Below are 55564 nucleotides of genomic sequence, written 5' to 3' on the forward strand. Positions count from 1 at the left end.
GTGTCACTTTCGCTTTGGCAGCAGTGTCTTGCCCGATTGCAGGATGAGTTACCAGCCACAGAATTCAGTATGTGGATCCGCCCGTTGCAGGCGGAACTGAGCGATAACACGCTGGCTTTGTATGCGCCAAACCGTTTTGTGCTCGATTGGGTCAGGGACAAATACCTCAATAACATCAATGGACTGCTAAACGAATTTTGCGGTGCCGATGCCCCACAGCTGCGTTTCGAAGTGGGCACAAAACCGGTCACCCAAACCCTCAGAGAGACCGTTAACGTCGCCGCTGCACCCGCGCAAACCGCGCAGGTTCAGATGCCGCGTGTCGCCCCTGCGCCACGGGCTGGCTGGGATAACGTTCCGGCCCCGGCAGAGCCGACCTACCGCTCTAACGTTAACGTCAAACACACCTTTGATAACTTCGTCGAAGGTAAATCGAACCAGCTGGCGCGCGCGGCGGCCCGTCAGGTAGCGGATAACCCGGGCGGCGCCTATAACCCGCTGTTCCTTTATGGCGGTACCGGTCTGGGTAAAACGCACCTCCTGCACGCGGTGGGTAACGGCATCATGGCGCGTAAGCCGAATGCCAAAGTGGTGTATATGCACTCCGAGCGCTTCGTTCAGGACATGGTTAAAGCCCTGCAAAACAACGCGATCGAAGAGTTTAAACGCTACTACCGCTCCGTTGATGCGCTGCTGATCGATGACATTCAATTCTTTGCCAATAAAGAACGATCTCAGGAAGAGTTTTTCCACACCTTCAACGCCCTGCTGGAAGGCAATCAGCAGATCATTTTGACCTCGGATCGTTATCCAAAAGAGATCAACGGGGTTGAGGATCGTCTGAAATCCCGCTTCGGCTGGGGGCTGACGGTAGCGATCGAACCACCGGAGCTGGAAACCCGCGTGGCGATCCTGATGAAAAAGGCCGACGAGAACGATATTCGTCTGCCGGGCGAGGTGGCGTTCTTTATTGCCAAACGCCTGCGTTCCAACGTCCGTGAGCTGGAAGGCGCACTGAACCGCGTGATCGCGAACGCCAACTTCACCGGACGGGCGATCACTATCGATTTCGTGCGTGAAGCGCTGCGCGATCTGCTGGCATTGCAGGAAAAACTGGTCACCATCGACAATATTCAGAAGACGGTGGCGGAGTACTACAAAATTAAAGTGGCGGACTTGCTGTCCAAACGCCGTTCCCGCTCGGTGGCGAGACCGCGTCAGATGGCGATGGCGCTGGCAAAGGAACTGACCAACCACAGCCTGCCGGAAATCGGCGATGCGTTTGGTGGCCGTGACCATACTACCGTGCTGCACGCCTGTCGTAAGATCGAGCAGTTGCGTGAAGAAAGCCACGACATAAAAGAAGACTTCTCCAATTTAATCAGAACATTATCTTCGTGACGCTATGAAATTTACCGTTGAACGTGAACACTTATTAAAACCGCTGCAACAGGTGAGTGGCCCCTTAGGCGGCCGCCCGACGCTGCCTATTCTCGGTAACCTGCTGCTGCAGGTCGCAGACGGCACGCTGTCTTTGACCGGCACCGATCTCGAGATGGAAATGGTCGCACGCGTGACGCTTTCTCAGCCTCACGAAGCGGGCGCAACCACCGTTCCGGCGCGTAAGTTCTTTGATATCTGCCGTGGCCTGCCTGAAGGGGCGGAAATTGCCGTGCAGCTGGAAGGCGACCGCATGCTGGTGCGCTCCGGCCGCAGCCGTTTCTCGCTCTCCACGCTCCCGGCTATCGACTTCCCGAACCTCGATGACTGGCAGAGCGAAGTTGAATTCACCCTGCCGCAGGCGACCATGAAGCGCCTGATTGAAGCCACCCAGTTCTCGATGGCGCATCAGGACGTACGTTACTACTTAAACGGCATGCTGTTTGAAACCGAAGGTGAAGAGCTGCGTACCGTGGCCACCGACGGCCACCGCCTGGCGGTCTGCTCCATGCCGATTGGCGTGAGCCTGCCGAACCATTCGGTGATCGTACCGCGTAAAGGCGTGATTGAGCTGATGCGTATGCTCGACGGCGGCGAAACCCCGCTGCGCGTGCAGATCGGCAGCAACAATATTCGCGCCCACGTCGGTGACTTTATCTTCACCTCCAAGCTGGTGGATGGTCGTTTCCCGGACTACCGCCGCGTATTGCCGAAGAACCCGGACAAAACGCTGGAAGCGGGCTGCGATATCCTCAAGCAGGCCTTTGCCCGTGCGGCGATCCTCTCCAACGAGAAGTTCCGCGGCGTGCGCCTGTATGTCAGCGAAAACCAGCTGAAGATCACCGCCAACAACCCGGAGCAGGAAGAGGCTGAAGAGATCCTCGATGTTACCTATGCGGCGGGCACCGAAATGGAAATCGGCTTTAACGTGAGTTACGTGCTGGATGTGCTGAATGCGCTGAAGTGCGAGAACGTGCGTATTCTGCTGACGGACTCCGTGTCGAGCGTACAGATTGAAGATGCTGCCAGCCAAAGCGCGGCTTATGTTGTCATGCCAATGAGACTGTAATGTCGCTCACCCGCCTGTTGATCCGCGACTTTCGCAATATCGAAAGCGCGGATCTTGCTTTATCCCCCGGCTTTAATTTCCTGGTTGGCGCCAACGGCAGCGGCAAAACCAGCGTGCTGGAAGCCATCTATACGCTCGGCCATGGTCGGGCGTTTCGCAGTTTGCAGATTGGCCGCGTAATTCGCCACGAGCAGGAGTCGTTCATCCTGCATGGGCGTTTGCAGGGCGAGGATCATGAAACCGCCATCGGCCTGACCAAAGACAAGCAGGGTGACAGCAAGGTGCGCATCGACGGCACCGACGGGCACAAAGTGGCCGAGCTGGCGCTGCTGATGCCGATGCAGCTGATCACTCCCGAGGGGTTTACTTTACTCAACGGCGGCCCCAAATACAGAAGAGCCTTCCTTGACTGGGGATGCTTCCATAACGAAGCGGGCTTCTTTACCGCCTGGAGCAACCTTAAACGGCTACTCAAGCAGCGCAATGCCGCGCTGCGCCAGGTTACCCGCTATGCCCAACTGCGGGCGTGGGACAAAGAGCTGATCCCGCTGGCAGAGCAGATCAGCCGCTGGCGCGCCGAGTACAGCGCCGGGATCGCGCAGGACATGGCGGATACCTGCCAACAGTTTTTACCCGAGTTCTCTCTGAGCTTCTCCTTCCAGCGCGGCTGGGAGAAAGAGACCGACTATGCCGAGGTGCTGGAGCGAAGCTTCGAGCGCGATCGCATGCTGACCTACACCGCGCACGGCCCGCACAAGGCGGATTTCCGCATTCGTGCCGACGGTGCGCCGGTGGAAGATACTTTATCACGCGGGCAGCTCAAGCTTCTGATGTGCGCGCTGCGCCTGGCGCAGGGCGAGTTCTTAACCCGTGAAAGCGGACGACGCTGCCTGTACCTGATTGATGATTTTGCCTCGGAACTTGACGACGCACGGCGCGGGCTGCTTGCCAGCCGCTTAAAAGCCACGCAGTCGCAGGTTTTCGTCAGTGCGATTAGCGCTGAACACGTAATGGACATGTCGGACAAAAATTCGAAGATGTTCACCGTGGAAAAGGGTAAAATAACGGATTAACCCAAGAATAAATGAGCGAGAAACGTTGATGTCGAATTCTTATGACTCCTCCAGTATCAAAGTCCTGAAAGGGCTGGATGCGGTGCGTAAGCGCCCGGGTATGTATATCGGCGACACGGATGACGGCACCGGTCTGCACCACATGGTATTTGAGGTTGTGGATAACGCTATCGACGAAGCGCTCGCGGGTCACTGTAAAGACATCGTGGTGACCATCCACGCCGACAACTCCGTCTCCGTCACCGATGATGGCCGTGGCATCCCGACCGGTATCCACCCGGAAGAGGGCGTCTCCGCGGCGGAAGTGATCATGACCGTCCTGCACGCAGGCGGTAAGTTCGATGACAACTCCTATAAAGTCTCCGGCGGCCTGCACGGCGTTGGCGTCTCTGTGGTTAACGCCCTGTCGCAGAAGCTGGAGCTGCTGATCCGTCGCGAAGGCAAGGTGCATCAGCAAACCTACGTGCACGGCGTACCGCAGGCTCCGCTGGCGGTTACCGGTGAAACTGACGTGACCGGGACGCAGGTCCGTTTCTGGCCAAGCCATGAAACCTTCACCAACGTCACCGAGTTTGAATATGACATTCTGGCCAAGCGTCTGCGCGAGCTGTCGTTCCTGAACTCCGGCGTCTCTATCCGCCTGCGCGACAAGCGCGACGGCAAAGAGGATCACTTCCATTACGAAGGCGGGATCAAGGCGTTCGTTGAGTACCTGAACAAGAACAAAACGCCAATTCACCCGAATATCTTCTATTTCTCCACCGAAAAAGACGGTATCGGCGTTGAAGTTGCGCTGCAGTGGAACGACGGTTTCCAGGAAAACATCTACTGCTTTACCAACAACATCCCGCAGCGCGATGGCGGTACGCACCTGGTCGGCTTCCGTACGGCGATGACCCGTACCCTGAACGCCTACATGGACAAAGAAGGCTACAGCAAAAAAGCGAAAGTCAGCGCCACCGGTGACGATGCCCGTGAAGGCCTGATTGCTGTTGTCTCCGTGAAGGTGCCGGATCCGAAGTTCTCCTCGCAGACCAAAGACAAGCTGGTCTCCTCCGAGGTGAAATCGGCGGTGGAACAGCAGATGAACGAGCTGCTGAGCGAATACCTGCTGGAAAACCCGTCCGACGCCAAAATCGTGGTCGGCAAAATTATCGATGCGGCGCGTGCCCGTGAAGCGGCGCGTAAAGCCCGTGAAATGACCCGTCGTAAAGGCGCGCTGGATCTGGCTGGCCTGCCGGGCAAACTGGCGGACTGCCAGGAACGCGACCCGGCGCTGTCCGAACTGTACCTCGTGGAAGGGGACTCCGCGGGCGGTTCTGCGAAGCAGGGCCGTAACCGTAAGAACCAGGCGATCCTGCCGCTGAAGGGTAAAATCCTTAACGTTGAGAAGGCGCGCTTCGACAAGATGCTCTCCTCTCAGGAAGTGGCGACGCTGATCACCGCTTTGGGCTGCGGCATTGGCCGTGACGAGTACAACCCGGACAAGCTGCGCTATCACAGCATCATCATCATGACCGATGCGGACGTCGACGGCTCGCACATCCGTACGCTGCTGTTGACCTTCTTCTACCGTCAGATGCCGGAAATCGTTGAGCGTGGCCACGTCTACATTGCCCAGCCGCCGCTGTACAAAGTGAAGAAAGGCAAGCAGGAACAGTACATCAAAGACGACGAAGCGATGGATCAGTACCAGATCGCTATCGCCCTTGACGGTGCGACCCTGCACGCCAACTCAAGCGCCCCGGCGCTGGCGGGTGAACCGCTGGAGCGTCTGGTGTCTGAGTACAACGCGACCCAGAAGATGATTGGCCGCATGGAGCGTCGCTTCCCGCGCACGCTGCTGAAAGCGCTGGTCTATCAGCCGACGCTGGCCGAAGCTGACCTCAGCAGCGAGCAGGCCGTGACCCGTTGGGTGAACACCCTGGTGACCGATCTGAACGAGAACGAGCAGCACGGCAGCCAGTGGAAGTTCGACGTTAACGAGAACAGCGAACTGAACCAGTTCGAGCCGGTGATCCGCGTGCGTACCCACGGTGTGGATACCGACTATCCGCTGGATCAGGAGTTCGTGACCGGCGCGGAATACCGTCGTATCTGTACCCTCGGCGAGAAGCTGCGCGGCCTGATCGAAGACGATGCCTTTATCGAGCGCGGTGAGCGCCGTCAGCCGGTGGCCAGCTTCGAGCAGGCGCTGGAGTGGCTGGTGAAAGAGTCCCGTCGTGGCCTCTCCATTCAGCGTTATAAAGGTCTGGGCGAGATGAACCCGGATCAGCTGTGGGAAACCACCATGGATCCGGAAAGCCGCCGCATGCTGCGCGTCACCGTAAAAGACGCGATTGCAGCGGACCAGCTGTTCACCACCCTGATGGGCGATGCGGTTGAACCACGTCGTGCCTTTATCGAAGAGAACGCCCTGAAAGCGGCGAACATCGATATCTAATGTAACGCCCCACGTTCCAGGCCCGGTAAGCGCTAGCGCCACCGGGCTTTTCTTTGCCCGCAAAAGAGGAATCCCGCTTCCCCTTTCTATCCCCCTTTTCTTTACTGTTTTTTGAGCGGAATCGCGTTAGCATGAGTCCAGACTCATTCCAACCGGGGATCCCATGGCTATCAAACTCATTGCAATCGATATGGACGGCACGCTGCTGCTGCCAGATCACACCATCTCTCCAGGCGTTAAGAACGCGATTGCCGCAGCCCGTGCGAAAGGCGTGAACGTGGTGCTGTGCACCGGTCGTCCGTATGCTGGCGTCCACAGCTACCTGAAAGAGCTGCATATGAATGAGCCGGGTGATTACTGCATTACCTACAACGGCGCGCTGGTGCAGAAAGCGGCCGATGGCAGCACGGTGGCGCAAACGGCGCTGAGCTATGACGATTACCGCTATCTGGAACAACTCTCCCGCGACGTGGGCTCGCACTTCCACGCTCTCGACCGCAACACGCTTTACACTGCCAACCGCGACATCAGCTACTACACGGTGCATGAATCCTTCGTCGCCACTATCCCGCTGGTGTTCTGCGAAGCGGAGAAAATGGATCCGGCTACCCAGTTCCTGAAAGTGATGATGATTGATGAGCCTGCGATTCTGGATCAGGCCATCGCCCGCATCCCGGCGGAAGTAAAAGAGAAGTACACCGTGCTGAAAAGTGCGCCGTACTTCCTCGAAATCCTTGATAAACGCGTTAATAAAGGCACCGGCGTGAAGTCGCTGGCCGACGCGCTGGGGATCAAACCGGAAGAGATCATGACCCTGGGCGATCAGGAAAATGACATTGCGATGCTGGAATATGCTGGCTTAGGCGTGGCGATGGAAAACGCAATCCCGTCGGTGAAAGAGGTGGCTAACTTCGTCACCAAATCTAACCTCGAAGACGGCGTGGCATACGCTATTGAGAAGTTTGTACTGAACTAAGACCTGGCAAAACCCGCGCTCCACGACCCGCACACGTTGCGGGTTTTTTTATCCCTGCAGGAACCTTTCTTTAACATTCCTTTCACTGATTGTTCTTTTTGTGATCCAGATTGTAGTACAACATTATCTGATTGTACTACATTACGACCACGGCAATGACGAATAGCATCACGTTTGTACTGCAAAATTGAGGCGAAATTCAGCGGTCGCGGTAAAGTAGTGATGGACATACAGAGCACAAGGACTCTCCATGACTCTCAATAAAACCGATCGCATCGTCATTACGCTGGGCACCCAGATTGTGGGTGGCAAATACGTTCCCGGCTCGCCGCTGCCCGCAGAGGCGGAGCTGTGTGAGGAGTTTGAAACCTCGCGCAACATCATTCGGGAAGTGTTCCGCTCGCTGATGGCGAAGCGGCTGATTGAAATGAAGCGTTATCGCGGCGCCTTTGTCGCCCCGCGTAACCAGTGGAACTACCTCGATACCGACATTCTGCAGTGGGTGCTGGAAAACGACTATGACCCACGGCTGATCGGCGCGATGAGCGAGGTGCGAAACCTGGTGGAACCGGCTATCGCCCGCTGGGCGGCAGAACGCGCAACCTCCGGCGACCTGGCGCAGATTGAGTCGGCCCTGAACGACATGATCGCCAACAACCAGGACCGGGATGCCTTTAACGAGGCGGATATCCGCTACCACGAAGCGGTGCTGCAGTCGGTGCATAATCCGGTGTTACAGCAGCTGAGCGTGGCGATCAGCTCGCTACAGCGAGCAGTATTTGAACGAACCTGGATGGGTGATGAGGCCAACATGCCGAAGACGCTCCAGGAACATAAAGCGCTGTTCGATGCGATACGGCATCAGGACAGCGATGCGGCAGAGCAGGCGGCATTAACCATGATCGCCAGCTCAACACGAAGGTTGAAGGAAATCACATGACATCTCGCTACATCGCAATTGACTGGGGATCAACCAATCTGCGCGCCTGGCTGTATCAGGGCGAGCAGTGCCTGGAGAGCAGGCAATCCGAAGCAGGCGTCACGCGTCTGAACGGTAAATCCCCCGAGGCGGTGTTAGCAGAGGTGACACAAAACTGGCGCGACGGCGCCACGCCGGTGGTGATGGCGGGAATGGTCGGCAGCAACGTGGGCTGGAAGATAGCCCCATATCTGCCGATTCCTGCCCATTTCTCTGCCATTGGCGAACAGTTAACGTCCGTTGGCGACAACGTCTGGATCATTCCCGGCTTGTGCGTCTCACGTGACGATAACCATAACGTAATGCGCGGCGAAGAGACCCAGCTGCTCGGCGCGCGCACGCTCTCTCCTTCTTCTGTCTACGTGATGCCCGGTACGCACTGTAAATGGGTGCAGGCCGATGCTCAGCAGATCCACGATTTTCGCACCGTGATGACCGGCGAATTGCACCATTTGCTGCTTAAGCATTCGCTGGTGGGTGCCGGTTTACCTGAGCAAGAAGCCTCGCCTGAGGCGTTTGCCGCCGGGCTTGAACGCGGGATCGCTTCCCCTGCCGTTTTGCCGCAGCTTTTTGAGGTTCGCGCCTCGCACGTGCTGGGAACCCTTCCCCGCGAGCAGGTCAGCGAATTTTTATCGGGCCTGCTGATTGGCGCAGAAGTCGCCACCCTGAGCGAGCAGTTCGCCGGGCAGCAGTCCATCACCCTCGTCGCGGGTTCATCACTGACTTCACGTTACCGTCAGGCGTTCCACGCCATCGGGCGCGATGTGGCGGCGGTGGAAGGCGACACGGCATTTCAGGCAGGAATAAGGAGCATCGCTCATGCAGTGGCAAACTAATCTTCCCCTTATCGCGATTCTGCGCGGCATCACCCCTGACGAGGCCTTAGCCCACGTTGGCGCGGTGATTGACGCCGGATTCGACGCGGTGGAAATCCCGCTCAACTCCCCGGCGTGGGAAAAAAGCATTCCGGCGGTTGTGGATGCCTTTGGCGACAGGGCGCTGATCGGCGCGGGTACCGTTTTACAGCCTGAGCAGGTGGATCGGCTGGCGAAGATGGGCTGCAAGCTTATCGTTACGCCGAATATCAACCCTGAGGTGATCCGCCGTGCGGTGGATTACGGCATGACCGTGTGCCCAGGGTGCGCCACCGCCACAGAAGCCTTTACCGCTCTCGATGCGGGCGCGCAGTCGCTCAAAATTTTCCCGTCGTCGGCCTTTGGCCCGGAATACATCAAAGCGCTGAAAGCGGTCTTGCCCGCCAGCGTCCCGGTCTTTGCCGTGGGCGGCGTAACGCCAGAAAACCTGGCTCAATGGATGAAAGCCGGTTGTGTCGGCGCGGGGCTGGGCAGCGATCTCTATCGCGCCGGGCAGACCGTAGAACGTACCGCGCAGCAGGCAGCGGCATTTGTGAAAGCGTATCGAGAGGCAGTGAAATGAAAATAACCAAACTCACCACGTACCGTTTACCTCCGCGTTGGATGTTCCTGAAAATCGAAACCGACGAAGGGGTGGTTGGCTGGGGCGAGCCGGTCATCGAAGGCCGTGCGCGCACCGTCGAAGCGGCGGTGCATGAGCTGGGCGAATACCTGATTGGTCAGGATCCGGCACGCATTAACGACCTGTGGCAGGTGATGTACCGCGCGGGCTTCTACCGCGGCGGCCCGATCATGATGAGCGCTATCGCCGGTATCGACCAGGCGCTGTGGGATATCAAAGGCAAAGTGCTGAATGCCCCGGTCTGGCAGCTGATGGGCGGCCTGGTGCGCGACAAAATCAAAGCGTATAGCTGGGTAGGTGGCGACCGTCCGGCAGAGGTGATCGACGGCATCAACAAGCTGCGCGGCATCGGTTTTGACACCTTTAAGCTCAACGGCTGCGAGGAGATGGGCATTATCGACAACTCGCGTGCGGTCGATCGCGCCGTGAATACCGTGGCGCAGATCCGAGAGGCCTTCGGCAACGAGATTGAATTTGGTCTGGACTTCCACGGCCGCGTCAGCGCGCCGATGGCGAAAGTGCTGATCAAAGAGCTGGAGCAGTATCGTCCGCTGTTTATCGAAGAGCCGGTGCTGGCCGAGCAGGCTGAGTACTACCCGAAACTGGCGGAACAGACCCATATTCCGATCGCGGCGGGCGAACGTATGTTCTCGCGCTTCGAGTTCAAACGCGTGCTGGAAGCGGGCGGCGTTGCGATTCTGCAGCCGGATCTCTCCCACGCGGGCGGCATCACCGAATGCTACAAAATTGCCGGGATGGCAGAAGCCTACGACGTGGCGCTGGCGCCGCACTGCCCACTGGGGCCGATTGCATTGGCCGCCTGTCTGCATGTGGACTTCGTCTCGCGCAACGCCGTGTTCCAGGAACAGAGCATGGGCATTCACTACAACAAGGGCGCGGAGCTGCTCGACTTTGTGAAGAACAAAGAGGACTTCAACATGGAAGGCGGTTTCTTCAAACCGTTAACCAAGCCGGGCCTTGGCGTGGAGATCGACGAAGCCAAAGTCATTGAGCTGAGTAAAAATGCGCCGGACTGGCGTAACCCACTGTGGCGTCATGAAGACGGTTCTGTAGCCGAGTGGTAAATGCGCGTCATACTTCGCGCTGGTGATGCGTTGGCTGCGCTTTCTTACCCCGGTCACATACTTTTGTATGCTCCCGGGGATGCGAAAACTTGCCGCCTTCCCCCAGCACGAATTATTTAGCGCATTCTGGTTAAGTTTTTAATTAAAAAATCAAATACACCCTCTGTAATTTACAGGGCATGGTGAGCGGCTTCGCTATGCCCAAAATCTGGAGACAGATTGCGATGGATATTCCAGTTACTGCTACAAAAACCGGGCGTCGCCGTTACCTGACGCTGATGATGATCTTTATTACCGTGGTCATCTGCTATGTCGACCGCGCCAACCTGGCCGTGGCCTCGGCCCATATTCAGGAAGAGTTTGGTATCACCAAAGCGGAAATGGGTTACGTCTTCTCGGCCTTTGCCTGGCTCTATACGCTCTGCCAGATCCCGGGCGGCTGGTTCCTCGACCGCGTCGGCTCACGCCTGACCTACTTTATCGCCATTTTCGGCTGGTCCGTGGCGACCCTGTTCCAGGGCTTTGCCACCGGCTTAATGTCGCTGATTGGCCTGCGTGCTATCACCGGTATTTTCGAAGCTCCGGCATTCCCGACCAACAACCGTATGGTCACCAGCTGGTTCCCGGAGCATGAGCGCGCCTCTGCGGTCGGGTTCTATACCTCTGGCCAGTTTGTCGGCCTCGCGTTCCTGACCCCGCTACTGATCTGGATCCAGGAGCTGCTGAGCTGGCACTGGGTCTTTATCGTCACCGGCGGGATCGGCATTATCTGGTCGTTTATCTGGATTAAGGTCTATCAGCCGCCGCGTCTGACCAAAAGCATCAGCAAAGCCGAGCTGGATTATATCCGCGATGGCGGTGGTCTGGTCGACGGCGATGCACCAGTGAAAAAAGAGGCGCGTCAGCCGCTGACCAAAGCCGACTGGAAGCTGGTGTTCCACCGTAAGCTGGTGGGCGTTTACCTGGGCCAGTTTGCTGTCACCTCAACGCTTTGGTTCTTCCTCACCTGGTTCCCGAACTACCTGACCCAGGAGAAAGGTATTACCGCGCTGAAGGCGGGCTTTATGACCACGGTGCCGTTCCTGGCGGCCTTCTTTGGCGTGCTGCTCTCCGGCTGGCTGGCGGATAAGCTGGTGAAAAAAGGCTACTCCCTCGGCATCGCGCGTAAAACGCCGATCATCTGTGGGCTGCTGATCTCCACCTGTATCATGGGCGCAAACTACACCAACGATCCGGTGTGGATTATGACTCTGATGGCGGTTGCATTCTTCGGGAATGGCTTTGCCTCTATCACCTGGTCGCTGGTATCGTCACTGGCACCGATGCGTCTGATTGGCCTGACCGGCGGAGTGTTTAACTTCGTTGGTGGCCTGGGCGGGATCACTGTGCCGCTGGTGATCGGCTACCTGGCACAGGACTACGGTTTCGGCCCGGCGCTGGTCTATATCTCAGCGGTAGCCCTGATTGGCGCGCTCTCCTACATCCTGCTGGTAGGCGACGTGAAACGGGTAGGCTAATCCCCGGCAATGCTATACCCTGATGCCACATCCGCGCATCAGGGTATCCTCATGAAACAAATCACCTTCGCTCCCCGCAACCATCAGCTCACCAACACCCGCACCTGGACCGCAGATAGCCAGTGGTTGGTCTTTGACGTCCGTCCTTCCGGCGCGTCCTTTACCGGCGAAACCATTGAGCGGGTTAACGTTGAAACCGGCGAGGTGGAGGTGATTTATCGCGCCAGCAACGGCGCGCACGTTGGGGTGGTGACCGTTCATCCTGCGGAAAATCAATACGTCTTTATTCACGGCCCGCAAAATCCTGATGCCCACTGGCAGTACGATTTTCACCACCGCCAGGGGGTGATTGCCGGACTGGGGCAGGTAAACAATCTCGATGCGATGGATATCACCGCGCCCTTCACGCCCGGCGCGCTGCGCGGCGGCAGCCATGTCCATGTGTATAGCCCGGACGGGCAGTACGTCAGCTTTACCTATAACGACCACGTGCTGCACGAGTACGATCCGAAGCGCGATTTACGCAACGTGGGCGTGGCTGCACCCTTTGGTCCGGTGACACCCGCAGGCAACCATCCGCGGGAATATGCCGGCACACACTGGAGCGTACTGGTCAGCTGTACAACCCCGACGCCGCAACCCGGCAGCGATGAGATCAACCGTGCCTATGAAGAGGGCTGGATCGGCAACGACCGGCTGGCTTTTATCGGCGATACCCTTTCCGCTGACGGTGAAAAAGTGCCGGAGCTGTTTATCGTTGACCTGCCGAAAGACGAACATGGCTGGAAACAGGCGGGCGATCTCCCGCTGCAGGGCACGAAGGATCGTATGCCCGCACCTCCTGCCGGGGTGAAGCAGCGCCGTTTAACCTTTACCCATGACCATGGTTATCCGGGGCTGGTGAACGTGCCGCGTCACTGGATACGCAGTAACCCGCAGGCGACGCAAATCGCGTTTCTGATGCGTGATGATAAAGGTGTGGTGCAGCTGTGGCTGATCGCGCCGGAAGGGGGTGAGCCCCGGCAGCTCACCCATAATCAACGCGATATCCAGTCGGCCTTTAACTGGCATCCGGCGGGCCATTCGCTGGGGTTTGTGCTGGAGGATCGTATTGCGTGCTGCGATGCCACATCTGGTGAAGTAACGTTTTTGACGTCCGATCACGGCAACCCGCCGTCGGGGGATGCGGTGGTTTACTCGCCTGACGGGCGCTATCTGGCCTGGATGGAGGAGGTCGAGGGCTTCCGTCAATTGTGGATAACAGAAACCGGGTGCTAATCAGCGAGAGGGCATCTCAGCGGGGGGGATGACGGCGTTGGTCGCCAGCGTCTTCTCCTCGCTTTGCTCCACGCGGGAGCGAACGGATTTATCCTTGCGGAAAAGATCCCACGGCAGCAGCAGGGTATCAACAACAGCAGTAAACGGCATATCCAGCACCACCAGGGATTTGGTGCCCCAGTTGGTGTCGTCATCCGCCAGCATGTTCGCGCTGGCGCGCGTTCCGGGATACGTTCCTTCTTTACCGCCGGTGTGAGACATCACGCTCGAACATCCGCAAAGCACAACCACCGCGCTGCACATCGTCAGCTTTATCAGAACATTTTTCATTATCAGTCAGTCATCATCAATGGCCCAATACAGACCCGCAACCGGGTTTATAACGGGCCATTGTCAAAATGAATAGTTGAAAAGTACCGCTCTGTGGCACCTATCGCATTTTAACCTTACGTGCTGTAGTCCCAGTCTATTCCAGTACCCGCAAAGTGCAAAAAATTCTCGCTGCGCTGCTCTTGAAAAGACCGGAAGCAGACCCATTTTAAGAGTGTATCAATGAACAAACGTGCCTGAGGGGCGTTTGGGATACCCCAGCCTGTCCACCGTGGAAGGCGACAATTCTTGCTGATTTCAGGAGTTTTAACTGTATGCGTAACTTTGATCTTTCTCCGCTTTATCGTTCAGCCATTGGCTTCGATCGTCTGTTCAATCATTTAGAAAACAACCAAAGCCAGAGCAACGGCTACCCTCCATACAATGTTGAATTGGTTGACGAAAACCACTATCGCATCGCGATTGCCGTGGCCGGTTTTGCTGAAAGCGAACTGGAGATCACCGCGCAGGACAACCTGCTGGTGGTGAAAGGCGCTCATGCGGGCGAGCAGAAAGAACGTACCTACCTCTATCAGGGCATCGCGGAACGTAACTTTGAGCGTAAGTTCCAGTTAGCTGAGAACATTCACGTTCACGGCGCGAACCTGATCAACGGCCTGCTGTATATCGATCTGGAACGTGTGATCCCGGAAGCGAAAAAACCGCGCCGTATCGAGATTAATTAATTGTTCGGGTCGCTGCGGCGGCCCATACCTGAATGCTTGCCGATATCGGGAGCAAAGGCGGATCCAACAGGATTTGCCTGGACAACTGCGCACAAAATTGTGCCGAACTCGCTTCTCAGAAGGAGAACTACCATGCGTAATTACGACTTATCCCCTCTGCTGCGTCAGTGGATCGGTTTTGACAAACTGGCTAACGCGCTGCAAAGCACCACTGAAAGCCAGACCTTCCCGCCGTATAACATCGAAAAGAGCGACGATAACCACTATCGCATTACGCTCGCGGTAGCGGGTTTTAGCCAGCAGAACCTTGATATCCAGCTGGAAGGCACGCGCCTGACGGTAAAAGGCACTCCGGAAAAACCGGAGACCGAAACCAAATGGCTGCACCAGGGGCTGGTCACTCAGCCGTTCAGCCTGAGCTTTACCCTCGCTGAACATATGGAAGTGACGGGTGCCACCTTTACTAACGGGTTGCTGCATATCGACATCACCCGCAACGTGCCGGAAGAGATTGCTCCGCAGCGGATCGCCATCAGCGAACGCCCGGCGTTGAATAGCTAATGCCATCGTGTCGAGTGGCGCTACGCTTACCCGACCTACATAGCTCGTAGGCCCGTGCAAGCGAAGCGCCGCCGGGCAAACCTGAAGCCTCGCTCCGCGAGGCTTTTTTGTGCGCCATCGCCCATACAACCCGCCTGCGCTCTGCGAGAATCCCTGTTAATAATAATGTTATTCACAGGGATGCCGTCATGAGTGATATAGCGTTAACGGTCAGTATTCTGGCGTTGGTTGCGGTGGTCGGGCTGTGGATAGGCAATGTCAAAATCCGCGGCGTCGGGTTCGGCATTGGCGGCGTGCTGTTTGGCGGAATATTTGTCGGTCATTTTGCCGACCAGCTGGGCATCACCCTTAGCGCGCAAATGCTGCATTTTATTCAGGAATTTGGCCTGATCCTCTTCGTTTACACCATCGGCATTCAGGTCGGGCCCGGCTTTTTCGCCTCGCTGCGCGTCTCGGGCCTGCGCCTCAACCTCTTTGCGATGGGGATTGTGGTAATGGGCGGGCTGGTCACCGCTCTGCTGCATAAACTCTTCGCCATCCCGCTGCCGGTGGTGTTGGGCATATTCTCCGGCGCGGTCACCAACACCCCCGCACTGGGGGCCGGGCAGCAAATCCTGCGCGATCTGGGGATTGAGTCCGGCATCGTGGATCAGATGGGTATGAGCTACGCCATGGCCTACCCGTTCGGCATCTGCGGCATTCTGCTCACCATGTGGCTGATGCGCGTTCTGTTTCGCATTAACGTCGAGCAGGAAGCGCAGCAGCACGAATCCACGCTTACCCAGGGTAAGGCGCTGATTAAAACCATCAACATCCGCGTCGACAACCCTAATCTTAACAACCTGGCGATCCAGGATGTGCCGATCCTCAACAGCGCCAACATTATCTGTTCCCGCCTGAAGCGCGAGCAGACCCTGATGGTGCCTCTGCCCGGCACGGTGATCCAGACCGGCGATCTGCTGCACCTCGTCGGCCAGCCGGCGGACCTGCATAACGCCCGACTGGTGATTGGTCAGGAGGTTGATACCTCGCTCTCCACCCGCGGCACCGATATGCGCGTTGAGCGGGTGGTGGTCACGAACGAGCGAGTATTAGGCAAGAAAATCCGCGAATTACAGGCAAAAGAGCGTTATGACGTGGTGATCTCACGGCTGAATCGCGCCGGGATTGAGCTGGTGGCCAGCCCGGAGGCCAGCCTGCAGTTTGGTGATATCCTCAACCTGGTCGGGCGTCCGGCCTCCATTGATGCCGTCGCCAATATCGTGGGCAACGCGCAACAAAAATTGCAGCAGGTACAGATGCTACCGGTATTTATCGGCATCGGTCTTGGCGTGCTGCTCGGCTCCATCCCGCTGTACGTGCCGGGGTTCCCGGTGGCGCTCAAGCTGGGGCTGGCAGGCGGGCCGCTGATTATGGCCCTGATCCTCGGGCGTATCGGCTGTGTAGGTAAGCTCTACTGGTTTATGCCCCCGAGCGCCAACCTCGCCCTGCGCGAGCTGGGGATCGTCCTGTTTCTGGCGGTGGTGGGGCTGAAATCGGGTGGCGATTTCGTCGAGACGCTGGCCCGCGGCGACGGCGTCAGCTGGATCGGTTACGGCATCCTCATTACCGCCGTCCCGCTGATCACCATGGGCATTCTGGCGCGGCTGTTGGCGAAGATGAACTACCTGACCCTGTGCGGCATGCTGGCGGGTTCGATGACCGACCCTCCGGCGCTGGCTTTTGCCAACAACCTGCACGCCACCAGCGGTGCGGCGGCGCTCTCCTACGCCACGGTCTATCCGCTGGTGATGTTCATGCGCATTATCACGCCGCAATTGCTGGCGGTGCTGTTCTGGGGGATGGGTTAAACCGCTAACCCTAATCTGGCGAACTGCTCTGCCGGGGCGTCGCTCTCACGTAGCAGACGCACCAGCAGGGCGATCATCCGCGCTTCGATGGCCTTATCCTCAATCGGGCACTGCTGGTACGGATCGGTGTGTAAATCGAACAGCAGATGGCCGACGCGATTGACTCCCGGGTATTTTTCCTGGGCCGGAATCCGCAGCGTTTTAACCCCTTTGGTAAAGCGGAAGGGCGGTGCCAGGGCAATCGACTCCAGCTCATCTGGGGTAAAGCGGGTATTCATCTTGATCGGCATCAGGGTGTAGTTGGCGATGTCATTCTCACGCCCGGGCAGCGCGGCGCGCATATAGACATAGCGCCCGTCCGTGACGTTAACATGCCCGCTGAAAACCCCGAACAGCGCAGCGTCACGCACCGGGGTGTCATCCTCAAGAATGCGGGCTAACGGGCGACCCTGAACATCAGGCGGGATGGGCTGGTTAAAGAACTCCAGCAGCGTGGGCGCCCAGTCAATCATCTGCACCAGCGCATCCCGCTGCACCCCCTGATGGGCGCTGCGCGGATCCCAGATAAACAAAGGGTTATTCGCCACCTCGTTGTAATAGGGCATCTGGTTTTTTGCCCACCAGCCATGCTCCCCGAGCAAAAAGCCGTGATCGGTACCGACAATCAACATCGTATCGCGCCACAAATCGTGGCGGTCCATCAGGTCGAGAATGCGCCCCAGGTTGCGATCGCACATGGAGACCAGGGCGCGATAGCGGCAGCGGATATGCTCTACCGCCTCCGGGCTCTCTTCCACTTTGCCGCGCGGCCAGTCGTAGTGCGGGCCCTCCCAGGGATCCTGATACAACGAGAGATAGGCTTCAGTAGTATAAAACGGCTCGTGCGGGTCGAAGGTTTCCACCTGCAGCAGCCAGCTGTCCTGCTGATGATTTTTGTCGATGAACTCGCATCCGGCGTTAAAGACCTGGGTTTGCGGGAAGTCCGCCTCCTGTTGAATGTAGTCGCGGTTGACCCAGTCGTGTCGCCAGAGCCCGGAGACGCCACCGCCGGTTTGCTTCTGCGGCACCCGCAGTACCTCCGGGATCGCCGGGTCGGCGACGCTGGCCTTCCAGTGATCCCCCTCCTGGCCGCGGATAATTTCCCATGAGCTGTAGCGATTATGGTAGTTACCCCCACCATCCTCCCAGTAGTGCAGATGGTCGCTGATCAGGTGGGTATAAACGCCCGCTTTTTTCAGGAGCTCCGGCATGGAGTCGTCGAACGGCTCCAGCGGCCCCCACTCCCGATGCAGAAAATTATACCGGCCGGTGTGCAGCTCCCGGCGAGCCGGCATGCAGGGCATACTACCGACATAGCTGTTGTTGAAGGTGGCGCAGCGGGCCGCCAGACGCTGGAAGTTCGGCGCCCGGGTGATCGTATCCCCGTAAGGCGGCAGATAGTGTTTATTCAGGCTGTCGAAGAGCAGAATGATCGCTTTCATCGTCGCTCCTTAACGGGCCTTTACCAGATGCGGGAAATGTTCTTCCACCACGGCATAGATCTGCTTCCCGATGGTCTCTCCGTCCATAATATTTTCGATAGGGATTAGATACTGCCCGTGGCGCGGATCGAGGCTCACCACATCAATCAGTTTTTTCGAAATGGCGAAGATATCGGCCCATTCGGTAAATCCGCCCACCTCGCCTGCGGCGGTATGCTCCATGTCGAAATGAATGTCATATTTGGCTAACGCTTTTTTCACCACCGTCTGCAACATCACGCTACTGCCGACACCGTAGCCGCATACAAACAGAATATTAATTTTGTCTTTCATAACGATATCCTTTTCACAATGAGATGATTTAGCCCGCGTAAGGCCCGAGATGGAACGTCGAGGCAATAAACTTAAGCACTTCACAAATGGCAGGCCATAATGTCGCCCAGTCGAAAATACCGGTCCAGCCCACCCCTTCGGCGGCGAGTCCGGTTAAGGGAATAGCCCATACGGTGCCGAAGGTTTGAATAATCCCCAGCAGGAAAGTACAAATAATTACGGCGCGATAACCGCCCAGCCGGTTAGCTAATACTCCAATTGGGCCACCGGAGAAAAATAATGGTACAAAACCGGGAAGCACCATAATAGGGCTATGGGTAATAAGCAGAATGCCCATCGAGAAAATAGTGCCGAAGGTACAGAAAATAAATCCGAGGGTGGCGGCATTCGGGGAGAAGGGTAATAATGCTGCGACATCGACGGCGGGTATAGCGTCCGGAATTAAACGATCCTGCCAGCCTTTAAACGAGGCGTTAATTTCCCCGACCATCATGCGCACGCCCTGTAACAGGATCACCATATACATAGAGAACTGCAGGCCGAGATTAATAATGTAGATATACCAGGGCTTACCTTTTGCCATGGCCTGAACGTTATCGATGCCGGTGGTCAGTAAGAACCCGCCAACGAACAGGGTCATCACTATGGCGATGGAGGTGACGTTATGGTTAAAAATCGCCAGCCAGCCGGGTAGCTTCATGTTTTCAGCATCCTGCTTCTCAGCGTCGCCAAACAGGTGGGCAAATTTCGAGAAGAACCAGATCCCCAGCATCTGGTTATGAGCAATGGTAAAGCCCGCATTATTGGTGATTTTAGCTACCGGTTTGGCAATCAGGGTCGTGGCGAACGCCCAGAATACCCCGGTTAAAATTCCGGCGATAATAATTGACTGCACCCAGCCAAAGCCCAGCCAGAAGACGATCAGCCACAGCACTGCCTGGGAGTGAGACACTCCGGTATTGCCGGTCAGAAAAATGCCTTTTACCTTTGTGTAGCGGCCAAATAAAACCAGCAGCAGGTTGGTAAAAAAGGCCAGCACAAACACATAGCCCACAAAACCGAAATTATCCCCAAGCGCAATCTGGGTTGCCGCTTTCATGGCATAGGAATCCATTAAATAACCATGGATCCCATAAGATTTACTGACCGCATCGGCAACGGGTTTAAAGGTGGCTGAAAACTGAAACCCGCCAAAGAGCACCATCATTAATCCCACCATGGCGCTAACCATACCGGTAATAATTTTAATCGGCGATTTCTTATCAAGGGCATAACCCAGTCCCACCAGCAATCCAATTAAAATAGCGGGTTCGGTTAGAAAGGATTGTATTACTGAAATAAAGTCAGAAAACATAATGCAGTCAACCTCCGTGATATTCGCTTCCGGATGAATAAAATCCAGCTGAGTGTTGCTTGTAATTTAATAACGGAACGACTAATAGTTTATTTGGTAAGATATTTTGAAAGCGAAATCACTTTAATAATCAAATATTGTCATTTAAAGATTAAGTTTGATTTTTTGTGATTCTATTTGCAAAAATAGGCAGCATATAATTTGAGATTATTTAACTGAACAATAAATACAAAGCTTGTATATATGCCCGTTGTTCAGGGTAGAGAGGCTGTCCCCGGATACGTTACTATTGCCGCAGTTTTGTACAACGGGCAGTCAGACAGGAGACGTCATGAAAATTTCCCGCCTCGGCGAAGCGCCGGATTATCGCTTCTCGCTGGCAAACGAGCGTACCTTTCTGGCGTGGATCCGCACCGCGCTGGGCTTTCTGGCGGCCGGTGTTGGTCTCGACCAGCTGGCACCCGATTTTGCCACGCCGGTGATCCGCCAGCTGCTGGCGCTGCTGCTGTGCCTCTTTTCCGGCGGGCTGGCGATCTACGGCTACCTGCGCTGGCTGCGGAATGAAAAGGCGATGCGTCTGAAAGAAGATCTGCCCTACACCCACAGTCTGCTGCTGGTCAGCCTGATCCTGATGATAGTGGCGGTGATTGTGATGGGGCTGGTACTGTATGGCGGATAGCCGCAAAGCGCGCCGTCTGGCCGACCCGGGGCTGCAACCGGAGCGCACCTCGCTCGCCTGGCTGCGCACGCTGTTTGGTTATGGCGCGTTGATGGTGCTGGCGGTCAGGCACAACTGGCAGCAGGCGGGCCCGCTGTTCTGGGTGGCGCTGGGCGTGCTGGCGATGGTGGCGCTGATCCTCTGGCACTACACCCGCAATCGCGCGCGGATGGACGTTTCGCTGTACGACTTTTCAGCATCCCGACCGGTGCGTATTAAATTTATGATCGCCCTCGCAGTGTTATCCCTCGCATTACTGTTTGCTGCTAGTCACGTTCACCATCTCATCATTTTTATCAGGGATTTTGCATGACAGGATGTCAGGTCATGGCCAAGCCGGCCAGTTCACGTTGCAATCTCGATTGCCGCTACTGTTTTTATATCGATAAGCCCCAGCAGCCGATCATGGACGACGCCACGCTGGAAACCTTCATCCAACAGCATATCGCCGCCCAGCCCGGGCCGGAGGTGCAGTTTGCCTGGCAGGGTGGAGAGCCGACGCTCTGCGGGCTGGATTTCTTCCGCCGCGTCGCGGCGTTGCAGCACCGCCATGGCGGAGGAAAGCGCATCACCAACGCCTTTCAGACCAACGGGATCCTGCTTAACGACGCCTGGTGTCGGTTTTTTCGCGAGCAGGGCTGGCTGGTGGGGATCTCGCTGGATGGCCCGGCGGCGCTGCATGATGCATATCGCGTCAGCCGCAGCGGCAATCCTACTCATCACAAGGTATTGGCGACGATAGAGAAGCTGCGCGCCCATCGGGTGTCGTTTAACCTCCTGACGGTCATTAACCGGCAGAACAGCCGCCAGCCGGAGCGCCTGTATCGCTATTTACGGGCGCTGGGCACGCCCTTTCTGCAATTTCTTCCGCTGCAGGAGCACGATAATCCGGAATCGGTCAGCGATCGGCAGTGGGGAGAATTCCTGTCGACGGTGTTTGACGTCTGGGTGCGGGAGGATATTGGTCGCGTCTTTGTGCAGCTCTTCGACTCAACGCTGGGGGTGTGGTGCGGCTATCCGTCGCAGATGTGTTCTCTTGCCGCCACCTGCGGCCACGCCTTTGCGCTGGAGGCCAATGGCGATCTCTTCCAGTGCGATCACTACGTCTGGCCCCAGTACCGGCTGGGCAACATCCATCAGACGCCGCTGGCAGAGCTTAATCAGAGCGAGGCGGCCATCGCCTTTGGGCTGCGCAAGCAAACAGACCTATCCGCCGAGTGTCGGGCCTGCCCGATGCGTCACCTGTGTAACGGCGATTGCCCTAAACACCGGGTGGATGGCAAAAGCGCGCTCTGCGCGGGGTATCAGGCGTTCTTCCGCCACTCCGCCCCGCATATGCGGGTGATGCGCGATTTAATCCGCCATCACCGTTCGCCCATAGAGCTGATGGCTCTGCTCCAGCAGAGCCACCGGGCAAGTTAACGCCCTTTCGCCAGGTACTTCGCCATCTCCTCGTCCGGCACCATCCCGCCGCCGGTTGCCCACACCAGGTGGGTGGCGTTCTCCAGCGAATAACGACCGGAGGCGGCGAGGCGCACCGGCCCGGCCATCCCCGCCAGCGCCGACGGCTCAAGGCGAATGTTCTCCTCCTGCGCCAGCCAGCCCAGCATGTCGTACATACTCTGATCGGAGAGGGTGTAGAACCCGTCGAGCAGGCGCTCCATGGCGCGGCCAACAAAGCCGGAGGCACGGCCTACCGCCAGACCATCCGCCGCGGTGAGGTTATCGATCCCCAGATCCTGCACAGCAATCTCATCATGCAGACCGGTATACACCCCCAGCAGCATGCACGGGGAGTGGGTAGGCTCGGCAAAAATACAATGAACATGATCGCCAAAGGCCAGCTTCAGCCCGAACGCCACTCCGCCAGGGCCCCCGCCCACGCCGCACGGCAGATAGACAAACAGGGGATGATCCGCATCCACCACCCGACCCTGTTCGGCAAACTGCGCTTTCAGACGCTCGCCTGCCACGGCATAGCCTAAGAACAGGGTGCGGGAGTTTTCATCGTCGATAAAGAAGCAGTTCGGATCGCTCTCGGCCGCCTTGCGCCCTTGTTCCACCGCCACGCCGTAATCCTGCTCATATTCCACCACCGTCACGCCGTGGCTGCGCAGTTTTGCCTTCTTCCACTCACGGGCGTCGGCGGACATGTGCACCGTCACCTTAAAGCCGATGCGGGCGCTCATGATGCCAATGGACATCCCGAGGTTGCCGGTCGACCCCACGGCGATGCTGTACTGGCTGAAGAAGTGCTTAAAGCGGGGCTCCAGCAGGATACTGTAATCGTCGTCGAGGCTGAGCAGCCCGGCGGCCAGGGCCAGTTTTTCCGCGTGGGTCAGCACTTCATAGATCCCGCCGCGGGCTTTAATCGAGCCGGAGATCGGCAGATGGCTATCTTTTTTCAGCAGCAGGGTGCCGGGGATTGTGATGTTTGATTCCTGTTGCAAGCGCTGATGCATCGCCGGAATAGCGACCAGATCGGATTCAATGATGCCGTGGTTTGTGGCGGTTTCCGGAAAAGCTTTTGCCAGATAAGGGGCAAAACGCGCCAGGCGGGCATGGGCGTCGTCCACGTCCGCCTGGGTCAGGCCGACCCAGGGTAACCCGTCGGCCAGCGTCGTGGCGTTCGGGTTAAACCAGGTAGTCTCTTGCAGGGCAATCAGATCGTTGAGCAGGGGGTACTGCGCGATTAACTTCAGATGTTCTGGCGTCATAGGATCCTCTCAGGCGTATCCCCTTAAGAAAACAGGAAACCAGCCTGAGGGCAAGATCCGCTTACACCGCCTGCTCGTGATGCGAGGCGCGGGAGGCCAGCGGCAGCCAGCAGAGCACAATCAGCAAGCCCATAAGCGTCATCAGCAGCCCGAGGCTGGCCTGTCCGTTTTGCGGCATCATCGCCGAGAGCCAGGCCAGCGCGCCGGAGCCAATATTCTGCAGGCCTCCCACCAGCGCCCCGGCGGTGCCCGCCAGGAACGGGAAGGGCTCCATCGCGCCGCTGGTCGCCAGCGGGAATAGCATCCCCGCGCCAAAGAAGAACAGCGCGGCCGGGATCAGCAGGGTCCAGACGTTCATCACCCCGAACAGCCCCGGGATCCACATCATCAGCCCTGCCAGCAGGCAGCTCACCACCGACTGCCACATCAGGGTGGTGAAGCGTTTATTGGCGCGTCCGGCAAACCAGGCGCCGAAAAACGCCGCCGGGATCGGCAGAATAAACAGAATACTCACCACCATGCTGCTGAGGCCCAGCCCGGCACCCAACAGCACGCCCGAACTGGCTTCGAACACTGCGATGCCCGCCAGGCCGCCCACCAGCATCAGCACGTAGCAGTTAAAGGCCCCGTTGCCGAAGAGGATTTTGTAGCTGGTGAGTAGTTTGGTGCGCGGCGCTTCAGTGGGCCGGGTTTCCGGCATCCAGCGCGCCATGCTGAAGGTAACGATGACGCACAGCACCAGCAGGAAGCCGTAGCAGGCGCGCCAGGACCACATGGTGTCCAGCAGGCCGCCAATGAGCGGGGCGAGCAGCGGGCTGACCAGAATGCCCATATTCAGCAGGCTGTTGGCATGCCGCAGCTGGGTGCCCTGATACATATCGCGCGGCAGGGTACGCGCCATCACCCCGCCGACGCCGGTGCCAACGCCCTGCAACGCGCTGGCGGCAATCAGCACGCTCAGGCTGTGGGTGGTCATGGCAATTACCGTGGCGATCATAAAAATCGTCATCCCGACCAGGATCACCGGACGGCGACCAACGCGATCCGAGAGCGGGCCGTAGAACAGCTGCGAGACGCCGTAGGTCAGCAGGTAAGCGCCCATCACGCTCTGCACCGCGCCTTCACGGACGTTGAGTTCCTTCGCCATATCCGCAATAGCCGGGATATAGATGGTTTGCGCCATCTGACCGACGGCGACCAGCAATACCAACATCAAGAGTAAATTAACGTTCCGCTGTCTTTTCATGTCGCTGAATACTTTTGCCAAAAGAGATAAATAAAGAATAAGTGACTGCGCATTCCCATAAATGCGCGAGGAATCTACCACAGTGAGATGGCAAGTTAAGCATTGCGATGATGAATGGAAAACGGCAAAAAGGCAGGATTAATAAACAAGAACGGCAACTAAAGTTGCCATAGGATCGGGCCGGACGCTGCCGGCCCGTTACACTGTGCAGAATAACCGGTGCGTGACGCGCGGTTCATCCGCGACCAGCGTAAAGCCAGCCCGCTGATAGAATGGCCAGGCGGTGTGGGGCGCATGGGTATTGAGAAAATCGAACCAGATGCTGGCATCGGCCATCACCACGGCGAGCAGTTGCCTGCCGATACCCAGCCCACGACAGCTTTCGCTGATATAGAGATGGCGGATACGGCCAGCCCGCGGCTGCTGGCTGAACGGATCGCGGTTTAGCCCGCAAATCCCCACCAGTTTGCCGTTCAGAAACGCACCCAGCAGCTTTTCACCCGGGGCGTTAAAGCGATTTTCACCCCGCTCCCAGTTCTCTTCCAGCCTGCGCAACATATTGAAATTGAGCGCGGTGCTCTCGGCTTTCAGCGCGATATAGCCCGGCTCGTCCGGCGTGACAGGCTCAATTAATAAACGCAACATAGCATTCCCTCGTTATTAAAGAGGGGCGGTTTCCCGCCCCTCTCTGGTGCGGCTTGAACCTGAATCACTTAACGTATTTCAGGACAGCATCAAGCAGTTGCAGTGCTGCAACAATGAGTTTGAGGATAAGTACAACCATATCCACTACGCTCATACGCGTCTCCTCTGGTTAAGGAGCACGATGCTGGCGTACCTTTCCGCCGCCTGTGGCCAGCACCTTTGTTGACGTAACACAGTGTGCTCAGTTGGGGAGTGGAGGCGCTGACGGCACCACCCGTTTCAGCCAGGACTTCGTTGCGCCGGTGTACTACGAGCGGCTCCCCTCGCACCCTGTGAACACACCCAGTATAGATAAATACTGTATATATGAACAGTAATTTATGGACAAAACGTGAAGCGGGAGCCATACTCAAATGCGTCAAAATCCGTGCCGTAAATTGCGCGTTCCCGTGCGATCGCGTATACTTCGTGCGTTGACGTAACACAGTGTGCACTGCGGTCACCAGCCGCAAACGCTGTAAAAAAACCTCGCTTCGGCGGGGTTTTTTGTTTTCATAACCCGACAAGCGAAACGTGATCCCTGACGCATTTTCAGGCAGATGAAAATAATTCCGTTGTCACGCCTGACAACCTGTGCTTGTATAAATCCACTCAATGATTCCAGAGACAGGTCTCCCATGACTGCATCCATGAACACCGCGACCCTACTAAAAACTGCGCACCCAGCCGCAGTGGTCGTCGTGCGTGTGGTGGTGGTCGTCGGCAATGCGCCGTAGGGACTGGATCAACACACGATTCCAAACCCCGCCGGCGCAAACCGGCGGGGTTTTTGTTTAAAGCCCCCCGGAAAGTCGGCCCATAAGAAGGACTGGAGCATGGCAAGTTCGGGCACAACATCACACAAGACGCGTTTCACTGGTGCGCAGTTAATCGTTCATTTGCTGGAACGTCAGGGCATTACCACGGTTGCGGGTATTCCTGGTGGGACGGTACTCCCGCTGTATGACGCCTTAAGCCAGAGCACGCAGATCCGCCACGTGCTGGCGCGTCACGAGCAGGGTGCAGGCTTTATCGCGCAGGGTATGGCGCGAACCCAGGGCAAACCGGCGGTCTGTATGGCCTGTAGCGGGCCGGGCGCCACCAACCTGGTCACCGCCATCGCCGACGCGCGTCTCGACTCTATTCCGTTAGTCTGCATTACCGGCCAGGTGCCGGCCTCGATGATCGGCACCGATGCATTTCAGGAAGTGGACACCTACGGCATCTCTATCCCCATCACCAAGCACAACTATTTAGTGCGCGATATCAGCGAATTACCGCAGGTTATCAGCGATGCGTTCCGTATCGCCCAGTCCGGTCGTCCGGGCCCGGTGTGGATAGACATTCCTAAGGATGTGCAGACCGCTGAAATTGAGATCGACGTGCTGCCGGAGCCCGGCACTCGCGCGCCATCGCCAGCCTTCAGCGCAGACAGCGTGCGTGAAGCCGCTGCAATGATTAACGCCGCACAGCGCCCGGTGCTCTATCTGGGCGGCGGGGTGATTGATGCGCCAGACGCGGTGCGCGCCCTGGCAGAAAAAGCCAGCCTGCCGACCACCATGACCCTGATGGCGCTGGGCATGCTGCCAAAAGCGCACCCGCTGTCGCTGGGGATGCTCGGCATGCACGGCGCGCGCAGCACCAACTTTATTCTGCAGGAGGCAGATCTGCTGATCGTTCTCGGGGCACGTTTTGATGACCGGGCGATCGGCAAAACCGAGCAGTTCTGCCCGAATGCCAAAATCATTCACGTGGATATCGACCGCGCGGAGCTGGGCAAAATCAAGCAGCCGCACGTGGCGATCCAGGGCGACGTCAACGAGGTGCTGGCGCAGCTGCTGCCGCACATCGACGCCACCCCGCGCAGCGCGTGGCATCAGCAGGTAAGCGGGTTACAGCAGGAGTTCCCGGGTGCCATCCCGACCGAAGGCGACCCGCTGAGCCACTACGGGCTGATCAACGCCGTGGCCGCCTGCGTGGACGACAGCGCGATCATCACCACCGACGTGGGTCAGCATCAGATGTGGACCGCTCAGGCCTATCCGCTGAACCGTCCGCGCCAGTGGCTGACCTCCGGCGGTCTGGGCACCATGGGCTTTGGCCTGCCCGCAGCTGTGGGCGCGGCGCTCGCCAATCCGGACCGCAAGGTGATCTGCTTCTCCGGCGACGGTAGCCTGATGATGAACATTCAGGAGATGGCCACCGCGGCCGAAAACCAGCTGGATGTGAAAATCATCCTGATGAACAACGAAGCGCTGGGGCTGGTTCACCAGCAGCAGAGCCTGTTCTACAAGCAGGGCGTGTTTGCGGCGACCTATCCGGGGATGATTAACTTTATGCAGATTGCCGCCGGTTTTGGCCTGCATACCTGCGATCTGAATGCCGAAGAGGATGCCCACGCGGCGTTGCAGGCGGCGATCTCACGCCCGGGCCCGGCGCTGATCCACGTCCGTATCGATCCACAACAAAAAGTCTATCCGATGGTCCCACCTGGTGCGGCCAATACTGAAATGGTGGGGGAATAAGCCATGCAAAAACAAAATGATAACGTCATCCTGGAGCTTACCGTCCGCAACCATCCCGGGGTCATGACCCACGTCTGCGGGCTGTTTGCCCGCCGCGCGTTCAACGTGGAAGGCATTCTCTGTCTGCCGATTCAGGGCAGCGAACACAGCCGCATCTGGCTGCTGGTGAATGACGATCAGCGGCTGGAGCAGATGATGGCGCAGATCGACAAGCTGGAGGATGTGGTGAAAGTGGTGCGCAACCAGTCCGATCCGACCATGTTTAACAAAATTGCGGTGTTCTTCGAGTAAATCACTTAAGGTAAGCGGCTTTGCCGGGTGGCGCTGCGCTTATCCGGCCTACAAGGACTTTACCCGTAGGCCGGATAAGGCGTTTACGCCGCCATCCGGCGCGTTCACGCATCAGGATCCAGCCATGACCACCATCGCCCTTATCGACGATCACCTTATCGTCCGTTCCGGATTTGCCCAGCTGCTGAGCCTGGAGCCCGATTTTCAGGTGGTGGCCGAGTTTGGTTCCGGTCGCGAGGCGCTGGCCGGTCTGCCGGGACGCGGGGTGCAGGTCTGTATCTGCGATATCTCGATGCCGGATCTCTCCGGGCTGGAGCTGCTGAGCCAGCTGCCGAAGGGGATGTCGACCATCATGCTCTCGGTCCACGACAGCCCGGCGCTGGTCGAACAGGCCCTGAACGCGGGCGCACGCGGGTTCCTCTCCAAACGCTGTAGCCCGGACGAGCTGATTGCCGCCGTGCGCACCGTCGCTACCGGCGGCTGCTACCTGACGCCGGACATTGCCATCAAGCTGGCGGCCGGACGCCAGGATCCGCTCACCCGACGTGAACGCCAGGTGGCGGAAAAGCTGGCCCAGGGGATGGCAGTGAAGGAGATCGCCGTTGAGCTTGGTCTGTCGCCCAAAACCGTCCACGTTCACCGCGCCAACCTGATGGAAAAACTGGGCGTCAGCAACGACGTCGAGCTGGCTCGCCGCATGTTTGACGGCTGGTAATGAATTCCCTTTTCTCCCGGCTGGTGGCGGTGGTCGCCAGCTTCTTCATCTTCTCTGCCGCATGGTTCTGCCTGTGGAGCATCAGCCTGCATCTGGTGGAGCGCCCGGAGCTGGCGGTATTGCTCTTTCCCTTCGGCCTGCGTCTGGGGCTGATGCTGCAATGCCCGCGCGGCTACTGGCCGGTGCTGCTTGGCGCCGAATGGCTGATGCTGGCCTGGCTGGCACAGCAAGTGGCGCTGGCGCATCTGCCCTTATTGATGACCGGAAGCGTGCTGACGCTTATTCCCGTGGCGCTGATCTCCCGCTATCGTCACCAGCGCGACTGGCGCACCCTGCTGGGTCAGGGAGCGGCGCTGATTGCCGCCGCGCTGCTACAGTCCCTGCCGTGGGCGGGCGGAAAGGAGATGCTCAACGCGCTGCTGCTGACCCTGACCGGTGGCCTGACGCTGGCCCCGACCTGTCTCGTTATCTGGCACTACCTCACCAGCACCGTCTGGCAGCCGCTCGGGCCGGCGCTGGTTTCGCAGCCGGTGAACTGGCGGGCGCGGCATCTGATTGGTTATGTGCTGCTGTTTGTGGTGAGTCTGTGGCTCCAGCTTGGCCTCCCCGCCGAGCTGTCGCGCTTTACCCCGTTCTGCCTGGCTCTGCCGATTATCGCCCTCGCCTGGCACTACGGCTGGCAGGGGGCGCTGATCGCCACCCTGATGAACGCCATTGCGCTGATTGCCAGCCAGACCTGGCACGATCACCCTGTGGATCTTCTGCTCTCCCTGCTGGCCCAGAGCCTGACCGGGCTGCTGCTCGGGGCGGGCATTCAGCGTCTGCGCGAGCTGAACCAGTCCCTGCAAACCGAGCTGGCGCGCAATCGCCGCCTTGCCGAGCGGCTGCTGGAGACCGAAGAGCACGTCCGCCGCGAAGTGGCCCGCGAACTGCACGACGATATCGGCCAGACCATCACCGCCATCCGCACCCAGGCGGGCATCGTTCAGCGCCTGGCCCCGGACAACGCCGGGGTGAAGCAGGGCGGGGCGCATATTGAGCAGCTCTCGCTGGGGGTGTATGACTCGGTGCGCCGTCTGCTGGGTCGGCTGCGCCCGCGCCAGCTGGACGATCTATCCCTTGAGCAGGCGGTACGCTCCCTGATGCGCGAGATGGAGCTGGAGAGTCGCGGCATCGTCAGCCATCTCGACTGGGATATCGACGAAACGGCGCTGAGCGAAGGCCAGCGCGTTACCCTGTTCCGCGTCTGTCAGGAGGGGCTGAACAATATCGTTAAGCACGCCAGCGCCAGCGCGGTGACGTTGCAGGGCTGGCAGCAGGATGAGTGGCTGCGGCTGATGATTGAAGACGATGGCTGCGGTCTGCCGCCGGGCTCCGGCCAGCAGGGGTTTGGCCTGGCGGGGATGCGCGAGCGCGTGAAGGCGCTGGGCGGTACGCTGAACATCTCCTGCACCCACGGGACGCGCGTCAGCGTCAGTTTGCCGCTAAGGACACAGCATGTTTAAAACCCCCGTCAACGCAGCCCCGATCGGCGAAAAAGCCGAGATCGACGCCCGCTATCGCTACTGGCGTCGCCACATCCTGATCACTATCTGGCTGGGCTACGCGCTGTTCTATTTCACCCGCAAAAGCTTCAACGCCGCCGCGCCGGAGATCCTCGTCAGCGGGGTGATGACCCGCACCGATATCGGCCTGCTGGCGACGCTGTTTTACATCACCTACGGCCTGTCGAAGTTCTTCTCCGGCATCGTCAGCGACCGTTCTAACGCCCGCTATTTTATGGGCGTCGGGCTGATCGCCACCGGGGTGGTAAACATCCTGTTTGGCTTCTCCACCTCGCTGTGGGCCTTTGCCCTGCTGTGGGCGCTGAACGCCTTTTTCCAGGGCTGGGGCTCGCCAGTCTGCGCCCGCCTGCTCACCAGCTGGTATTCGCGCACCGAGCGCGGCGGCTGGTGGGCCATCTGGAACACCGCGCATAACGTTGGCGGGGCGCTGATCCCCATCGTGGTGGGCGCGGCGGCGCTGCACTACGGCTGGCGGGCAGGGATGATGATTGCGGGCGGTCTGGCGATTGTTGCCGGGCTGTTCCTCTGCTGGCGGCTGCGCGACAGGCCGCAAACCGTGGGCCTGCCTGCGGTGGGCGACTGGCGGCACGACGCGCTGGAGATCGCCCAGCAGCAGGAGGGAGCAGGGCTGACCCGCCGGGAGATCCTCACCCGGTACGTGCTGCTGAACCCCTGGATCTGGCTGCTGTCGCTCTGCTACGTGCTGGTCTACGTGGTGCGGGCGGCGATCAACGACTGGGGCAATCTGTATATGTCCGAGACGCTCGGCGTCGATCTGGTCACCGCCAACTCGGCGGTATCGATGTTTGAGCTGGGCGGATTTATCGGCGCGCTGGTGGCGGGCTGGGGGTCGGACAAGTTGTTCAACGGCAACCGCGGGCCAATGAACCTGATCTTCGCCGCCGGGATTTTGCTCTCCGTCGGCTCCCTGTGGCTGATGCCCTTTGCCAGCTACGTGATGCAGGCGGCCTGCTTCTTCACCACCGGTTTCTTCGTGTTTGGCCCGCAGATGCTGATCGGCATGGCGGCGGCCGAGTGTTCACACAAGGACGCGGCAGGGGCGGCGACGGGCTTTGTCGGCCTGTTTGCCTATCTTGGCGCGTCGCTCTCCGGCTGGCCGCTGGCGCGGGTTATCGACACCTGGCACTGGAGCGGATTCTTTGCGGTCATCGCCATCGCGGCGGGGATTTCCGCGCTGCTGCTGCTGCCGTTTTTGCATGCTCAGGCGCCGCGCGAGGCCAGCGAAGCGTGATGCGCCTCACCTTTTCGCCCTGAGTGGCGCAAAACTAAGAAATTTTCCCGGTTCCGCCTGGACGCTGTCTCAGGCGTCACTCCCGACTGATTTTTACAATGCGATAAAAATCAGCTCGGGAGAGAGTTATTCATGCTGGCCTTCTTAAACCAGGTGCGCAAGCCGACCCTGGATCTGCCGCTCGATGTGCGGCGCAAAATGTGGTTCAAACCCTTCATGCAGTCCTATCTGGTGGTCTTTATCGGCTACCTGACCATGTACCTGATCCGCAAAAACTTTAACATCGCCCAGAACGACATGATCTCCACCTACGGGCTGAGCATGACCCAGCTGGGGATGATTGGTCTCGGCTTCTCCATCACCTACGGGGTGGGGAAAACCCTGGTTTCCTATTACGCGGACGGCAAAAACACCAAGCAGTTCCTGCCGTTTATGCTGATCCTCTCCGCCATCTGTATGCTCGGCTTCAGCGCCAGCATGGGCGCGGGCTCGGTCAGCCTGTTTATGATGATCGCCTTCTACGCCCTGAGCGGTTTCTTCCAGAGTACCGGCGGGTCGTGCAGCTACTCCACCATCACCAAATGGACCCCGCGCCGTAAGCGCGGTTCGTACCTCGGGATGTGGAACATCTCCCACAACCTCGGCGGGGCGGGTGCGGCAGGCGTGGCGCTGTTCGGCGCGAACGTCCTGTTCGACGGCCACGTCATCGGCATGTTTATCTTCCCGTCGATTATCGCCCTGATCGTCGGCTTTATCGGCCTGCGCTACGGCAGCGACTCCCCGGAATCCTATGGCCTGGGTAAAGCCGAAGAGCTGTTTGACGAAGAGATCAGCGAAGAGGACAAAGAGACCGAAGAGAACGAGATGACCAAATGGCAGATCTTTGTTGAGTACGTGCTGAAAAACAAAGTCATCTGGCTGCTCTGCTTCTCAAACATCTTCCTGTATGTGGTGCGTATCGGTATCGACCAGTGGTCGACCGTGTATGCCTTCCAGGAGCTGAAGCTTTCCAAAGAGGTGGCGATTCAGGGCTTCACCCTGTTCGAAGTGGGCGCGCTGGTGGGCACCCTGCTGTGGGGCTGGCTCTCCGATCTCGCCAACGGCCGCCGGGCGCTGGTGGCCTGCGTCGCGCTGGCGCTGATTATCGCCACCCTGGGCATTTATCAGCATGCCAGCAACCAGTACGTCTACCTGGCGTCCCTGTTTGCCCTCGGCTTCCTGGTGTTTGGTCCGCAGCTGCTGATCGGCGTGGCGGCGGTGGGCTTCGTACCGAAAAAAGCGATCGGCGCTGCCGATGGGATTAAAGGCACCTTCGCTTACCTGATCGGCGACAGCTTCGCCAAGCTGGGTCTGGGGATGATCGCCGACGGCACGCCGATCTTCGGCCTCACCGGCTGGGCGGGCACCTTTGCCGCGCTGGATGCGGCAGCCATCGGCTGTATCGTCCTGATGGCGATGGTCGCTGTGCTGGAAGAGCGCAAGATCCGCCGCGAAAAACGCATGCAACGTTTGAAAGCAGCCTGAGTGTGCAGGTAACTTTTTGCCCGGCTTGATGCCGGGCTTTTTTACATTCTCACCCCGATTACCTTACCCCGCTTTACACACCCGCTCCGCGCCATGCTCTACAGTGTTATTTCGCTGCCGCCTTTCGCGCAGCTTTAGCCCCTTTGCTAATGGAGAGCTTGCATGTTGACCCGACGATTGTCCTGCCTTGCCCTGCTGGTGGCGCTGGCCTCACCCGCGATGGCGGCCGATACCCCCACCTACGGCGAGAAGCTGGAAGGTTTTGACTACGCCTGGCCGGTGAAACACTTCACCTTTACCTCGCAAAATCAGTCTTTGGATATGGCTTATCTGGACGTGAAGCCGGAAAAAGCCAACGGCCACACCGTGGTCCTGATGCACGGTAAAAACTTCTGCGCCGGCACCTGGGACGGCACTATTCGCGCCCTTACCGCCAGTGGCTACCGCGTGGTGGCCCCGGATCAGATCGGTTTCTGTAAATCCACCAAGCCGGAACGCTATCAGTACAGCTTCCAGCAGCTGGCAGATAACACCCACGCGTTGCTGAAAACGCTCGGCGTCGATCGCGTGACGGTTATCGGACACTCGACCGGCGGCATGCTGGCTACCCGCTACGCGCTGATGTGGCCGCAGCAGGTGGAGCAGCTGGTGATGGTCAATCCGATAGGCCTGGAAGACTGGAAAGCGCGCGGCGTGCCGCATATTACCGCCGACCAGTGGTATCAGCGTGAGCTGAAAACCAGCGCCGACGGCATCCGGCAGTACGAGAAAAATACCTACTATGCCGGGGAGTGGAAGCCGGAATACGAGCGCTGGGTCACCATGCTCGCCGGACTGAACAACGGGCCGGGCAAAGAGCGTGTGGCCTGGAACTCGGCCCTGCTCTACGACATGATCTACACCCAGCCGGTGATCTATGAATTCAGCGAGCTGAAGATGCCGGTATTATTGATGATCGGCACAAAGGACAACACCGCCATCGGGAAAGATCTCGCCCCGCCGGAGGTGCGCAAGACGCTCGGCAACTACGCGGTGTTGGGCCAGGAGACGGCTAAGCGTATTCCGCACGCCACCCTGGTCGAGTTTAACGACATGGGCCACGCCCCGCAGATGCAGGATCCGCAGCGTTTCCATGAGGCGCTGCTGAAAGGGCTTCAGGCGCGCTGACTGGTCTTTAACCGCACGCCAATATTCGCCCGGATGCCTTCCCCGGGCGGATATCTTTTTTCATGACCCCAATCCACTGTTTCTCCGTTCATTAATCCGACGTTGCCTGCTGTCGATACCCGGCATTTCCCGATATCATGCTCGGCTAACCCTAAGGAGAGTTCATGGTCTGGATAATGCTGGCTACGCTGGCCGTGGTATTTGTGGTGGGCTTTCGCGTCATGACGTCGGGACCCCGGCGCGCGATTCGTCGTCTCAGCGAGCGTCTGGGCATTACCCCGGTTCCCGTAGAATCGATGATCGACCAGTTTGGCAAAAGCGCCGGGAATGAGTTTATCCGCTATCTGGAGCGCCCGGACGAAGCGCACCTGCAGAATGCCGCCCAGGTGCTGCTGATCTGGCAGGTGTGCATTGTCGACAGCAGTGAAAACAACCTGCTGAGCTGGTATCGCTTGCTGCGCAAGGCGCGTCTCGCCGCGCCGATCACCGATGCCCAGATCCGCATGGCGCTCGGCTTTATGCGCGATATGGAGCCCGATCCGTACGAGTTTAACGCTTTTCAGCTGCGCTATAACCAGCTCTTCCTGCCGGAAGAGGGGGTCTTCTTCCTGCATTGATATTCCCCGGTGGCGCTGCGCTTACCGGGCCTACAAGACCCGTAGGCCGATGCAAGCTTAGTGCCGCCCGGCAAAAAGTGCCAAAAGTTGTCAAAACGTTAAATGGATCACATTTAAACTGTTAAACTGCGCGGCTTTCCCGCTCATTTTATCCCCAGGTGATGCCATGACAGAACAGATCCAATCCGCCCCTTCGCCCCATGCCAGGGCGGTCTCCCGCCCGAACTGGTCGGCGGTTTTTTCCGTGGCGTTTTGCGTCGCCTGCCTGATTACCGTGGAGTTTTTGCCGGTTAGCCTGCTGACGCCGATGGCGCAGGATCTGGGCATTTCTGAAGGGCTGGCGGGCCAGTCGGTCACCGTCACCGCCTTTGTCGCCATGTTTGCCAGCCTGTTCATTACCCAGGCGATTGGTACCACCGATCGCCGCAAGGTGGTGATCCTTTTTTCTGTCCTGCTGACCCTCTCCTGCCTGCTGGTCTCCTTTGCCGATAACTTCATGCTGCTGTTGCTGGGGCGCGCCTGCCTGGGGCTGGGGTTGGGCGGATTCTGGGCGATGTCGGCCTCGCTCACTATGCGGCTGGTGCCGGCGCGTACCGTACCGAAAGCGCTCTCCGTCATCTTCGGCGCGGTCTCCATCGCGCTGGTGATCGCCGCCCCGCTGGGCAGTTTCCTCGGGGGGATCATCGGCTGGCGTAACGTCTTTAACGGTGCCGCGGTGATGGGGCTGCTGTGCATTCTCTGGGTCTGGAAAGCGCTACCGTCGCTGCCGGGCGAAGCCGCACATCACAAGCAGAACATGTTCAGCCTGCTGAAACGCCCCGGCGTGATGGCGGGAATGATCGCCATCTTTATGTCGTTTGCCGGGCAGTTTGCCTTCTTTACCTACATTCGTCCGGTATTTATGACCATGGCCGGGTTTGACGTCGACGGCCTGACGCTGGTGCTGCTGAGCTTCGGTATCGCCAGCTTTGTCGGCACCTCGCTGTCGGCGCAGTTCCTGAAACGCTCCCTGAAAGTGGCGCTGGCAGGGGCGCCGCTGGTGCTGGCAGTCAGCGCCGCCGTGCTGATCCTGTGGGGCAGCGACAAGTGGGTAGCCTCGGCGATTGCGATTATCTGGGGCTTTGCCTTTGCGCTGGTCCCGGTAGGCTGGTCGACGTGGATCACCCGCTCGCTTGCCGATCAGGCTGAAAAAGCCGGGTCGATCCAGGTGGCGGTGATCCAGCTGGCGAACACCTGCGGCGCGGCGGTGGGGGGCGTTGCGCTCGACCATCTGGGACTGACGTCACCGCTGGTCATCTCCGGCACATTAATGCTGATGACTGCGCTGCTGGTGGCGGGGAAGGTTAAAGCGCAATAAGTGTTTGGCCCTCTCCCTGAGGGGAGAGGGCATCAGGCTACGCGGACGTCTGAACCCGTCTTCTCGAATCCATCGAAATCAGCACCACCGACGACACAATCAACAGCGTGCCCAGCCAGTCCGGCAGGGTAAACGCCACGCCCAGTAAAATCACCGACAGCAGGGCGCTGCTCAGCGGCTCAGCGCAGCTCAGAATGCTCGCCTTCGGCCCGCCAATCATCTGCGCGCCTTTCAGATACAGGCTGAAGGTCACCGCCGTGCCGATCACCACCAGATAGAAGAACGCCAGCAGCAGGCTACCGTCGACCACGAAAGCGGTGCCGCGCCCGGCATAGAACGGCGTCAGCATTAACCCTGCCAGCAGCATACTCCAGCCGACGATCGGCAGCGTGCCGTAACGGGCAATCAGCGTGGAGGGGTAGGTGGTATAGAACGCCGCGGCGAAGGCGGAGGCGATGCCCCAGCAGAGCGCGGCCGGGGAGATAGTCAGCGAGGTCGGGTCGCCGTGGGTGACCAGTAAAAAGGTGCCGACAAGCGAGGTCATGATCGCCGCCAGCACGAAAATGCCCGGGCGCTTTTTGCGCGCCAGCGCGAACCACGCCACGATAATGGTCGGCGACAGGAATTGCAGCACGGTGGCGGTGGCGGCGTTGGATTTTTCAATCGTCACCAGGAAGGTGAGCTGAACGATCAGCGCCCCGAACAGGGAGAAGATCAGCAGGCTGATGGCGTCTTTGCGATTTTTGATGACCGAAAAAATCTTGTCGCCGTGGACGAATGAGAGCGTCAGCAGGATCACGCCGGCAAACAGCAGGCGGATCATGGTCAGATAAGGCGAGGGGATCTGACTTTTCTCCATGATGTACTGCGCGCAAACCCCTGAGCTGCCCCATAAAATGGCGGCGATCAGGACGTTCAGCATCCCTTTACGTGTGGAACCCATGCTCTCCCCTGCGATAGTGGCTTTCAAAGGCCAGCAGCATAACACGGGTCCTGCCGGGTGGCGCTACGCTTACCCGGCCTACAAAACTTTGTAGGCCCGTGCAAGCGCAGCGCCGCCGGGCGCAGTTGATTTAGAACCAGGCTTCCCACATCGCGCCGACGTTGAAGTCGTCGAGCGTTTCATCTTTCGTGTTGTTCACGCGGGCGGTGCGTTCGTTATCCACCTTGCCGCCGGTGACGTAGAAGCGCAGCATCGGACGGAATTCCGGGCCCATCGCGATGGACATGTTCTGCGACAGGGTCAGCTTCCAGCCCTTGTTATCCCCGCCGTTGTCGTAATCAACATGCTGCCAGCCCGCTTCCAGCCAGGTGGAGTGCACGTCGTTCCACCAGTGCATTGGCCGCACGATGGCGTTGTAGTTCTTGCGGTTGTCGGTGCTGTCACGGCTGTTGTCGTAGTCGTGGAAGGCCAGAATGTACTCCACCTGGGTCGCCTGGGTGAACTTGTGCAGCCCTTCGAAGCTGGCGTACACCGTGGTCAGGTCCTCGGTTTTGTTGAACACGCTGTTATCGGAGTTATCAGAGTAGCGGGCGATCACCTTGTTCACGCCGCTGTCGTTGGTGTGGCTCAGGACCACGCCGCCCTGCCAGGCGTTGGTGCGCTCTTCGGTGTCGATGGCTTTCGAGTCAAAGCCGTAGTTCGCGTACAGCTCCAGGTCGATGGGGCCGAGCTTCATGCCGTGAATTTTGGAGGTGGCCGCGTAGTTGCCCTTGTCGCCGGTGCCGGAGCCGCCGGTACAGGTGATGCGCGACGGGTTGGCCTCGTCGTCCATCACTTCCGGGCTACAGGATTCGACTGCCGCCACGGTCGCCACGTCAAACTGCACGCCGCCGATGTCGAAGTTCTTCACCCCGGCCCCCTGGCCGTCGTGGTTCATCCAGAAGTAGTCGTTGATGCCCTGCTGCGGACGCTGGTGGAAGTCACGCCCGGCCCAGAGATAGGCGTTCGGGTTGGACGCCAGAATGTTGGTCACCCCGGCGTAGGCCTTCTTCAGGTTAACCTCGTCGCCCCAGTGGTCGATCATCACGTTGACGTCCCAGATGGCGCCGTTTTCGCCCTTGAAGGCTTTTGAGAGCTGGAACTCGCCGCCGTTGCCTTCGTTACCCAGACGGCCGATCGCCGAGGCGCCGTTATAGGACCCGTCCACCGCGACGTATTTCTGATCGGCGGCCTGGAAGTGCGCCCCGTAGCGGGCATAGCCGGTAAATTTAATCCCGAACGGGATCGCCATATCCGGGGACTGGGCGGCGCTTTGCGGTTCGTTGATGACGTCGGCTTTTTTCGCCACCGCGGCATCCATTTTCGCCTGGCGATCGGCCAGGGCTTTATCCACCGCTCTGGCCACAATGGCGTCGATTTGCTCCTGCGTAAATTCCTGTGCGAATCCGGAAACCGGGCAAAGCGCGGCGATAACCGCCATTGTTAATGGAAGTTTTTTAATCATATTCATGGTTATCTCAATATATTTAAATTTTATTCAGACAATAACCACCCCGTTCCGGATTGACAGAATATGTCGCTATCATCAGAAAAGGTTGATTTTTATTTTTTAGGATACAGAGGCTTTATACTATTATCGTAACGATATCTCCGGTGCTGATATTTAATTAATTAACGCTGATACAGGTGAATAATTTCTTCGGATAATTCACGGGCCAGCAGCGAGTTCATTAAGTGATCCTGGGCGTGTACCATAATTAACGTCATCGGCTGACGGGCTTCGCCCGCGTCCTGCTCGATAAGTTTGGTCTGCATATGGTGCGCCTGGCGCGCGTAGCCATCGGCTTCGCGCAGCAGGCTTTTCGCTTCGTCAAAGTTGCCCTGCCGCGCAGCATGCAGTGCTTCAAAGCACAGGCTGCGCGACTGACCAGCATTGACGATGATTTCCATTACGGCTTCTTCTAAGGCAATCATCATCAGTTACTCTGTTTATTTATCAAAACTGTTATTTAGAGAGGTGGCAGCAAACCACTCTCCGCTCTTTTTAATGGTGCGTTGCTGCGTTTCCAAATCGAGCTGGACAAAGCCATAACGATTTTTATAAGCATTACACCATGACCAGTTATCAATAAATGTCCACATATGGTAGCCAAGACAATTACAGCCTTCGCTAATGCCTTTATGCAGCCATTTAAGGTGTTCAGAAATAAAATCGATTCGATATTGGTCGTTAATCTGGCCGTTCTCAATAAAACGCTGCTCGTTTTCGACGCCCATACCATTTTCAGAAATAAAACAGCGTGGGTTGCCGTAATTATCGCGCAGGTTAATGAGAATATCGTAAATACCTGGCTCGTAGATTTCCCAGCCGCGATACGGGTTCATCTTGCGGCCCGGCATCTCGTAGCTATCGAAGAACCACTCCGGCATAAACGGTGCCTGCGGATTAATGGCCGTATCACGACACTTCACCCGACGCGGCTGGTAGTAGTTAATGCCCAGCAGGTCGATTTTGCCGTCGGCAATCAGGGCGCTGTCTTCCGGCAGACAGACGGGCAGCTGATCGTACGCTTTCAGCATCGCCACCAGATCCGCCGGGTATTCGCCACACAGCACCGGATCGAGGAAGCTGCGGTTAAACAGCAGATCGCAATGGTGCGCGGCTTTCACGTCCGCCGGATTCTGCGAGCGCGGATAGGACGGCGTCAGGTTCAGCACGATGCCAATCTCACCGGCAAAATGCCCGGCGCGGAAGGCGCGAACCGCCTGGGCATGGGCCAGCACGGTGTGATAGGCCACGGTTGCCGCGCGACGGAAATCGACCACGTTCGGGTAGTGGAAGTCGTACAGATACCCGCCCTCTACCGGCACAATCGGCTCGTTAAAGGTAAACCAGTGCATTACCCGATCACCAAAAAGCTCAAAGCAGGTTTCTGCGTAGCGGGCATAGGCCGCCACCACATCACGGTTTTCCCACCCGCCAATCTCCTGCATCGCCATCGGCATGTCGAAGTGGAACAGGGTGATAAACGGCTTGATACCCTGGGCAATCAGTTCGTCGATCACCTGATTGTAGAAAGCAACCGCTTCCTGGTTCACTTCACCGGTGCCTTCCGGGATGAGACGCGCCCAGCTTATCGAGGTGCGAAAGCTATTGTGGTTCAGCTGCTTTAACAGCTGAATGTCGGCTTTCCAGTGCTGATAAAACGTGGAGGTATTCTGCGGCCCTACCCCATTGTGAAAGCGATTCGGTTCGGTAGCGAACCAGTGATCCCAGGTGGTTAATCCCTTGCCACTGCCCTGGCTTTCCCCTTCGGTTTGCAGTGCAGAACAGGCGCTACCCCACCAGAAGTTTTCGGGAAATGCATATTTCATAAAACGTCCTCTTTGACTTAATTACCGACGGTCTCTGCTGCACCTACGGTTGCCTGCGCTTTTTGTTCTTCGGTTTTCATCAAGGAACGTTCATAAGCACGCAGGAACGGTAAATACATCACCGCCGACATGACCATACAAATGACGCACATCACCACCGGACTGAGCGCCCAGTTTGCCGCCCATGAGGCACCAATTGGCGCCGGAGTGGTCCACGGCGTCAGCGAGACGACCTGTGCCAGCCAGCCGAGTTTGGTGGCGGTATAGGCTAGACAAGCGTTGATCATCGGAACGAACACGAAAGGAATAAAGAGCATCGGGTTCATGATGATCGGCGCACCGAACAGAATAGGTTCGTTGATATTAAAGAAGCTTGGCACCACGCCCATTTTGCCGATGGTGCGCAGGTGGGTGACGCGGCTGCGCAGCAGCAGGAAGGCCAGCGGCAGGGTCGAGCCCACACCACCAATCAGCAGGTAGTGATCCCAGAAGCCCTGCAGGTAGACATGCGGCAGCGCAGCGCCGGCAGCCAGTGCGGCCTGGTTGGCGGAGAGGTTAGCCATCCAGAACGGGTTCATAATGCCGGTGACAATCAGCGCGCCGTGGATGCCGGCGAACCAGAAGATCTGGCACAGCAGCACGGAGAGCAGAATGGCAGGCAGGGAGTCAGAGGCGGAAACCAGCGGCTCCAGCAGGTGCATAATCGCCTGCGGGATGATCATCCCGGTTTGGGCTTCGATAAACAGGTTCAGCGGGTGCAGGGTACCAATGATCACCACCACCGGGATCAGGATCTCAAACGAGCGCGCCACGCCGGTCGGCACTTCCTTCGGCAGACGGATGGTGACTTTATGGTCCTTCAGCCAGGCGTAAACGCGGGTGGCATAGATGGAGGTGATCAGGGCGGTGAAGATCCCCTGGCCCGACAGATACTGGGTAGAGATTTTGCCGTCGGCGTAAGGGGCGGCCACCAGCAGGAACGCCATAAAGGCTAGCAGGCCGGACATCACCGGGTCAAGATTGAACTGGCGGCCAAGGCTGGCGCCAATCCCTACCGAGATGAAGAAGGTCATCACGCCCATGCTGAGGTTAAACGGCAGCATCAGCTGTTCACGGTAGGTCTCGGAGAAATCGAGCCAGCCGCGGGCAAAGCTGTTGGTGGTGTCTGCGGAGAACGGCGGGAAGATAAACACCAGCATAAACGAGCCGATGATCATAAACGGCAGCGCGGCGGTAAAGCCGTCGCGGATGGCAATCACGTACTTCTGCTGGCCCAGCTTGCCCGCCAGCGGTGCGATGGACTGCTCAATGACGGCAACCATAGATTGATATAACGAACTCATGAGAACACCTTCTTAGTGTGCCGCTTCGATGAGCGACAGAGCATAGTCCAGCACTTTATCGCCACGTTGCATACCGTAATCCATTGTATCGATGGACTGTACGGGTATGCCCTGGGTGGCAGCCTTGTCTGAGAGCGTTTTTAACATGTATTTGACTTGCGGTCCGAGAAGCACGACCTGATATTGCGGAAACTGTGTATCAAATTCTGAAACACCATACGCATCGATTTTGACCGGTAAACCGCGTTCGTTCGCGGCTTCGACCATTTTCCGAACCAGCAGGCTGGTGGACATCCCGGCAGAACAGCACAGCATTATCTTGAACATCGACAACCATCCTCAAAATGTAAATAGTTATTGCGGAGATGATTGGATAACATATGGAAACCGGTTTCCATTGATATAAGACAGAAGTGTGACAGCCATCAAGATCCCTTGCTTATGGGCCCTGATTATCAGATTCAGGTCACGAATTTTGGCTGCTTTTGCATCATATGGAGTGGAAACGGAAAATCGGTTTCCATGGAAAACGGAAACAGATATACTCCTGAGTGGCTATAATATGAGCCGAAGTGGAATCAGGAATTACAGGGGCCTGGAGAGACCTGTCAGGGGATAAAGATGTCTACAATCAACGATGTATCACGTCTGGCCGGGGTGTCCAAAGCCACGGTATCACGGGTGTTGAGCGGGTCGCGCGGCGTGAAGGAAGCCAGCCGCCAGGCCGTACTGAAAGCAGTGGAAGAGCTGAACTATCGGCCAAATGTGATTGCCCAGTCGCTGCTCAGCCAGTCTACCGGCTGTATCGGCGTCATTTGCGCCCAGGACAACATTAACCAGACCACCGGTTATCTGTACGCGCTGGAAAAACACCTTAGCCAGCACCAGAAGCACCTGCTGCTTCGCTTCGCCAACACCAAAGCCGAAGTCATGAGCGCGCTGGATGAGCTGTCCTGCGGGTTATGCGATGACATTCTGATTATCGGCGCCCGTTTTCCGCTGCATATCGATCAGGAGAACGTCATCCTGGTGGATTGCATGGAAACCAACAACGTCAATAGTATCCAGTACGACCATGCCTTTGCCGCGGAAACCGCGTGTAACTTCCTTGCCAGCCAGGGGCGACGCCAGATTGCCCTGATCCACCCGCACGGCAGCGGTTTTGCCGATCAGGTGCTGCTGGGCTACAAGCATGGGCTGGAAAAGAACTTCCTGCCGTTTAATCGCAACCTGGTCTTTATGGAAGCCACGTCATCCTCCGTGGCCCTGCAGGAGCTGCTTAACAACGCCACTACGGTGAATTTCAACGCCCTACTGGTGGCCGATGAGCAGGAAGCGCAGCGGGTGATCCCGCAGCTGCAGGCGTTCAACCGATCGGTACCGGGCGACATCATGGTATTCAGTCTTGCGGGCTCCCTGCACCTGCCGGGCATTCCGACCATTCCGGCGATTGAGTACTCGATGGATGCCATGGCGGCACGGATTGTCAGCTGGCTGAATGAGAAGACCCAGATGCTGGGTTCGTATGTGCTGCGCGGGGATTTAATTATTCCGGATGTGCGACGCTAAAAAAATTAAGGGGGCTGTAGGGCCCCTTAATGCGTAATCAGTAATCCTCCATGCAGTCCACCTGACTCACGGCATCCCAGTAACCTTCCTGGTTGTTCCGCTCCATCGCCACGACCGCATTTTTGACCAGCATCTGATTGGCCTCAGAGGTCATAATCATCGCCTGCCACTCTTTATCACTTTGCTTGCGTTGCGGGGCACAGGCTTTCTTCACATCCTTCAAAACCGACTGTTTCATTTGTTCTAATTTGACCGGGTCGTTCAGTTCCTGAGCATGAACGAAGGCGGCAAAAAGCAGGCAGACTACCAGGCAAAACAGGTGCGCTGACTTCATGGAAACCTCCGGAAAAACCACACACGTTTATGAAATATATCGTTACATCCGCCTTTGCGACCCAAGCCGAAAGTATTAATTTTGCCAATAGTTGCGCAGAGGTACGAATAAGCGTAGCCGCACAATTTGGCGGACAGGCAAACCCGGAAGAAAAATTTGTGACGGCAGGCGGTTGCCAGAGAACAAAGGGTGATGCTGCTCGCAAAGGCAATTTAGCGTTGATTGCACTTACATTTTTTAACGCGCGTTACGCCAGAGTTTGCTGTTTTTATCGTGGGCAGAATGTGGGATAGTCGACGTGCAACGTAACGGGAGAATGATATGCAACTGAGTATTACCGACACCATTACTGAACACGAACAGGAAGAGTTACTGCAGGGGTTGCGGGTCTACAACAGCCAGTTTATTAGTTTTTCCCGCGTGGCGAGTGATATCGCCGTGTATGCCCGCGATGAAGGCGGCAAAATGCGCGGCGGGCTGATCGGCAACCGTCAGGGCGTGTGGCTGAACATCAAATATCTGTGGGTCAGCGAGGAAATACGCGGCAGCGGGCTCGGTGGCCAGCTGATGCAGGCCGCTGAAGAGGAAGCTAAACGCCAGGGGTGCCAGCATGCGCTGGTGGATACCTTCAGTTTCCAGGCGCGTCCGTTTTATGAGAAGCAGGGCTATGAGCTGACCATGACGCTGGACGATTTTCCCTACCCGGGAATCCAGCGGCATTACCTCTCGAAGGCGCTTTAAGCGCCAATACCATGACCTATCACCGCCAGCACATGGCGCACAATACTGTCAGGCGAGAGAGTGGTTAACCTCTCGTCATTGCGCATCCGCGAGAAAGGCACCAGCACCAGGCTTAACAGAGTGGTGAACAGCAGTTCCGGGGCCAGATCGCGGTTCAGTTTTCCCTCCTGCTGCCAGCGGGCAATGGTATCCAGCGTCGCCTGATATTTCTCATCGCCAAACCGGGCCTGCAGGTGCGCGCGCAGTACCGGCATTTCACCAATCACCTCCTGCATCCACAGCGGCGCGAACCAGCGGTGCTCGACGGCCAGGTCGGCCAGCTTTTTCACCATCAGCGTCAGGGCGGTGACCGGATCGTCCGGGTGGGCGCTGAAAAGCGTCGCGATGGCGCTGCGAAGCGGCAGAAAACGCTCCTCGATCATGGCATCAAGCAGCTGCTCCCGTGAGTTGAAATAGTAGTGCAGCATCGCCGGCGTCACCCCTGCCTCTTTGGCAATGGCGTTAAGGGAGGTGCGGGCAATCCCCTGACGGGCAAAGAGATCGAGGGCGATATCCAGCAGCTGCTCCCGGCTGGTGGCAGTGGGCTTGCTCCCGCGCGGACGCCCCGGGCGGCGGGCCTGTGGCGTGGGCTCAGAATTATCTTTATGTGCTGACATACGCGGGGCATCCCTTGACCTGATTCATAACTTCATTAAATATTAATTATCAAATTAATTAATTTCAAGCGGTGTTTTATGGCGTCCGAATCGACAACGCAAACCAAAAACGCGCCCTCAATCCGATTGCTGTTTAGCGCGCTCCTGCTGGTAATGCTGCTTTCGGCTCTCGATCAGACCATCGTCTCCACGGCGCTGCCCACCATTGTGGGCGAGCTGGGCGGGCTGGATAAGCTCTCTTGGGTGGTGACGGCCTATATCCTGAGCTCCACCATAGTGGTGCCGCTGTACGGCAAATTTGGCGATCTTTTTGGCCGCAAAATCGTGCTGCAAATTGCGATCGTCCTGTTTCTGGTGGGCTCTGCCCTGTGCGGACTGGCGCAGAACATGACCCAGCTGGTGCTGATGCGCGCCCTGCAGGGGCTGGGCGGCGGCGGGCTGATGGTGATCAGCATGGCGGCGGTGGCCGATGTTATCCCGCCGGCGGATCGCGGCCGCTATCAGGGCCTGTTCGGCGGGGTCTTCGGTCTGGCGACGGTGATCGGCCCGCTGGTCGGCGGCTTTCTGGTGCAGCATGCCTCCTGGCGCTGGATTTTCTATATCAACCTGCCGCTGGGGGTATTTGCGCTGCTGGTGATCGGCGCGGTCTTCCACGGCAGCGCGAAGCGCAATAAACATGAGATCGACTATCTGGGGGCGATTTACCTCAGCATGGCGCTGCTGTGCATCATCCTGTTTACCAGCGAAGGGGGCACGGTACGGGAGTGGAGCGACCCGCAGCTGTGGTGCATTCTGGCCTTTGGCCTGACGGGCATCGCCGGGTTTATCTATGAGGAGCGGCTGGCGTGGGAGCCGATTATTCCCCTGTCGCTCTTCCGCGATCGCAGCTTCCTGTTATGCAGCCTGATTGGCTTTATTATCGGTATGTCGCTGTTTGGCTCGGTGACTTTCCTGCCGCTCTATCTACAGATTGTCAAAGAGGCCACCCCGACCCAGGCCGGGCTACAGCTGATCCCGCTGATGGGCGGGCTGCTGCTGACCTCCATCATCAGCGGCCGCATTATCAGCCGCACCGGGAAATACCGCCTGTTCCCGATCCTTGGCACCCTGCTGGGCGTGGTCGGCATGGCCCTGCTCACGCGGATCACCATTGATTCGCCGGTCTGGCAGCTGTACCTGTTTACCGGCGTGCTGGGGGCGGGGCTGGGTCTGGTGATGCAGGTGCTGGTGCTGGCGGTACAGAACAGCGTGTCGGCGGACCAGTATGGGGTGGCGACCTCCGGCGTGACCCTGTTCCGCTCCATTGGCGGGGCGATTGGCGTGGCGCTGTTTGGCGCGGTCTTCACTCACGTATTGCAGTCGGGCCTGATGGCGCGGATACCCGAGGGCACCGAACTGCCGCGGGAGATGAATCCTGTCGCCATTCACCATCTGCCTGACGCTCTTCGCCTGGACTACCTGGACGCCTTTGGCTCCGCCATTCATGCGGTATTCCTGATGGCGGCAGGAATTATGGTGCTCGCCTTTGTGCTGTCGTGGTTTTTGCGCGAGGCGCCGCTGCGCAAGCGGGAGGCGTAAGGTTAGCGGTTCCGCTCATTGTTGCGAGTCGCTTTCCGAAACTTGATGACCAGGCTTGTCTTCCTTAACGCTGCTGGCGCATGCTTTGGCCTGGTCAATAAAACAGCAGAGGTTGCGATGGAACGTAAAGCAAAACTGTTCAAAAAAGGGCGAAACCAGGCGGTGCTACTGCCCGCAGAGTTCGCGTTTGATACGGAGAGCGTCTGGATCCGGCGGGATGAGGAGGGGAATGTTGTTTTGGCTGCAAAACCTGCCCAGCAGAAAAGCTGGGATGAATTTTTCAGGATGCTGGAAAGCACCACCGTCCCTGATTCCTTTTTAAGTCCGGAGGAAAGAAATCAGAGTATTACCAAGAGAGATCCTCTGGGTGGAGTTCAGGTATGAAGCCTGATCTTCAACGCCCGGTGGCGCTACGCTTACCGGGCCTACGAAAGTTCTCCGTCTCTTCGCGTAGGCCGGGTAAGCGTAGCGCCACCCGGCAAAACTCGCATATAACTTATCCTTCTTACTGATGCCATTTCGTTTTTTAGCCTGCCGCTGCGTTGCCGATATAGTCGATAAAACAGTTATCAAAAGGATATGACGGGTGAAACTTCGATTAGGTGCGCTTCTTCTCGCTGGCCTGCTGCTGGCGGGCTGTGACCAAAGCGGCAGCGATGCCAAACACATTAAGGTGGGCGTAATTAACGGCGCCGAGCAGGACGTGGCGGAAGTCGCCAAAAAAGTGGCGAAAGAGAAGTTCGGCCTGGATGTCGAGCTGGTGGGCTTTAGCGGCTCGCTGCTGCCGAACGACGCCACCAACCACGGGGAGCTGGACGCCAACGTCTTCCAGCACCGCCCGTTCCTGGCGGAAGACAATAAAGCCCACGGCTACAAGCTGGTGGCCGTCGGCAACACCTTTGTGTTCCCGATGGCGGGCTATTCCCGCAAGATCAAATCGGTGGCGGAGCTGAAGGACGGCGCGACCATCGCCATCCCGAACGACCCTACAAACCTGGGCCGCGCGCTGTTGCTGCTGCAAAACGAAAAGCTGATCGCCCTGAAACCGGACGTCGGTTTGCTGCCGACGGCGCTGGATATCACTGCCAACCCGAAAAAGCTGAACATCATGGAGCTGGAAGGGGCGCAGCTGCCGCGCGTGCTGGACGATCCGAAAGTGGATGTGGCGATTATCAGCACCACCTATCTCCAGCAAACCGGACTCTCGCCGGTGCATGACAGCGTCTTTATCGAAGATAAAAACTCGCCGTACGTGAATATCGTGGTGACGCGGGAAGACAATAAAGATGCGGAAAACGTGAAGGAATTTATCCAGTCGTATCAGTCGCCAGAAGTGGCGAAGGCGGCAGAGACGATCTTTAACGGCGGGGCAGTGCCGGGCTGGGAATAACGTTAATCGTGCCGCGACGAGACTTTTCGTCGCGGCCAGAAACAAATTGGCCCGATCCCATCGCTGATTGCCCTTTTGCCCACATCCTGTCACCAGCCCTCCGGCTATGCTTTCCGCATACAAACCGGAGAACAGACCATGAACATTACCCACATTCGCAACGCGACGCAGCTCATCACCTATGCCGGAAAACGCTTTCTGATTGACCCGCTACTGGCACCCAAAGACGCATACCCTGGTTTCCCCGGCACCGCCCGGGCGGAGATCCGCAACCCGACGGTGGAGCTGCCCTGCGCGGTGGAAAGCCTGCTGGATGTCGATGCGGTAATCGTCACCCATACCCACGCCGATCACTGGGATCAGCATGCCATCGAGCGGATCGCCAAAGCGATGCCGATCTTTGTGCAGCACGACGATGACGCCCGGCTGCTGCGCAGCCAGGGCTTCCACAATCTGACCGTTTTGACGGACAACACGCCGTTTGGCGAGATTCAATTGAGCAAAACCCACGGCGGTCAGCACGGTACCGACCGCGCTTACGCAGTGCCGGAGCTGGCGGAGCTGCTCGGTGAGGCGTGCGGCGTGGTGTTTCGCCATCCCGACGAAAAAACGCTGCTGATTGCAGGCGACACCATTTTGCGCCCGCAGGTCGCCGACGAACTGCAAAAGCTGCAGCCGGATGTGGTGGTTCTCAACGCCGGGTACGCGCACGTGATCGGCTTCGGGCCCATCATTATGGGTGCGGAGGATGTGCTGAATGTGCACTTCCTGCTGCCGCAGGCAAAACTTGTCGCCGTCCATATGGAGGCCATTAACCACTGCCTGCTGACGCGCAGCGCACTGCGGGAATACGTCGACGCCAACCAGATAGGTGAGGCGGTCATTATTCCTCAGGACGGGGAAAGCGTTATAGTCTGAACAGTATCGGGGCAGAGGAGAACAGTGTGAAGCTAACAACAGTGGCGATTGTCGCCGTCGACGGGTTCAGCCCCTTTCACTACTCTGTGCCCTGCATTCTTTTTGGCGATACCGTATCGGGTAAAAAGCGCTTTAACGTAACGATCTGCGCCGAAAACCCGGGGTTACTGACCTCCCGGGAGGGTTTCGCCCTCAATGCCACGCAGGATTATTCCGCCATCAGGCAGGCCGATATCGTCGTGGTGCCTTACTGGGCACACGTGCTTGAATGCCCGCCGCAGACGTTGCTCGACAGCCTGGTGCAGGCCAGAGACAACGGAGCGGAAATCGTCGGGCTGTGTCTGGGGTCATTTGTTCTCGGATATGCAGGCATTCTGGATGGCAAACGGGCGGCGACTCACTGGGAATTTGAACGCCAGTTCCAGTCGCTGTTCCCGGCGGTAGAGCTGGATATCAATGCGCTTTACGTCGATGACGACAACATCATCACCTCTGCCGGGACCGCCGCCGCGCTGGACTGTTGCCTGTACATCATCCGGCAGCGCTTTGGCAGCGAGGTCGCCAACCAGATTGCCCGCCGGATGATCGTCCCGCCGCACCGCGAGGGCGGGCAGGCGCAGTTTATTGCCCAGCCGGTACCGGAAACGACCCGCGATGCGCGGATCAACAACCTGATCGATTATCTCCAGCGTAATATCAGCCAGCCGCTGAACCTGGATACGCTGGCAGAGAGCGTGGCGATGAGTCGCCGCACGCTGACCCGCCATTTTATGAAAGCCACCGGGATGAGTGTTGCCTCGTGGATCACCGCCGAACGCCTGCGGCGTAGCCAGCTGTTGCTGGAGAGCAGCAATCTGCCGATCGAGGCGGTGGCGGAGCAGGTGGGGTACCTCTCAGCCGTGACCTTGCGCCAGCAGTTTAAAGCCCGCTTTGGCGTCAGCCCGGCGGAGTGGCGCAAAACGTTCCGTATGCGATCGTAGGCCGGGTAAGCGCAGCGCCACCCGGCATTTACCCCAGCTTCTCCATCCGCGTTTCCCCTTCCACCATCGACAGCTGATAGAGCGAAAACGATCGGTGCTTTTCAATCAACGTCGCCAGCTCCGGGGAGTGACTGGTGAGCCAGATCTGCGAGTAACGGCTGGCCTCGGCAATCAGACTCGCCAGCGCGGGCAGCATCTGCGGATGCAGGCTGTTTTCCGGTTCATTGAGGGCGATAAAGGCGGGCGGGCGCGGGCTTAACAGCGCCACCGCCAGACAGAGAAAACGCAGCGTGCCGTCGGAAAACTCCGCGGGCTCCAGCGGTCTGCTTAAGCCTTCACGCTGCATCATCATGCGAAAACGCCCGCCGGTGTTGTCGCTGTAAAACACGCAGCCGGGGAAGGCCTGGTCGAGGATGCGCATCAGCAGCAGCTCGTCGCCAATCTCGACAATGGTCTGAAAGGCCGCGGCCAGGTTTGCGCCGTCGCTGGCCAGCACCGGGGAGCGGAACCCCACCTGCGGGGCGCGGATCGCCGAGCCGGAGGAGACGGAAAACTCATGATAAAAGCGCCAGTTACGCAAAGACTCGCGCATCTGCGACACCTCCGGGTAGAGGTGCGGCTCCCCCAGCTGCCCGAACACCGATTCGTTCTCATACAGCGTGCCGCTGTGGGTCACTTTTTCGTGATGCACGTTATTAAGAAATACGGCCTGATTCTTGCGCTTCATCAGCTGTGACGACGGGCGTCGGTGCTGGCCGCTCAGCCAGATGGACTCCTCTTTGATCACCGGATCGAGCTGAAACTGTGAGGGATAAGGCAGCTTTTCGACAAAGCCCACCTGCAGTTCATATTCGTAAGTCTCGGTTTCCACCGCCAGATTCATGCGCCGCAGCCGATCGCTGCGGGTTTTGCCCGCCCAGAAGACCTTTAAAATCCCGCCTTCATTGGCCAGCGCCTGGGAAAACTGCCCCTGCGCCGCGCTGTGCATCAGGTGGATCGCCTTGTAAATATTGGATTTCCCGGTGCCGTTCGGACCGAAGACGATATTGAGCTGCTGCAGATCCAGCGACAGGTCGCGAATCGAGCGGTAGTTTTGAATATGCAGGGTATTGATCATCGGCGGACCCACTTTGGCGGACTAATCCTGTACAAAGTTACAGTGTTCTACGCAAAGTGCAAAAAAAGACGACAGTGAGGTGTCGTCTAAACGGGGTAGTGCTTCGGGCCTCTCAGGGTCAATGGGGCCTCGCATTTGACATTCAGGTAACGGCCAGACGCAAACCTAGATCGTCAGGATAGGGATCAAAGTAGTTCTGCGTCATCAAATACCGGTCGGGATATTCGGCCAGATAGTGTTTCAGCAGCGTGAGCGGGGCGAGAATCGGCAGTAATCCGTCGCGATAATGCAGGATCACGTCGCGCAATTCGCCGCGCTGGCGGCTGTTCAGCTGGTTACGGAAATAGCCCTGAATATGCATCAGCACATTAGTGTGGTTTTTCCGCGACGCGGGTTTTCTGAGGATCGTCATCAGCTTTTCGCGGTACGCCTCGAAGAAGGCCTCCAGATCGTCCCACTCGTGCAGCGAGGCGACGAACGGACCAATCTCGCGGTAGCCCGCCTGATGGTGCGCCAGCAGCTGGAGTTTGTAACGGCTATGGAAATCCAGCAACCCGCGGCGCGTCAGGCCATTCCCCCGCAGCGTATTCAGCTCATGAAGCGCGAAAACCCGCTCGACAAAGTTCTCCCGCAGCACCGGGTCATGCAGGCGTCCATCTTCCTCCACCGGTAGCCACGGCCAGGCTTCAAGCAGGGCGGCGGTGAACAGCCCGACACCCTCCTTGCGACCCGCATTACCCTTTTCATCATACAGCCGCACGCGTTCCATGCCGCAGCTTGGCGATTTAGCACAGACGATAAATCCGCAAAGATCGCCCAGTTTCGGCACATATCCTGCCGCAAAGTCGGTCATTTTTTGGGTGACTTCTTCGTGAGGCGCTTTGCTGAACCGCATCTGCGTCTCACCGCTGGCGATCTGCGTCAGGCGCAGCGCCGGGCGAGGTGTCGGCAGGCCGATCGCCATTTCCGGACAAACGGGCCGGAAGTTCACCCACTCTGCCAGTTCATCCATGACAAAGCCCATACGCTTATGGCCGCCGTCGAAGCGAACGGCGGAACCGGTCAAGCATCCGCTAATACCCAGCACTGGTTTCGTTGTCATGATGTGCACCTCCAGAGTGACTCTTTAAAAGTTACACAAAATGATTATTTTGTCCAAGTATTGGCGGATATATTTTTTATTATCTATACATATCAATAAGTTTTAGCTTCCCTTATAGGTCGAATAACCGTACTGGCTGAGCAGCAGTGGAATGTGAAGTTTTTCGTTGGTGCGGGTGACGGTAAACAGCACCGGGATCTCTGGGAAGAACGACTCCAGCTTGTTGCCGTGGAAGTATTCTGCCGTTTTGAAGGTCACTTTATAGACGCCTGGCTGCATATCCTGATCCGCCGGATAGAGCGATTTAATGCGTCCGTCCTGGTCAGTTTTGCCGCTGGCAAGCGGGGTCCATTTATCCTGCTGCTGCTTTTCCAGCGTAACGGTGACGCCCGGCGGCGGCGTGCCGGTTTGCTGGTCAAGAATATGCACGCTCAGGGTGCCGGCAGGGGCGGCACCAAAGGCGACAGGGGCAAAGGCCATAGCGGCGAGGATCAGCAGAGGGGCAGTTTTTTTCATCATGTTTTCCTGTGGAGTGATAAGTCACAGGAAAACGTTAGCATTTGCCGCGCGGGAAAATATTCAACTTTTCGTGAAGATTCCCGCAGGAGAAAATAATCAGAGGATAATTACCTTAAGGGCAACCTGCTGCTGCCACTGTTCCACCTGCTTTTTGCGCGCGGCAGTGAGTTTACCGCTGGTGACCAACAGCCACTGGCGGTCCGGGAAGATCTCCGGTGCCAGCGCGGCAGGGGGAATGGGCAGAATGTTAATACGGTGGCCCTGGCCGGTACGCGCCAGGGCTTCGAGCCAGATTTCGCACGGATCGTTCAGGTGCCAGCCGCTGAGCAGGAGGTTGTCGCCCGGCGCTTTTTTATCGCTCTCAAGGCAAAACGAGGCGTAGGCGATGATGATGCCATCAAGAATTTCGCGCAGGGTCATGACGGCAGGAACGTTGGCCGAGACCTGGCTGCGCAGCGGGCGTAGCACGTTTACGACCAGCTCCGGGCGCGGATACTCGCGACCGGCATCGTAAATCATCTGGCGCAGGGATTCGATTTTGCCCGCCTGCAAACGCTGCAGCATGGTCTGTTGCAGCGTTTGCCAGTTGTTGGTCCGGCTCGGGGCAGGGCGTTCCAGAAGCGGCTTCACCTGGCCGATGGGCACACCTTTTTTCACCCAGTCGAGGATTTTCAGCGCCTGCTGGATATCCTCGTCGCTGTACTGGCGATGGCCGCCCTCGGTGCGCTGGGGCTTGAGTAAACCGTAGCGACGCTGCCATGCCCGCAACGTAGTAGCGGTGATCCCGCTGAGTCTGGCGAATTCGCCGATGGAGTAAGCCATGCCTGCGTCCGAAAGGGGGGAATAATCTCAATATACTACGAATATTTTCCGGCGGGATGAAGCGCCAGATCGGTGCACTACACTTTAATTCAAAACGTGCAAATGACAGGAGTTCTCATGAAACTATGGCCCGTTGTGACCGGTGTCGCCATTGCGCTGACTCTGGTTGCCTGTAAATCCCCTACGCCGCCGAAAGGCGTGCAGCCGATCACCAACTTTGATGCCAGCCGCTATCTGGGCAAGTGGTATGAAATCGCACGTCTGGAAAACCGCTTTGAGCGCGGCATGGAGCAGGTGACCGCCACCTACGGCAAGCGCAGCGACGGCGGGATCAGCGTGCTTAACCGGGGCTATGACCCGTTGAAGCGCAAGTGGAGTGAGAGCGAAGGCAAAGCCTATTACACCGGCGAGCCAACTACCGCTGCGCTGAAGGTCTCGTTCTTCGGCCCGTTCTACGGCGGTTATAACGTGATCAAGCTGGACGATGACTACCAGTACGCGCTGGTCAGCGGCCCGGATCGCGACTATCTGTGGATCCTGTCGCGTACGCCAACCATTCCGGATGCGGTGAAGCAGGATTATCTCAATACCGCGCGCAGCCTGGGCTTCCGGGTGGATGAGCTGGTATGGGTGAGACACTAAAGATCGTGCTTTCTTCCTGGGGCAATGTGCGGGCAGGGGAATAGACTTGCGTCATGGGCACACGGGAGATGACATATGCACTGGCAACCCTTTCGCGGCACCGCGCCGACCACCATGACCATCTACAGCGCGTCGTTTCCCGATGTCAGCGACAACTGGCCGATGAAAGACGAGGTGACGCGTGAGCTGAACGCCGTCGATCGCGCGTTAAAGGCGGACCCGCAGCTAATGCCGCCGCTGATTGAAAAGGATGCCAGCGGCGAGAAGACGATTAAATGTCAGCATCAGTGGTCTGAAAAGGCTTTCGCGACACGCCCGGCGGTCATCGCCTGGCGTACCCGGCTGGTGCCCACCGCGCTGGCCCTGTACGCCATCCAGAACCCGCTGGATGAGCATCTCCCCGACGGCACCCGGATGGACAGCCGCAGCCGCCAGTGGTTTATCCACGCCAACGATGCTATCGGCATCCGTTCCCGGGCGAAGGTGCTCTCCGTGCTGGCGGAACAGTATCTGCATAACGACATCGACAACGTCTGGGTCAGCCTCGCCAGCGGGGCGGCAGTTCCGGTGCTGGAGGCGCTGCGCAGCGCCCATCTGGACGGGCAAAACGTGCATTTAACCCTGGTGGATTACGATCCCGTCTCCCTGCGCTGGGCAGAGAAAATGGCCGCCGCCGAAGGGCTGAGAGTCGGGGAGCAGGTGACGATATTGCAGCGCGATCTGAAAGATGGCCTGATCCACAGCGATAAACTGATACAGGAGCTGGGCGAAGGTAAGGTCGAGCTGGTGGACGCGCTGGGGATCTTCGAATACTTCAACGACACCGAGGCAGTGACCTTCCTGCAACATGTCCTGCGCCTGATTAAACCCGGCGGAGCGCTGATTATCTCCAATATGCTCACCAGCAGCCCGCAGATTGATTTCGCCCTGCGCTGTATCGGCTGGACGCCCATATTCCCGCGTACGTTACAGCAGCTGCAGGATATTCATCTCGCGGCGGGTATCGCAGTGGAAAACGTCACGGTGATCGTGCCGAAAGACGGGGTATATGCGGTGATGGAGATCCGGGTTTAGGTTCCCTCTCCCGTTGGGAGAGGGTAATCTTTAACACTTGATTAAGATCTATTGCCCTATCATGATCGCATTATGAAAATCGAAACCGCAGT

58 protein-coding genes (1 of these 58 cut by a window edge) are annotated in these 55564 nt (G+C 58.0%); 38 read left to right on the top strand and 20 right to left on the bottom strand.

The features are described from left to right. The 11 genes from dnaA (at position 1) to ACP4QI_RS00055 (ending at position 13357) form a co-directional block, all read left to right on the top strand. Positions 1 to 1401, top strand: coding sequence for a chromosomal replication initiator protein DnaA (gene dnaA / locus ACP4QI_RS00005; RefSeq protein WP_142487661.1), 1401 nt, complete (start codon positions 1 to 3; stop codon positions 1399 to 1401). A 4-nt stretch (positions 1402 to 1405) separates the two neighbouring features. Next, a complete protein-coding gene (dnaN, locus tag ACP4QI_RS00010; RefSeq protein WP_032615539.1) occupies positions 1406 to 2509 on the top strand; it encodes a DNA polymerase III subunit beta in 1104 nt (367 codons plus the stop codon). Continuing rightward, a complete protein-coding gene (gene recF, locus ACP4QI_RS00015; RefSeq protein ID WP_142487662.1) occupies positions 2509 to 3582 on the top strand; it encodes a DNA replication/repair protein RecF in 1074 nt (357 codons plus the stop codon). Before dnaN ends, recF begins: the two co-directional genes overlap by 1 nt. A gap of 28 nt (positions 3583 to 3610) precedes the next feature. Continuing rightward, the gene (gyrB, locus tag ACP4QI_RS00020; protein WP_142487663.1) at positions 3611 to 6025 is read left to right on the top strand and encodes a DNA topoisomerase (ATP-hydrolyzing) subunit B; all 2415 of its coding nucleotides are present in this window, start codon (positions 3611 to 3613) and stop codon (positions 6023 to 6025) included. A 163-nt stretch (positions 6026 to 6188) separates the two neighbouring features. Then, positions 6189 to 7001: a sugar-phosphatase gene (gene yidA, locus ACP4QI_RS00025; protein ID WP_142487664.1), complete on the top strand. Its 813-nt coding sequence runs from the start codon at positions 6189 to 6191 to the stop codon at positions 6999 to 7001. A 250-nt stretch (positions 7002 to 7251) separates the two neighbouring features. Beyond that, complete coding sequence (gene dgoR / locus ACP4QI_RS00030) at positions 7252 to 7941, top strand: D-galactonate utilization transcriptional regulator DgoR (protein ID WP_426495978.1); 690 nt, start codon at positions 7252 to 7254, stop codon at positions 7939 to 7941. Continuing rightward, the gene (locus ACP4QI_RS00035) at positions 7938 to 8816 is read left to right on the top strand and encodes a 2-dehydro-3-deoxygalactonokinase (RefSeq protein ID WP_285124849.1); all 879 of its coding nucleotides are present in this window, start codon (positions 7938 to 7940) and stop codon (positions 8814 to 8816) included. Before dgoR ends, ACP4QI_RS00035 begins: the two co-directional genes overlap by 4 nt. Continuing rightward, on the top strand, positions 8800 to 9417 hold the full coding sequence (locus ACP4QI_RS00040; protein ID WP_142487666.1) for a 2-dehydro-3-deoxy-6-phosphogalactonate aldolase: 618 nt from the start codon (positions 8800 to 8802) through the stop codon (positions 9415 to 9417). Before ACP4QI_RS00035 ends, ACP4QI_RS00040 begins: the two co-directional genes overlap by 17 nt. Further along, on the top strand, positions 9414 to 10562 hold the full coding sequence (gene dgoD / locus ACP4QI_RS00045) for a galactonate dehydratase (RefSeq protein ID WP_426495977.1): 1149 nt from the start codon (positions 9414 to 9416) through the stop codon (positions 10560 to 10562). Before ACP4QI_RS00040 ends, dgoD begins: the two co-directional genes overlap by 4 nt. 179 nt (positions 10563 to 10741) lie before the next feature. Next, positions 10742 to 12079, top strand: a complete 1338-nt coding sequence (locus ACP4QI_RS00050) for an MFS transporter (RefSeq protein ID WP_185902397.1) — start codon at positions 10742 to 10744, stop codon at positions 12077 to 12079. Between the two features lie 51 nt (positions 12080 to 12130). Continuing rightward, on the top strand, positions 12131 to 13357 hold the full coding sequence (locus ACP4QI_RS00055) for a DUF3748 domain-containing protein (protein ID WP_426495976.1): 1227 nt from the start codon (positions 12131 to 12133) through the stop codon (positions 13355 to 13357). On the opposite strand, the gene ACP4QI_RS00060 is transcribed toward ACP4QI_RS00055, so the two are convergent. Then, entirely contained in the window at positions 13358 to 13690 is a 333-nt protein-coding gene (locus ACP4QI_RS00060; protein WP_142487670.1) for a YceK/YidQ family lipoprotein, read from the bottom strand. Between the two features lie 311 nt (positions 13691 to 14001). Between ACP4QI_RS00060 and ibpA the strand changes: the two genes are divergently transcribed. The 3 genes from ibpA to ACP4QI_RS00075 all read left to right on the top strand — a co-directional run bounded on the left by ibpA (position 14002) and on the right by ACP4QI_RS00075 (position 16823). Beyond that, positions 14002 to 14412 (top strand): small heat shock chaperone IbpA, encoded by a 411-nt coding sequence (gene ibpA / locus ACP4QI_RS00065; RefSeq protein ID WP_426495975.1) that lies wholly within the window; start codon positions 14002 to 14004, stop codon positions 14410 to 14412. A 132-nt stretch (positions 14413 to 14544) separates the two neighbouring features. Continuing rightward, a complete protein-coding gene (gene ibpB / locus ACP4QI_RS00070) occupies positions 14545 to 14973 on the top strand; it encodes a small heat shock chaperone IbpB (protein WP_142487671.1) in 429 nt (142 codons plus the stop codon). 188 nt (positions 14974 to 15161) lie between these two features. After that, complete coding sequence (locus tag ACP4QI_RS00075; protein ID WP_142487672.1) at positions 15162 to 16823, top strand: putative transporter; 1662 nt, start codon at positions 15162 to 15164, stop codon at positions 16821 to 16823. On the opposite strand, the gene ACP4QI_RS00080 is transcribed toward ACP4QI_RS00075, so the two are convergent. The 3 genes from ACP4QI_RS00080 to ACP4QI_RS00090 are packed head-to-tail and all read right to left on the bottom strand — an operon-like array spanning position 16820 to position 19991. After that, the gene (locus ACP4QI_RS00080) at positions 16820 to 18304 is read right to left on the bottom strand and encodes a sulfatase (protein ID WP_426495974.1); all 1485 of its coding nucleotides are present in this window, start codon (positions 18302 to 18304) and stop codon (positions 16820 to 16822) included. The genes ACP4QI_RS00075 and ACP4QI_RS00080 overlap by 4 nt on opposite strands. Before the next feature lie 9 nt (positions 18305 to 18313). Next, entirely contained in the window at positions 18314 to 18637 is a 324-nt protein-coding gene (locus ACP4QI_RS00085) for a PTS sugar transporter subunit IIB (protein WP_231313377.1), read from the bottom strand. A 28-nt stretch (positions 18638 to 18665) separates the two neighbouring features. Next, a complete protein-coding gene (locus ACP4QI_RS00090) occupies positions 18666 to 19991 on the bottom strand; it encodes a PTS sugar transporter subunit IIC (protein WP_142487675.1) in 1326 nt (441 codons plus the stop codon). Between the two features lie 331 nt (positions 19992 to 20322). On the opposite strand from ACP4QI_RS00090, the gene ACP4QI_RS00095 reads away from it, so the two are divergent. The 3 genes from ACP4QI_RS00095 to ACP4QI_RS00105 are packed head-to-tail and all read left to right on the top strand — an operon-like array spanning position 20323 to position 22131. Beyond that, a complete protein-coding gene (locus ACP4QI_RS00095) occupies positions 20323 to 20670 on the top strand; it encodes a YidH family protein (protein ID WP_142487676.1) in 348 nt (115 codons plus the stop codon). Beyond that, positions 20660 to 21022 carry a DUF202 domain-containing protein gene (locus tag ACP4QI_RS00100; protein ID WP_142487677.1) on the top strand — a complete coding sequence of 121 codons (363 nt, stop codon included), beginning with the start codon at positions 20660 to 20662 and terminating at the stop codon, positions 21020 to 21022. The genes ACP4QI_RS00095 and ACP4QI_RS00100 overlap by 11 nt, the downstream gene beginning before the upstream one ends. Beyond that, positions 21019 to 22131, top strand: a complete 1113-nt coding sequence (locus ACP4QI_RS00105; protein WP_426495973.1) for an anaerobic sulfatase maturase — start codon at positions 21019 to 21021, stop codon at positions 22129 to 22131. Before ACP4QI_RS00100 ends, ACP4QI_RS00105 begins: the two co-directional genes overlap by 4 nt. Here the strand turns inward: ACP4QI_RS00105 and dsdA are convergent. The 4 genes from dsdA to tisB form a co-directional block, all read right to left on the bottom strand. Then, positions 22128 to 23426, bottom strand: a complete 1299-nt coding sequence (gene dsdA, locus ACP4QI_RS00110; protein ID WP_426495972.1) for a D-serine ammonia-lyase — start codon at positions 23424 to 23426, stop codon at positions 22128 to 22130. The two genes, ACP4QI_RS00105 and dsdA, sit on opposite strands and share 4 nt — an antisense overlap. A 61-nt stretch (positions 23427 to 23487) precedes the next feature. Next, positions 23488 to 24672, bottom strand: a complete 1185-nt coding sequence (emrD, locus tag ACP4QI_RS00115) for a multidrug efflux MFS transporter EmrD (RefSeq protein WP_156262599.1) — start codon at positions 24670 to 24672, stop codon at positions 23488 to 23490. Between the two features lie 198 nt (positions 24673 to 24870). After that, positions 24871 to 25317 carry a GNAT family N-acetyltransferase gene (locus ACP4QI_RS00120; protein ID WP_426495971.1) on the bottom strand — a complete coding sequence of 149 codons (447 nt, stop codon included), beginning with the start codon at positions 25315 to 25317 and terminating at the stop codon, positions 24871 to 24873. 64 nt (positions 25318 to 25381) lie between these two features. Then, positions 25382 to 25471, bottom strand: a complete 90-nt coding sequence (gene tisB, locus ACP4QI_RS00125; RefSeq protein WP_039032257.1) for a type I toxin-antitoxin system toxin TisB — start codon at positions 25469 to 25471, stop codon at positions 25382 to 25384. Between the two features lie 523 nt (positions 25472 to 25994). Here tisB and ivbL point away from each other — a divergent pair. From ivbL to nepI, 10 genes are all read left to right on the top strand, one after another. Beyond that, complete coding sequence (gene ivbL / locus ACP4QI_RS00130; protein WP_103824263.1) at positions 25995 to 26093, top strand: ilvB operon leader peptide IvbL; 99 nt, start codon at positions 25995 to 25997, stop codon at positions 26091 to 26093. Positions 26094 to 26192: 99 nt separating this feature from the next. Further along, positions 26193 to 27881, top strand: coding sequence for an acetolactate synthase large subunit (gene ilvB / locus ACP4QI_RS00135; protein WP_231313371.1), 1689 nt, complete (start codon positions 26193 to 26195; stop codon positions 27879 to 27881). Positions 27882 to 27884: 3 nt separating this feature from the next. After that, on the top strand, positions 27885 to 28172 hold the full coding sequence (ilvN, locus tag ACP4QI_RS00140; protein WP_039032259.1) for an acetolactate synthase small subunit: 288 nt from the start codon (positions 27885 to 27887) through the stop codon (positions 28170 to 28172). Positions 28173 to 28296: 124 nt separating this feature from the next. Then, complete coding sequence (gene uhpA / locus ACP4QI_RS00145; RefSeq protein ID WP_142487683.1) at positions 28297 to 28887, top strand: transcriptional regulator UhpA; 591 nt, start codon at positions 28297 to 28299, stop codon at positions 28885 to 28887. Next, complete coding sequence (gene uhpB / locus ACP4QI_RS00150) at positions 28887 to 30392, top strand: signal transduction histidine-protein kinase/phosphatase UhpB (RefSeq protein ID WP_142487684.1); 1506 nt, start codon at positions 28887 to 28889, stop codon at positions 30390 to 30392. Before uhpA ends, uhpB begins: the two co-directional genes overlap by 1 nt. Next, on the top strand, positions 30385 to 31704 hold the full coding sequence (locus tag ACP4QI_RS00155) for an MFS transporter (protein ID WP_426495970.1): 1320 nt from the start codon (positions 30385 to 30387) through the stop codon (positions 31702 to 31704). The genes uhpB and ACP4QI_RS00155 overlap by 8 nt, the downstream gene beginning before the upstream one ends. A 132-nt stretch (positions 31705 to 31836) precedes the next feature. Further along, the gene (uhpT, locus tag ACP4QI_RS00160) at positions 31837 to 33228 is read left to right on the top strand and encodes a hexose-6-phosphate:phosphate antiporter (protein WP_285129384.1); all 1392 of its coding nucleotides are present in this window, start codon (positions 31837 to 31839) and stop codon (positions 33226 to 33228) included. Positions 33229 to 33390: 162 nt separating this feature from the next. Next, the gene (locus tag ACP4QI_RS00165; RefSeq protein ID WP_426495969.1) at positions 33391 to 34395 is read left to right on the top strand and encodes an alpha/beta fold hydrolase; all 1005 of its coding nucleotides are present in this window, start codon (positions 33391 to 33393) and stop codon (positions 34393 to 34395) included. A gap of 164 nt (positions 34396 to 34559) precedes the next feature. Beyond that, entirely contained in the window at positions 34560 to 35012 is a 453-nt protein-coding gene (locus ACP4QI_RS00170; RefSeq protein WP_106995594.1) for a DUF1198 domain-containing protein, read from the top strand. Between the two features lie 166 nt (positions 35013 to 35178). Beyond that, positions 35179 to 36369 (top strand): purine ribonucleoside efflux pump NepI, encoded by a 1191-nt coding sequence (gene nepI / locus ACP4QI_RS00175; protein ID WP_142487689.1) that lies wholly within the window; start codon positions 35179 to 35181, stop codon positions 36367 to 36369. Positions 36370 to 36406: 37 nt separating this feature from the next. On the opposite strand, the gene ACP4QI_RS00180 is transcribed toward nepI, so the two are convergent. The 6 genes from ACP4QI_RS00180 to ACP4QI_RS00205 all read right to left on the bottom strand — a co-directional run bounded on the left by ACP4QI_RS00180 (position 36407) and on the right by ACP4QI_RS00205 (position 42357). Next, positions 36407 to 37312 (bottom strand): DMT family transporter, encoded by a 906-nt coding sequence (locus tag ACP4QI_RS00180; protein ID WP_142487690.1) that lies wholly within the window; start codon positions 37310 to 37312, stop codon positions 36407 to 36409. A gap of 130 nt (positions 37313 to 37442) precedes the next feature. Beyond that, the gene (locus ACP4QI_RS00185; RefSeq protein ID WP_445730301.1) at positions 37443 to 38822 is read right to left on the bottom strand and encodes a carbohydrate porin; all 1380 of its coding nucleotides are present in this window, start codon (positions 38820 to 38822) and stop codon (positions 37443 to 37445) included. 161 nt (positions 38823 to 38983) lie between these two features. After that, positions 38984 to 39286 carry a PTS lactose/cellobiose transporter subunit IIA gene (locus ACP4QI_RS00190; RefSeq protein WP_072250852.1) on the bottom strand — a complete coding sequence of 101 codons (303 nt, stop codon included), beginning with the start codon at positions 39284 to 39286 and terminating at the stop codon, positions 38984 to 38986. A 15-nt stretch (positions 39287 to 39301) separates the two neighbouring features. Then, a complete protein-coding gene (locus ACP4QI_RS00195; RefSeq protein WP_426495890.1) occupies positions 39302 to 40687 on the bottom strand; it encodes a glycoside hydrolase family 1 protein in 1386 nt (461 codons plus the stop codon). A gap of 17 nt (positions 40688 to 40704) precedes the next feature. After that, on the bottom strand, positions 40705 to 42030 hold the full coding sequence (locus ACP4QI_RS00200) for a PTS sugar transporter subunit IIC (protein WP_106995599.1): 1326 nt from the start codon (positions 42028 to 42030) through the stop codon (positions 40705 to 40707). A gap of 12 nt (positions 42031 to 42042) precedes the next feature. After that, a complete protein-coding gene (locus tag ACP4QI_RS00205) occupies positions 42043 to 42357 on the bottom strand; it encodes a PTS sugar transporter subunit IIB (RefSeq protein WP_032615638.1) in 315 nt (104 codons plus the stop codon). 294 nt (positions 42358 to 42651) lie between these two features. On the opposite strand from ACP4QI_RS00205, the gene ACP4QI_RS00210 reads away from it, so the two are divergent. Beyond that, on the top strand, positions 42652 to 43599 hold the full coding sequence (locus ACP4QI_RS00210; protein ID WP_142487693.1) for a LacI family DNA-binding transcriptional regulator: 948 nt from the start codon (positions 42652 to 42654) through the stop codon (positions 43597 to 43599). A 37-nt stretch (positions 43600 to 43636) separates the two neighbouring features. Here ACP4QI_RS00210 and ACP4QI_RS00215 read toward each other — a convergent pair whose 3' ends face one another. Beyond that, positions 43637 to 43933 (bottom strand): YicS family protein, encoded by a 297-nt coding sequence (locus ACP4QI_RS00215; RefSeq protein WP_279869600.1) that lies wholly within the window; start codon positions 43931 to 43933, stop codon positions 43637 to 43639. Positions 43934 to 43962: 29 nt separating this feature from the next. Here ACP4QI_RS00215 and ACP4QI_RS00220 point away from each other — a divergent pair, with 29 nt between their 5' ends. Both ACP4QI_RS00220 and ACP4QI_RS00225 read left to right on the top strand, forming a co-directional pair. Next, complete coding sequence (locus ACP4QI_RS00220; RefSeq protein WP_426495891.1) at positions 43963 to 44226, top strand: hypothetical protein; 264 nt, start codon at positions 43963 to 43965, stop codon at positions 44224 to 44226. A 28-nt stretch (positions 44227 to 44254) separates the two neighbouring features. Then, entirely contained in the window at positions 44255 to 44674 is a 420-nt protein-coding gene (locus ACP4QI_RS00225) for a GNAT family N-acetyltransferase (RefSeq protein ID WP_142487695.1), read from the top strand. Here the strand turns inward: ACP4QI_RS00225 and ACP4QI_RS00230 are convergent. Continuing rightward, positions 44671 to 45330, bottom strand: coding sequence for a TetR/AcrR family transcriptional regulator (locus ACP4QI_RS00230; protein ID WP_426495892.1), 660 nt, complete (start codon positions 45328 to 45330; stop codon positions 44671 to 44673). The two genes, ACP4QI_RS00225 and ACP4QI_RS00230, sit on opposite strands and share 4 nt — an antisense overlap. A gap of 78 nt (positions 45331 to 45408) precedes the next feature. On the opposite strand from ACP4QI_RS00230, the gene ACP4QI_RS00235 reads away from it, so the two are divergent. The 5 genes from ACP4QI_RS00235 (at position 45409) to ACP4QI_RS00255 (ending at position 50196) form a co-directional block, all read left to right on the top strand. Next, positions 45409 to 46908 (top strand): MDR family MFS transporter, encoded by a 1500-nt coding sequence (locus tag ACP4QI_RS00235; RefSeq protein ID WP_426495893.1) that lies wholly within the window; start codon positions 45409 to 45411, stop codon positions 46906 to 46908. A gap of 45 nt (positions 46909 to 46953) precedes the next feature. Further along, positions 46954 to 47292, top strand: a complete 339-nt coding sequence (locus ACP4QI_RS00240) for an antitoxin (RefSeq protein ID WP_426495894.1) — start codon at positions 46954 to 46956, stop codon at positions 47290 to 47292. A 202-nt stretch (positions 47293 to 47494) separates the two neighbouring features. Next, positions 47495 to 48298, top strand: a complete 804-nt coding sequence (gene nlpA, locus ACP4QI_RS00245; RefSeq protein WP_142487699.1) for a lipoprotein NlpA — start codon at positions 47495 to 47497, stop codon at positions 48296 to 48298. Positions 48299 to 48436: 138 nt separating this feature from the next. Then, positions 48437 to 49216, top strand: coding sequence for an MBL fold metallo-hydrolase (locus ACP4QI_RS00250; RefSeq protein ID WP_156262613.1), 780 nt, complete (start codon positions 48437 to 48439; stop codon positions 49214 to 49216). Positions 49217 to 49242: 26 nt separating this feature from the next. Then, a complete protein-coding gene (locus ACP4QI_RS00255) occupies positions 49243 to 50196 on the top strand; it encodes a GlxA family transcriptional regulator (RefSeq protein WP_231313361.1) in 954 nt (317 codons plus the stop codon). Between the two features lie 28 nt (positions 50197 to 50224). Here ACP4QI_RS00255 and ACP4QI_RS00260 read toward each other — a convergent pair whose 3' ends face one another. From ACP4QI_RS00260 to ACP4QI_RS00275, 4 genes are all read right to left on the bottom strand, one after another. Then, positions 50225 to 51313 carry an AAA family ATPase gene (locus tag ACP4QI_RS00260; protein ID WP_142487702.1) on the bottom strand — a complete coding sequence of 363 codons (1089 nt, stop codon included), beginning with the start codon at positions 51311 to 51313 and terminating at the stop codon, positions 50225 to 50227. Between the two features lie 142 nt (positions 51314 to 51455). Beyond that, entirely contained in the window at positions 51456 to 52415 is a 960-nt protein-coding gene (locus ACP4QI_RS00265) for a YbgA family protein (protein WP_285129189.1), read from the bottom strand. A gap of 102 nt (positions 52416 to 52517) precedes the next feature. Then, on the bottom strand, positions 52518 to 52931 hold the full coding sequence (uraH, locus tag ACP4QI_RS00270) for a hydroxyisourate hydrolase (RefSeq protein ID WP_142487704.1): 414 nt from the start codon (positions 52929 to 52931) through the stop codon (positions 52518 to 52520). A 99-nt stretch (positions 52932 to 53030) separates the two neighbouring features. Next, positions 53031 to 53756 (bottom strand): MerR family transcriptional regulator, encoded by a 726-nt coding sequence (locus ACP4QI_RS00275; RefSeq protein ID WP_426495895.1) that lies wholly within the window; start codon positions 53754 to 53756, stop codon positions 53031 to 53033. A 117-nt stretch (positions 53757 to 53873) separates the two neighbouring features. Here ACP4QI_RS00275 and ACP4QI_RS00280 point away from each other — a divergent pair, with 117 nt between their 5' ends. The 3 genes from ACP4QI_RS00280 to ACP4QI_RS00290 all read left to right on the top strand — a co-directional run. Next, positions 53874 to 54398 carry a lipocalin family protein gene (locus ACP4QI_RS00280; protein ID WP_231313359.1) on the top strand — a complete coding sequence of 175 codons (525 nt, stop codon included), beginning with the start codon at positions 53874 to 53876 and terminating at the stop codon, positions 54396 to 54398. A 75-nt stretch (positions 54399 to 54473) separates the two neighbouring features. Next, the gene (locus tag ACP4QI_RS00285) at positions 54474 to 55472 is read left to right on the top strand and encodes an SAM-dependent methyltransferase (protein WP_426495896.1); all 999 of its coding nucleotides are present in this window, start codon (positions 54474 to 54476) and stop codon (positions 55470 to 55472) included. Positions 55473 to 55544: 72 nt separating this feature from the next. Then, positions 55545 to 55564: the 5' portion of an acetyltransferase gene (locus ACP4QI_RS00290; protein ID WP_426495897.1), read on the top strand. It continues 418 nt past the right edge of the window; the window shows 20 of its 438 coding nt (coding positions 1-20); it begins with the start codon at positions 55545 to 55547; the stop codon falls past the right edge of the window.

The sequence above is a fragment of the Leclercia sp. TB492 genome (genome assembly GCF_049974505.2).
Taxonomy (GTDB): Bacteria; Pseudomonadota; Gammaproteobacteria; order Enterobacterales; family Enterobacteriaceae; genus Enterobacter; species Enterobacter adecarboxylatus_C.

Bases quoted from the DNA above. Each gene is read 5' to 3' on its own strand.
- dnaN (WP_032615539.1), top strand. From the start codon at position 1,406: ATGAAATTTACCGTTGAACGTGAACACTTATTAAAACCGCTGCAACAG.
- recF (WP_142487662.1), top strand. From the start codon at position 2,509: ATGTCGCTCACCCGCCTGTTGATCCGCGACTTTCGCAATATCGAAAGC.
- gyrB (WP_142487663.1), top strand. From the start codon at position 3,611: ATGTCGAATTCTTATGACTCCTCCAGTATCAAAGTCCTGAAAGGGCTG.
- yidA (WP_142487664.1), top strand. From the start codon at position 6,189: ATGGCTATCAAACTCATTGCAATCGATATGGACGGCACGCTGCTGCTG.
- dgoR (WP_426495978.1), top strand. From the start codon at position 7,252: ATGACTCTCAATAAAACCGATCGCATCGTCATTACGCTGGGCACCCAG.
- ACP4QI_RS00035 (WP_285124849.1), top strand. From the start codon at position 7,938: ATGACATCTCGCTACATCGCAATTGACTGGGGATCAACCAATCTGCGC.
- ACP4QI_RS00040 (WP_142487666.1), top strand. From the start codon at position 8,800: ATGCAGTGGCAAACTAATCTTCCCCTTATCGCGATTCTGCGCGGCATC.
- dgoD (WP_426495977.1), top strand. From the start codon at position 9,414: ATGAAAATAACCAAACTCACCACGTACCGTTTACCTCCGCGTTGGATG.
- ACP4QI_RS00050 (WP_185902397.1), top strand. From the start codon at position 10,742: ATGGTGAGCGGCTTCGCTATGCCCAAAATCTGGAGACAGATTGCGATG.
- ACP4QI_RS00055 (WP_426495976.1), top strand. From the start codon at position 12,131: ATGAAACAAATCACCTTCGCTCCCCGCAACCATCAGCTCACCAACACC.
- ibpA (WP_426495975.1), top strand. From the start codon at position 14,002: ATGCGTAACTTTGATCTTTCTCCGCTTTATCGTTCAGCCATTGGCTTC.
- ibpB (WP_142487671.1), top strand. From the start codon at position 14,545: ATGCGTAATTACGACTTATCCCCTCTGCTGCGTCAGTGGATCGGTTTT.
- ACP4QI_RS00075 (WP_142487672.1), top strand. From the start codon at position 15,162: ATGAGTGATATAGCGTTAACGGTCAGTATTCTGGCGTTGGTTGCGGTG.
- ACP4QI_RS00080 (WP_426495974.1), bottom strand. From the start codon at position 18,304: ATGAAAGCGATCATTCTGCTCTTCGACAGCCTGAATAAACACTATCTG.
- ACP4QI_RS00085 (WP_231313377.1), bottom strand. From the start codon at position 18,637: ATGAAAGACAAAATTAATATTCTGTTTGTATGCGGCTACGGTGTCGGC.
- ACP4QI_RS00090 (WP_142487675.1), bottom strand. From the start codon at position 19,991: ATGTTTTCTGACTTTATTTCAGTAATACAATCCTTTCTAACCGAACCC.
- ACP4QI_RS00095 (WP_142487676.1), top strand. From the start codon at position 20,323: ATGAAAATTTCCCGCCTCGGCGAAGCGCCGGATTATCGCTTCTCGCTG.
- ACP4QI_RS00100 (WP_142487677.1), top strand. From the start codon at position 20,660: ATGGCGGATAGCCGCAAAGCGCGCCGTCTGGCCGACCCGGGGCTGCAA.
- ACP4QI_RS00105 (WP_426495973.1), top strand. From the start codon at position 21,019: ATGACAGGATGTCAGGTCATGGCCAAGCCGGCCAGTTCACGTTGCAAT.
- dsdA (WP_426495972.1), bottom strand. From the start codon at position 23,426: ATGACGCCAGAACATCTGAAGTTAATCGCGCAGTACCCCCTGCTCAAC.
- emrD (WP_156262599.1), bottom strand. From the start codon at position 24,672: ATGAAAAGACAGCGGAACGTTAATTTACTCTTGATGTTGGTATTGCTG.
- ACP4QI_RS00120 (WP_426495971.1), bottom strand. From the start codon at position 25,317: ATGTTGCGTTTATTAATTGAGCCTGTCACGCCGGACGAGCCGGGCTAT.
- tisB (WP_039032257.1), bottom strand. From the start codon at position 25,471: ATGAGCGTAGTGGATATGGTTGTACTTATCCTCAAACTCATTGTTGCA.
- ivbL (WP_103824263.1), top strand. From the start codon at position 25,995: ATGACTGCATCCATGAACACCGCGACCCTACTAAAAACTGCGCACCCA.
- ilvB (WP_231313371.1), top strand. From the start codon at position 26,193: ATGGCAAGTTCGGGCACAACATCACACAAGACGCGTTTCACTGGTGCG.
- ilvN (WP_039032259.1), top strand. From the start codon at position 27,885: ATGCAAAAACAAAATGATAACGTCATCCTGGAGCTTACCGTCCGCAAC.
- uhpA (WP_142487683.1), top strand. From the start codon at position 28,297: ATGACCACCATCGCCCTTATCGACGATCACCTTATCGTCCGTTCCGGA.
- uhpB (WP_142487684.1), top strand. From the start codon at position 28,887: ATGAATTCCCTTTTCTCCCGGCTGGTGGCGGTGGTCGCCAGCTTCTTC.
- ACP4QI_RS00155 (WP_426495970.1), top strand. From the start codon at position 30,385: ATGTTTAAAACCCCCGTCAACGCAGCCCCGATCGGCGAAAAAGCCGAG.
- uhpT (WP_285129384.1), top strand. From the start codon at position 31,837: ATGCTGGCCTTCTTAAACCAGGTGCGCAAGCCGACCCTGGATCTGCCG.
- ACP4QI_RS00165 (WP_426495969.1), top strand. From the start codon at position 33,391: ATGTTGACCCGACGATTGTCCTGCCTTGCCCTGCTGGTGGCGCTGGCC.
- ACP4QI_RS00170 (WP_106995594.1), top strand. From the start codon at position 34,560: ATGGTCTGGATAATGCTGGCTACGCTGGCCGTGGTATTTGTGGTGGGC.
- nepI (WP_142487689.1), top strand. From the start codon at position 35,179: ATGACAGAACAGATCCAATCCGCCCCTTCGCCCCATGCCAGGGCGGTC.
- ACP4QI_RS00180 (WP_142487690.1), bottom strand. From the start codon at position 37,312: ATGGGTTCCACACGTAAAGGGATGCTGAACGTCCTGATCGCCGCCATT.
- ACP4QI_RS00185 (WP_445730301.1), bottom strand. From the start codon at position 38,822: ATGAATATGATTAAAAAACTTCCATTAACAATGGCGGTTATCGCCGCG.
- ACP4QI_RS00190 (WP_072250852.1), bottom strand. From the start codon at position 39,286: ATGATTGCCTTAGAAGAAGCCGTAATGGAAATCATCGTCAATGCTGGT.
- ACP4QI_RS00195 (WP_426495890.1), bottom strand. From the start codon at position 40,687: ATGAAATATGCATTTCCCGAAAACTTCTGGTGGGGTAGCGCCTGTTCT.
- ACP4QI_RS00200 (WP_106995599.1), bottom strand. From the start codon at position 42,030: ATGAGTTCGTTATATCAATCTATGGTTGCCGTCATTGAGCAGTCCATC.
- ACP4QI_RS00205 (WP_032615638.1), bottom strand. From the start codon at position 42,357: ATGTTCAAGATAATGCTGTGCTGTTCTGCCGGGATGTCCACCAGCCTG.
- ACP4QI_RS00210 (WP_142487693.1), top strand. From the start codon at position 42,652: ATGTCTACAATCAACGATGTATCACGTCTGGCCGGGGTGTCCAAAGCC.
- ACP4QI_RS00215 (WP_279869600.1), bottom strand. From the start codon at position 43,933: ATGAAGTCAGCGCACCTGTTTTGCCTGGTAGTCTGCCTGCTTTTTGCC.
- ACP4QI_RS00220 (WP_426495891.1), top strand. From the start codon at position 43,963: ATGAAATATATCGTTACATCCGCCTTTGCGACCCAAGCCGAAAGTATT.
- ACP4QI_RS00225 (WP_142487695.1), top strand. From the start codon at position 44,255: ATGCAACTGAGTATTACCGACACCATTACTGAACACGAACAGGAAGAG.
- ACP4QI_RS00230 (WP_426495892.1), bottom strand. From the start codon at position 45,330: ATGTCAGCACATAAAGATAATTCTGAGCCCACGCCACAGGCCCGCCGC.
- ACP4QI_RS00235 (WP_426495893.1), top strand. From the start codon at position 45,409: ATGGCGTCCGAATCGACAACGCAAACCAAAAACGCGCCCTCAATCCGA.
- ACP4QI_RS00240 (WP_426495894.1), top strand. From the start codon at position 46,954: ATGACCAGGCTTGTCTTCCTTAACGCTGCTGGCGCATGCTTTGGCCTG.
- ACP4QI_RS00250 (WP_156262613.1), top strand. From the start codon at position 48,437: ATGAACATTACCCACATTCGCAACGCGACGCAGCTCATCACCTATGCC.
- ACP4QI_RS00260 (WP_142487702.1), bottom strand. From the start codon at position 51,313: ATGATCAATACCCTGCATATTCAAAACTACCGCTCGATTCGCGACCTG.
- ACP4QI_RS00265 (WP_285129189.1), bottom strand. From the start codon at position 52,415: ATGACAACGAAACCAGTGCTGGGTATTAGCGGATGCTTGACCGGTTCC.
- uraH (WP_142487704.1), bottom strand. From the start codon at position 52,931: ATGAAAAAAACTGCCCCTCTGCTGATCCTCGCCGCTATGGCCTTTGCC.
- ACP4QI_RS00275 (WP_426495895.1), bottom strand. From the start codon at position 53,756: ATGGCTTACTCCATCGGCGAATTCGCCAGACTCAGCGGGATCACCGCT.
- ACP4QI_RS00280 (WP_231313359.1), top strand. From the start codon at position 53,874: ATGAAACTATGGCCCGTTGTGACCGGTGTCGCCATTGCGCTGACTCTG.
- ACP4QI_RS00285 (WP_426495896.1), top strand. From the start codon at position 54,474: ATGCACTGGCAACCCTTTCGCGGCACCGCGCCGACCACCATGACCATC.